This is a genomic window from Amycolatopsis sp. NPDC043889, assembly GCF_056435645.1.
The window spans coordinates 57,672-115,342 of the sequence record NZ_JBWKEC010000010.1 but is presented as its reverse complement, the minus strand read 5'-3'; the positions used below and the strand labels follow the sequence as shown (position 1 = coordinate 115,342).

The following is a 57,671-nucleotide window of genomic DNA, read 5'->3' as shown; positions in this document are numbered from 1 at the left end:
GGGCGGCGCCGTGCTCATGGCCGTCGAACACGCGCCACCGGACAAGAAGACGTTCTACGGCGCCTTCGCGCAGGCGGGCAACCCCGCGGGCGCGTTGCTGGCAACCGGCCTGTTCAGCCTGCTGAGCACCGGCGGCACGGAATGGCTCGCCACCTGGGGCTGGCGGATCCCCTTCTTCGCGTCCGTCCTGCTCATCGGCGTCGGCCTCATCGTGCGGCTGAAAGTCGAGGAATCACCGGTCTTCGAGGAAACCGTCGAAGAAACCGGCGTGCCCATCCTGTACGCGGTGCGGACGAACTGGAAGCCGATCCTGCTGGGCATCTGCGTGCTGCCCGTCGCGGTCGGCGGCTACTACCTCGTCACCACCTTCGCGACGGCGTACGCGACCGATCCGGCCGTCGGCGTCTCCGAATCGCTGGTGCTCAACGCGCTCACCATCGCGGCCTTCGTGGAACTGGCCGTGAGCTTCGGCGCGGCCTGGCTCGGCGATCGCTTCGGCCGGGTGCGGGTGGTCGTCATCGGCCTCGTCGGGGTCGCCGTGCTCGCGGCGCCGCAGTTCCTGGTGCTCTCGACCAAGAACGCGGTGCTGATCATCGCGGCGTTCGTGGCGATGCGCCTGGCGATGACGGCGACCTACAGCCCGATCGCCGCCATCCTGTCGCAGATGTTCCGCCCGCGGGCGCGCTACACCAGCATCTCGCTGTCCTATCAGCTCGCGGGCGCCCTGTTCGGCGGCCTCTCGCCGTTGGTGTCGACGCTGCTGTTCCAGGCGACCGGCAGTGTCTGGCCGGCGATCGGCCTGCTGATCGGGATGTGCGTGCTGAGCATCGCCTGTGTGCTGGCCGCGCCGCAGCACACCGACGAGGTTTAGCGGATGCGCAGACGCCGCATGAGTTTCAGCCCGGAGAGCATCCCTTCGACGTACTTCTCGTAGGTCTGGCCACCGCGGGGACCCATGACCTGCTTCTTGAGCACCGCGACGTTCTTCACGTCGGTGTACTTGAGCAGACCCTGGTCCCCGTGGCGGGCGCCGACGCCGGAGTTCTTGACTCCGCCGGACGGCGTCCCCTTCGAGGCGTACGCGGTGGCCAGGATGTCGTTGATGTTGACATTGCCGGACTCGATCCGCGCGGCCACGGCACGCGCGGCACCGAGGTCACCGCCCCAGACGGAGGCGTTGAGGCCGTACTCGGTGTCGTTGGCGAGCGCGACGGCTTCGTCGACCGTGCGGTACTTGTGCAGTGCGACAACGGGTCCGAAGGTTTCGGTGACGCCGCAGAGCATGTCCTTCGTGACGCCTTCGAGGATCGTCGGCTCGAAGAACGCCGGGCCGAGATCGGGCCGCGGCTTTCCTCCACAAAGGACGGTCGCCCCCTTGGCGACGGCGTCGTCGACGTGGGACTTGACCCGGGTCATGTGGTCGACGGACACGAGCGAGCCCATGTCCGGCCCGAAGTCGTACGCGGCGCGGACGTCGAGAGCCTTGGTCTTGGCCACGTACGCGCTCTTGAACTCCTCGTAGCGGGACTCCGGCAGGTAGATCCGCTCGATGTGCATGCAGATCTGCCCGGTGTTGCCGAAAGCGCCGAAGATCGCGCCCTGCACGGTCTCGTCCAGATCGGCGTCTTCGAGCACGATCATCGGGTTCTTGCCGCCGAGTTCGAGGCAGCAGCCGATGAGGTTGCGGCCGGCCTGTTCGCCGATCACCCGGCCGGTGGCGGTGGAACCGGTGAACATCACGTAGTTCGCCTCGCCGATGAGCGTGGGGCCGACGTCCGGGCCCTCGCCGCACACCACCTGGAACAGCCCCTTCGGCAGCCCGGCCTGCTCCAGCAGCTCGACGCCGTAGAGCGGGGAGAGCGCGGTCTTGTTGTCGGGCTTCAGCACCACCGCGTTCCCGGCCATCAGCGCCGGGACGGCGTCGGAAATGCCGGTGGCGAACGGGAAGTTCCACGGCGCGATGATCCCGACCACGCCCTTGGGCTGCCTGATCTCGGTCGACGTCGTCAGGAACGGGACCGGTCCCCCGCGTTTCGCCGGCGCCAGCAGTCTGGCGGCCCGCGTGAGGTAATGGCTCATCACCATCGCCGGATCGCAGGTCTCCTCGATCGCCATCCGGCGGTTCTTGCCGCTCTCGACCTGGATGAGGTCGGTGACGGCCGGCGCGTTGTCGACGAAGAGCGTGTGCGCCCGTTTGAACACCTCCAGCCGCTGCTTGAGCGGGGTGGCGGCCCACTTCTCCTGCGCGGCGCGTGCCGTGGTGAACGCCTGCTCGATGTCGGCGGGGGTCGACTGGGGCAGCTCGACGAGCACGTCGCCGGTGTAGACCTCGGTGAGTTTCCAGGTGGCGCCGGACGAGCCCGGCACGCGGGCGACGAGCCGTTGGAGGAACGCGTCGGTCACCGACGCCGGACGGGTGAGCGCGAGCGGTGTGACGGTCATGGCCCTCTTTCCGTCAGTTGTCGGAATATCTGGTGGTGAACCCGGCGTCCGCGATCGACGTCGGCAGTGCGCTCGTCGGCGAAGCACGTACCGGTGCGCGTACAAGGCGCCCTGCCACCGCGATAGCGGGGCCTTCGGCCGGGCGGGTTCACGCGTCTGGTCCCTTCTCGGTCATCCCTCAGCTCCGCCACCCGTCCCCGACAAGACAAGCTTCGCGCCCATCTCGCCGATCATGATGGCGGGCGCGTTGGTGTTGCCACCGGTGATCGACGGCATGATCGAGGCGTCGCAGACCCGCAGGCCCTCGACACCGCGAACCTTGAGGTCGGGACTCACGACCGCGAGTTCGTCCACGCCCATCCGGCAGGTGCCGACGCCGTGGTAGACCGAGGTCGCGCGGTTCAGGATCGCGTCGCGCAGTTCCTGTCCCCGCAGTGCTTTGCCCGGGTGCAGCTCCTCCTTGATCGAGCCGTTGAACGCCTTCGACGCGAAGATCTCGCGGACCATCTCCGAGCCTTCGCCGAGCACCTCGAGATCGGCCGGGTCGGACAGGTACTGCGGGTCGATGAGCGGCGCCGCCGTGGGATCGGCCGAAGCGAGGCGCAGCGTGCCGCGGCTCCTCGGGTAGATCAGCGTCGTGAGCACGGTGAGCGCGGGTCGTTTGTCGACGTCGTGCCGGATCGGCGCGTCCTGATTCGGCGTCACGTACGCCCACGGCAGGAGATGCAGCTGGAGGTCCGGGACCTCGGCGGCCTGGGAGGTCTTGAGGAAGGCGACCGCCTCGAAGACCGAGTTCGCCAGGAACGTCGTGCCGGGCCGCATCAGTTCACTGACGAGACCGCGCGCGAAGTACGGCGGCGTGCCCCTGTTCTTGCTCGACGACGCGCGGAAGGTCAGCGCGTGGAACATGTGGTCGTGCAGGTTGTCGCCGACCGGCAGGTCCGCGACGACGTCGATGCCGTGTTCCTTCAGGTGTTCGGCGTGGCCGATCCCGGACAGCATCAGCAACTGCGCGGATCCGACGAAGCCGGCCGAGAGGATGACCTCCTTGCCCGCGCGCAGGATGCGCTGTCCCCCGTTCGCGTCGACGACCTCGACGCCGACGGCACGGCCGTTCTCGATGACCACCTTCTTCGCCAGCACCCCGGACTGGACCTGCAGCGTGGCGGGCGCGAGATGGTGGATGTAGCCGCGCGAGGCGCTGTAGCGCAGGCCGTCGGCGGCGTTCTGCTGCATCCGGCTGACGCCCTCTTGGGACTTCGCGTTGTAGTCGTCGAGGATGTCGCAGCCGATCGCGTCGGCGGTCGCCTGGAGGAACTGGAGCGTGCCCTCCTGCGGGGTCTTGTTGCGGGTGACCCGGATCGGCCCGCCCGCACCGCGGAACTCGCTCTCTCCGTCCTCGAAGTCCTCCATCCGCCTGTACGCGGCGTTGACGCTGTCGGCGTCCCAGCCCTTGTTGCCTTCGGCGGCCCAGGAGTCGAAGTTGGCGCGGTTGCCGCGCACGTAGACCATCCCGTTGATGGAGCTGGAGCCGCCGACCACCTTGCCGCGCGGCACCGGCATCCGGCGATCGAGAACGTGTTTCTGCGGCACCGAGTAGTAGCCCCAGTCGAAGGGCTTCTTGAGCTGGGGCACCGCGTGCATCGGGCCGACCAGCCCCGGCTTCTTGACGAGCATCTTCTCGTCGGTTTTGCCCGCCTCGAGCACGATCACGCTGGCCCCGGCCTCCGCCAGCCTACCCGCGATCGCGGCGCCCGAGCTGCCCGATCCGACGACCACGTAGTCGGCCTCGTCGCCGCGCGCAGCCCTGTTCGCCATGTCCGCTCCTCGGTCAGCCCACCGTGCAGAACTGTAACCTGTTCTAGTTCTGTCACCGTATAGCGAGACCGGCCGGTTCCGCAACGGGCCGTCGCTCCCCAGCCGGCCTTCGAGACCTCAGCGCAGCGGCTCGAGCACCTTCGCGAGCGGCTCCAGCACGGCGGGCGTGTGCGGCGGCGGCAGGTAGATGATCGCCAGGTCGAGCCCCACCTCACCGAGGGCTTCGGCTTCCGCGGCCACCTTCGCGTAGTCACCGTCCGTGCCAAGGCGCACGTGCGAGGACAAGGTGATCTCCTTCGGATCCCGGCCGATGTCCGCGCAGTGCCGGTGCAGCACCTCGCGCTTGTGCGCGAACTCCTCCGGCGTGCCACCGACGAAGTTCCAGTGCTGGGCGTACTTCGCGGCCGTGCGCAGGGTGCGCTTCTCGCCGCTGCCACCGATGCAGATCGGCGGATGCGGTTTCTGCACGCCCTTCGGTTCACAGCGGGCGTCGGTCAGCTGGTAGTGCTCACCCTGGAAGGTGGTGGTCTCCTGGGTCAGCAGGCCGACGAGGACCTCGCAGGCCTCCTCGAACCGGTCACTGCGCTCCTTGATGGTGCCCAGTTCCATGCCGTACGCGCCGGATTCCTCTTCGTTCCAGCCCGCGCCGACGCCGATCTCCAGCCGTCCACCGGAAACGATGTCCAGTGTCGCGGCCATGTTCGCGAGGAGCGCCGGGTGGCGGTAGTGGATCCCGCTGACCAGCGTGCCCAGACGGAGCCGTTTCGTGGCCTGCGCGAGCGCGGTGAGCGTCACCCACCCTTCCAGGCACGGACCGGTCGAATCCGAGAAAATGGGATAGAAGTGATCGAAGGTCCAGCCGGATTCGAAAAGTTCGATCTCGTCGGCGGCCTGCCAGACGGCGAGCATGTCGGACCAAACGGTGTCCTGCGGCGAAGTTTTGATGGCGAATCGCATGATCTTGATCGTAAACCTGGAGTTCCTCCAGTCGCTTCCGAAAATCAGCGGGCGATGCCGCGGCGAAGGTAGTCTTCGGCGTCCACTCCGGACTCGACGAGCAACGCGTGAGTGTGCTCTCCCAAGGCCGGGACGTCGCCCATGCACGCCTCGAAATCGTCGAACGTCACCGGCGGCAGCAACGCGTCGACCCTGGCGAATTCAGTGCCGACCTCGCGCCAGCGATCGCGCGCCCGCAGCTGGGGATGGTCGGCGACCTGGCCGACGTCCTTGAGCTGCGCGGCGGGAACCCCGGCAGCGGCGAGCCGTTCGTCGAGTTCGTTGTTGGTCCACAGCGATGTCCTTGCAGCGACAGCGGCGTCGCACTCCTCGCGGTGAGCCACCCGCCGCACGTTCGTGGTGAAGCGCGGGTCGTCGGCGAGTTCGGGCGCGTCGAGGACATCGGTGACGAGCGTTCGCCAGCCGGTGTCGTTCTGGACGCCGATGAGCATCTGGCCGTCGCGCGTGGGAAAGGCGTCGTACGGCGCGATCGAGCTGTGGCTCAGGCCCATCCGCTCGGGCTCGGTTCCGGCGTACATCCGGGTGTTGAGCGCGTATCCCATCCATTCGACGGTGGCTTCCAGCATCGAGACCTCGATCGTCGCGCCCTCGCCGGTCCGCCAGCGGCGCAGCAACGCCGCCAGCACCGCCTGCGCGCAGTACATGCCCGAGGCGATGTCGGCGGTCGGGATCCCGGTCTTCGCCGGCGCGTCCGGGGTGCCGGTGATCGCGATGAGCCCGGCCTCGGCCTGGATCAGCATGTCGTAGGCCTTGCGCCGCTCCATCGGCCCGCCCGCGCCGAACCCGGACAGGTTCACCACGACCAACTCGGGGTGATCCGCCCGCAGATCGCCGAAACCGAGCCGCTCCGCCGCGCCGGGCGCGAGGTTCTGGACGAACACGTCGGCCTTCGCGACCAGCCGCCGGACGACGTCACGGCCCTCGTCGGTCTTGAGGTCGACGGCGAGCGATTCCTTGCCTCGGTTGAGCCAGACGAAATGCGCGCCGCTGCCGTGCACGGCGTGGTCGTAGGCGCGGGCGAAATCCCCGCCGTCGACGCGTTCGACCTTGATCACCCGCGCGCCGAGGTCGGCGAGGTTGCGGGTGGCCAGCGGAGCGGCGACCGCCTGCTCGATGGCGACGACGGTGACCCCGTCGAGTGGCCGGGTCATGCTTTCTTCTTCTCGGCGCGGACCAGGCCACCGCCGATGATCAGCCGCTGGATCTCGCTCGTGCCCTCGTACAGCCGCATCAGCCGGACGTCTCGGTAGATCCGTTCGACCGCGACCTCACGCATGTAGCCGCTTCCGCCGTGCACTTGCACCGCGAGATCCGCGGCCTTGCCCGCCATCTCGGTGCAGAACAGCTTCGCCGCCGACGGCGCGATCCGCCGGTCCTCACCCGTCACATAGGCCCGCGCCGCCTCGCGGGCGAGCGCGCGACCGGCGAGCACACCGGTCTGCTGATCGGCCAGCATCGCCTGCACCAGCTGGAAATCCCCGATCTGCGTGCCGCCCTGGGTCGCCGTCGCGGCGTACGCGACCGACTCGTCCAACGCCCGCTGCGCCGTTCCGACGGCGAGGCCCGCCATGTGGATCCGGCCGCGCGCCAACGACGTCATCGCCGCCTTGTAGCCGACATCGCCGTCGCCGCCGACCAACGCGTCGGGTCCGACACGGACCTGCGAGAACGTCACGTCCGCGGTACGGGAACCCTCCTGCCCCATCTTCGCGTCTTTCGCGCCGACCGTGATGCCTGGCGCGTCCGCCGGCACGAGGAACACCGCGATGCCGGTGCCCGTACGCGCGAAAACCACGAACAGGCCCGCCTCGGTGGCGTTGGTGATGAACTGCTTGCCGCCGTCGATCACCCAGCCGTCACCGTCCGGCTTCGCGCTGGTCCGCAACCCGGCCGGATTCGACCCCGCGCCGGGCTCGGTGAGCGCGAACGACGCGACGACCTCACCTGACGCGATCCCCGGCAACCACTGGGCCTGTTGTTCCCGGGTGCCGAACCCGACCAGCACCTGCCCGGCGATCCCGTTGTTCGTCCCGAACATCGACCGCAACGCCAATGACGTGTACCCCAGCGCCATCGCGACCTCGACATCCTGGACCAGGTCGAGACCGAGCCCGCCCCACTCCTGGGGGATCGCATACCCGAACAACCCCATCTCCGCGGCCTGCGCCCGCAGATCGGCCGGGATGGCGTCCGTGTTCATGATCTCCAGCTCGCGGGGCATCACCCGAGTGCGCACGAAATCCTTGATCTGGCCGAGAACGTCCGCGAACACGTCGTCGGGGACGTCGGGGTTGCCGGTGTACATGCCCCTCACTATCGATCACCGTTCGAGTTCGGTCCACACCCTCGGGTGGACCTCACCGCGAGGCCTACCGGAGATGTTGATCACCGTCCTAACGTCGAACCATGCGTACACGTAACGCCTTCCTCGCCATGACCAGTGCCGTCGCCTTGTGCTTCACGATCCCCGCCGTGGCCTCCGCGGCCGAAGGCGAATTCACCTACCGCTACTACGACGAGAACGAAGAGCTCCAGATCGGCACCCTGGTGGACCCGCCGAGCGGCGAATGTATAGAGATTCCCGAAATAGCCGACTGGGACGTCGACGCGTTCCGTCCGCGCAACGACACCGACTCGACAGCGGTGGTGTTTTTGGACGACGACTGCAAGAGCGATTCCTACTTCTCGCTTCGCCCCAACGGCGGTCGAGGCTCGGACAGACTTCTCCTGCGCTCGGTCCTCTTCAGTTAGGCCGAGCGGACCTCGACACCACACTCCGCGCGGCGAAAGATGAGGCGCGGGGGTGATCGTCGTGGCACGACGTGGACTGGTTTTCCTGGCCCTGCTCACGATCTTTCTGGGGCTGGTGGTGCCCAGCGCCTCGGCCGGCGGCCCGGTCACCAGGTACGAGGGCGAACTCGAAGGCGCACGCTATCTGGTGCTGGTGCCGGAAAACTGGAACGGCACGCTCATGCTGTGGAGTCACGGGATGTACTCCCTGGCATATCCGGAACCCGATCGGATCGCGCTGACGTCACAGCCCGCGACCGAGTCTTTCCTGCTGGCGCGGGGATACGCGCTGGCCGCGTCCCAGTACCGGTCCGTGCGCGGCTGGTCGATCGAGGAGGCGCTGACCGACCAGACCCGGTTGCACGACTGGTTCACCCGCACGATCGGCCCGCCGCGACGAACCATCGCGGCGGGCGAATCGGTGGGCGCGATCACCGCGACCCTGCTCGCCGAGCGGAACCCGCGCCGGTTCGACGGCCTGATGACCTTCTGCGGCAACCTCGCCGGCGGGGCCGCGCACTGGAATTCGTCGCTCGATCTCGGGTACGCCCTGAACACCCTGCTCGACGCACGGCTGCAACTGGTGCGGATCACCGATCCCGCGGCCAACGTGGGCAGATTCGTCGACGTGGTGCAGGCCGCCACCGCGAACCCGGGAGGCAGGGCGCGGCTCGCGCTGGCGAACGCGCTGGCCGAGATCCCAGGCTGGCTGGACGCCACGCAACCCCGCCCGCCGGACGTCGCGGGTCAGGTTTTCTGGCAGGGGGTATGGGATCGCTACTACCGCGCCGGCGCGTTCGGCGTCGACAGGGTCGCGCTGGAACAGCGGGCGAGCGGCAACCCGAGCTGGAACGTGGGCATCGACTACCGGCGGATCCTGGCGAAGTCAGGCGAGCGGACGCTGGTGGAACGAGCCTATACGGAGGCGGGGCTCGACCTCGGCGCCGACCTCGACCGGTTGGCGAAGGCGTCCCGAGTCACTCCTGATCCGGCCGCGGTCACCCATCTGGCCCGATTCGGGCTGCCGCTGGGTCGCACGCCGGTCCCGGTGCTGACCATGCACACCGTCGCGGACGGCACCGCACCCGCGGCGCACGAACGCGCCTACGCCGAACGAGTCTCACTGCTAGGTGACCAGGACGAGCTCCGGCAGCTGTTCGTGAACCGGGCCGGTCACTGTGTGTTCACCGCATCCGAGGAAATCACCGCTCTGCGCACCCTGGAGCGGAGGCTGGACCGCGGACACTGGCCGTCGACCGCCCCTGCCACGCTGAACTACGAGGCAGGCACGCTCGCGCCGGAACACCAGACGATCTTCGACATCGTCCGTGAAACCCGGGTGACGACCACGCCGGCGTTCGCGCGGCATTCTCCTCCCCCGTATCCGAGGGCGCTGCCGTTCTATTGAGGGAGTAAGGCAAACGTGTCGGGTGCGGTGGGCGGTCCGCTCATGGCCGCCTTCGATCGTGTCGCGAAAGCCACGTCGATGGCGTAGCGAAGGGCCCCTTCCCTACCTTCAGGGTAGGCAAGGAGGCCTTCACCGCCACCTGGGTCGATCACTCCAGCTGACGTCGCGAAAGCGGCTTTCGCAACACGCCACATTTGCCTTACCCCTCAATAGGGCCCTGCGAGGATCGTCAGCCCGTAGGCCGACAGGACCCGGTTGACCGGGAAGAAGTAGCTGGAGCCGCCGCTCGAGCAGTTGCCGCTGCCACCGATCAGCACGCCCTGCGCCTGCGTCCCGCTGACGAACGGCCCGCCGTTGTCCCCCGGCTCCGCGCAGACGGAAGTGCGGGTCAAACCGGTCAGCGTTCCCTCCGGGAAGGTGATCGACACGTTCTTCGCCTGGATGATGCCGCACCGCCAGCCGGTGGTCGCGCCGTACTTGCACACCGACGCGCCGACCGGGGCCTCGACCGACCCGGTGATCGTGACCCGGCCGTCGGTGGGCGGGATCGAGCCCACCAGCCGCCAGTCGGTCGTGTTGGTCACCCGGATGACGATCGCGCCGGTCGGCGGTACCTGGGCCGCCGCGACCACCCCGACCACGCGGCCGGCGCTGCGGATGGTGTCGCCGGGCTTGCCGCATGCCGAACTCGCGATCAGGTAACCGACCTTGCCCGCGACGGCGGCGAACCCGGCCGTACAGCGCGTCACGGCGCTGCTCTGCAACACGCTCCCGCCGCCGAGCGGGGCGGGAGCGCTCGCTTGCGCGGTCGACGGCAGTGCCAGGCCGAAGGCCAGGACCAGGAAGGACAGGGATCGGGGCAGTCTCACGGGACCCTCCGATGGCCGGGGATGTCTCGATCGTAACGAGCGGGACGCCCCGTCCCATCCGCCGAATCGCGCATTCTCAGCGCCAGCCGAGCTCCGGTGCCACGTGGTTGAGGATGCTCTCCAGCACGTGCGCGTTGTACTCGACCCCGAGCTGGTTCGGGATGGTCAGCAGCAGGGTGTCCGCGGCCTCGATCGCCTCGTCCTCCTTGAGCGCCCGCACCAGTTCGTCCGGCTCGGCGGCGTACGACCGCCCGAAGATCGCCCTGGTCGTCTCGTCGATCATGCCGACCTGATCCCGCGAGTTCCGGTCGCGGCCGAAGTACGCCCGGTCCAGGTCGTTGGTCAACGCGAAGATGCTGCGGCTGACCGACACCCGCGGCTCACGCGAGTGACCGGCCTCCCTCCAGGCTTTGCGGTAGGCCTCGATCTGCTTGCGCTGCTGGACGTGCAGCGGCTCCCCCGTCTCGTCGTCCTTGAGCGTGGAACTCTGCAGGTTCATGCCCTGCTCCGCCGCCCACACCGCGGTCGCGTTCGAGCTGGAACCCCACCAGATCCGCTCGCGCAACCCCTCCGAGTACGGCTCGAGCCGGAGCAACCCCGGCGGATTGGCGAACATGGGGCGCGGGTTCGGCTGCGCGAACCCCTCGCCGTCGAGCAGCTTGAGGAAGACCTCGGTGCGCTGCCGGGCCATGTCCGCGGCGGTCTGCCCCTCCGCGGGGCCGTACCCGAAGTACCGCCAGCCGTCGATGACCTGCTCCGGGGATCCCCGGCTGACCCCGAGCTGGAGCCTGCCGCGGGAGATGAGGTCGGCGGCGCCGGCTTCCTCGGCCATGTACATCGGGTTCTCGTAGCGCATGTCGATCACGCCGGTACCGATCTCGATCTTCGACGTCCGGGCGCCGATCGCCGACAGCAACGGGAACGGACTGCCCGCCTGCCGCGCGAAGTGGTGCACCCGGAAGTACGCGCCGTCCACGCCGAGCTCCTCGGCCGCGACCGCCAGGTCGATCGACTGATGCAGGAAGTCGGCGGCGGACCGCGTCTCGGAGTGCGCGCTCGGCGACCAGTGACCGAAGGACAGGAAACCAATCTTCTTCACAGCACGTGTAACCGCCCGATGACCAGGTTTGATTCCCCGCCGGGGGTGCGCGCACCGTCCGGGTCAGGAGCGTTCGGCACACCTGCCGAAGTGACTCGCCGCGAACCGACGGGGTGAGGCAGAGGTGTCGTGACCGCCACCACCGCGGTGATGTTCCGGTCCGTTGGTTTCGCGCGGCGTCCAGCATTTCCCTTGAGCCGCGCAAAAGCGATATTCGACAGCGCCGGCTACGCCGGACAAAAGAGACCACGCCCGAGTCGATTCCACCGAACAGAAGTGTCCACGACAATTCCCACCACCGGACACAACTGGGTCGCAGCCATCCACCGCGATGGGAAGAACCGGGTTTCCCCAGGTCCAGCGCGACAAACAACGCTGTCTCGACGCCTTTGACCACCCCCGGGCACAGCGGACATAATTGGGCCACCCCCGGCACGACTCAGTCAATGACGTCGAATTCGGTCACCCGGATTCGACCAAGGCGGCCGAACGGGTGAAATCGATTCCAATGTAATATTCGATTACTTCTACCTGGGTAGTCTCCGTTCGTCCCCGAAAGGCCGACCGAGGACGACACCAATGCGATCAACGTTCGAAAGCCACCTCATGCCCACTCGCTCGTACGCCCACCGTCCCGGGCAGGCCGCGGGGTGGGCCGACCAGCCACGAAAGGGGGCCCCGATGAAGACACCTTTTCGGCACCAGGGCTGCATTTACGGCAGCGATGCGGAGTTCCTCACCATGGCCATGCCTTTCGCCGAGGACGGGCTACGCCGGGGACAGCCGGTGCTGGCCGTCACGACCGCGGGCAACCTTGGCCTGCTGCGGGCCGCGCTCGGCGTCGACGCCGACCGGATCGAGTGCGCCGAGACGTCGGCCTTCGGCCGCCGGCCGTCGCACTGGGCCGAGGCACTCCGCGATCACTGGACACACCATCGGTCCGACACGCCTCCAGGCCCGGTACGCATCATCGCCGAGCCGGCGTGGGCAGGCCGGTCCCGACGAGAAGTAGCCGCATGGTTACGGATGGAGGCAAAACTCACCATGTCACTGGCCGACACCGAGAGCTGGATGATCTGCCCCTACGACACCAGGGGTGTCGAAGCGGGCATAGTCGAGGAAGCCCACCGGATCCATCCGGAATGCGTGGTGGGGCGCAGAGCGAAGCCGTCCGCGCAGTTCATGGTGCCGGAGGAGTTCACCCAGGCCGAGACGTCACCGGGCCGCACCGCCGACATGTTCAGGTTCGCCGGGGATCTGGTGTCCGTGCGGCGGTACGTACTGGAAAAGGCCACCCCGATACTGAGCACGGAGAGCACTTCGGCGATGTTCGACGTCGCCGTCGGCGCGGTGCTCGCCAGCCTGCTCAACCACGGCATCGACCGGGCGACCGTGTGGGTGCGTCCCGTCGCGGGCCGCGTGGTGTGCACGATGCGCTGTGACCGGCCGCTCCACCTCCAGCGATTTCCTGGCTCAGGGCACCTGGACACGAATCGGCTGGACAACAACCTGCGGATGGCCGAACAGGTGTGCGAGTGGCTCGACGTCAGCTCTGACCCCGGCGGCTGCACCATCGAACTGGCCATGCCGGGACAGGTACGGAGAAGCCAGGCCGGGGCCGGGAGCGAAGGCTGGGGCGTCCAAGGCTGACCATTCGTGTCCCGTTCGACGGACAGTTCTGTCCGGTGCCGCCCGGACCAGAGAGGACACCGTCTTCGCGACGGCGGTGAGGCACCCGGGTGAAGACGGCTGCGCCTTGACCGATCGGGGTGAACACTGATCCGCGTGGAAACGCGAACACGGCGTGCCGTGCGGATCGAAGGGATCGTGCAAGGGGTCGGTTTCCGGCCCTTCGTCCACGGTCTCGCCACCCGGCTCGGCCTGGCCGGCCACGTCGGCAACGACGTCGAAGGAGTGTTCGTCGAGGTGGAGGGGCCGGTCGCGGACATCGAGGCGTTCCTGCTCGCCCTGCGCCGTGACGCTCCCCCGCTCGCCGCGGTCGAACGGGTGACCTCGGTGGAGACGACGTCGAAAGACGGCCGTGGATTCAGCATCGTGCCCAGTGACCCCGGTGGAGGCAAGCGAGCACTCGTCGCCGCGGACAGCGCCGTCTGCGACGACTGCCTCCGCGAACTGCGCGACGCCGGCGACCGCCGCTTCGGCTATCCCTTCATCAACTGCACCAACTGCGGCCCGCGCTTCACCATTGTGCGCGACGTGCCCTACGACCGGCCCCTGACCACGATGGCGGCTTTCGGGCTGTGCACCGTTTGCGCCGCGGAGTATCACGACCCGGCGGATCGCCGCTTCCACGCGCAGCCGACGTGCTGCGCGGACTGCGGCCCGCGGTTGCGGCTGCGGGACACGACCGGGCGCGAGGGCGCCGGCGACCCGATCGCGGAGGCGGCCGCGCTCCTTCGGGAAGGCCGAGTGCTGGCGATCAAAGGGATCGGCGGCCATCACCTGGCCGTCCTCGCGGCGGACGAGCAGGCCACCGCCCTTCTGCGGAAGCGCAAACACCGTGAGGACAAGCCTTTCGCCGTGATGGTGGCCGATGTGGACACCGCGAGGATCTTGTGCGAGGTGGACTCCGCCGGGTGCGAGTCGCTCACGAGCAGGCGGCGCCCGATCGTGCTCCTTCCCCGGCTCGCGGACGCGCCGGTCGCGGCCGCGGTCGCGCCGGGGACCCGGCAACTCGGTCTCCTTCTCCCCTATTCCCCGCCGCACCATCTCCTGCTCGCGGCGGTCGCCGCTCCGATCGTGCTCACCAGCGGCAACGTCTCCGACGAGCCGATCGCCTACACCGACGCCGACGCCTTCGACCGGCTCGGCGGGATCGCCGACGCGTTCCTGACCCACGACCGGCCGATCCATATCCGCACCGACGACTCCGTGGTGCGGCCATGGCGCGGCCGGGAATCGGTGCTGCGGCGCTCTCGTGGATTCGTGCCGGAACCCGTGACGTTGCCGTCGGCCGCGCCACGGCCCCTGCTCGCCTGCGGGGCGGAATTGAAGAACACCTTCTGCCTGGTCAAAGATCGGTACGCGGTCATCTCCCAGCACATCGGTGATCTGGAGAACTTCGAGACGCTACGGTCGTTCACGGAAGGAATAGTCCACTTAAGACGGTTGTTCGACATCGATCCCGCACTGGTCGCGCACGACCTGCACCCGGAATACCTCTCCACCAAACACGCTTCGGAGCTGGCCGAGCGCTCCGGCGTCGAACTCGTCGGGGTGCAGCATCACCACGCGCACATCGCGTCGTGCCTCACCGACAACGGCGAAGAGGGGCCGGTTCTCGGCGTCGCCTTCGACGGCACCGGTTTCGGGGACGACGGCACGATCTGGGGCGGGGAATTCCTGCTCGCCGATCTGACGACCTACACCAGGGTCGGCCACCTGGCGCCGGTGCCCATGCCCGGGGGTACGACGGCGATCAGGCAGCCGTGGCGGATGGCCGCGGCATACCTCGATCGGGCCTTCGACGGCTGCCCGCCGACGGACTTGGCCGTTTCGGTCCGCAACGCCACCACGTGGGCCACCGTGACCGAACTCGCCAGACGCCGGGTGGCGTCGCCACTGACCTCCAGCGCGGGGAGGCTGTTCGACGCGGTATCGGCCGTGCTCGGTATCCGCGACACCGTCCACTATGAGGGGCAGGCCGCGATCGAACTGGAACAACTGGCGGACGCGGGCGAACGCGATGCCTACCCGGTGACCGTGTCCGGGGCGGGTCCGCTGGTGGTCGCGGGAGCGGACCTGGTCCGGGCGGTCGCCGAGGACGTGCTTCGGGGTGTTCCCCCGGCGGTGGTCGCCGCGCGGTTCCACAACGGGATGGCCGAGGTTGTCGCACGCTGCTGCGTGTCGCTGCGCGACGGGACAGGAGTGGGCACGGTGGCCATCTCGGGCGGCGTCTTCCAGAACCTGCTTCTGCTCGACCGGACGGTGGACCTGTTGCACGAAAACGGTTTCCGGGTCCTCACCCACAGCCGCGTGCCGGCGAACGACGGCGGTATCAGCCTCGGTCAGGCCGCCGTCGCCGCCGCGAGGGATCGCGCGGGGATCACATCTTCCTGATGGCCAGGTACCGCCGGATGTCCGGGAGGAAGAGCGCCAAGACGACGAGCGCCGCGACGGCCGTCATCGCCAGTATCGCCAGGAAGATGTAGCCGAACACAGTCAGGTCCGGCGCCTTCTTCTCGCCTTCCGGAAGCCCAGTGAGCGTTCTCATGTCCCCTCCCGTGGTTCCTCGCGCCTGAACGCGGCATCATCCAGCAACGCGGCCACCGTGTCGTTCCAGGTGGGCAGCGCGTGCCGCGATTTGTAGCGCTGCAACGCCGCGAGTGTCTCCCTGTCGATACGCAGCCAAGCGCTGCCGGGAAAATGCAGGTCGACGGTCTCCCGCCAGACCTTCACCGGCAGTTCGTAGGACGCCTCCTTGCTCCACGGCACCTGCCGCACCGACAACCGGCCGTCACTGATACCGAAGATGGTGCCGCTGAACAGCAACAGCAGCGGGATCACGCCGTCGGAGACCGAGTTGAAGTACTTGGTCGACGCGATCTCCAGGTCGTAAGTGACCGGCACCGGCAGGTCGACCGTCGTGTTCCCGGTGAATCGCGGAACCATGGCGGACACCGTGATGAACTGCATCGGCTTCACCGTCTCCGCCCACCGGGCGGTGTCCCCGAACAGGTCGCGCAACTGCTCGGCCTCCTCCGCCGAGTAGCGCCGCCGGTGCGGTTCGATCCGGATCTGGCAGCGCAGCGCGATCGCTTCCACCCGCTCGCCGCTGGTCTCGGTGATCCGCAGCCGCAGGGTCAGGCTCGGTACGACACCGTAGCGCTCGGGCTCGGCACCGATACAGTCGAAGACCAGCTCAGCCACGGCTCATCCCTCCCCGCCGAACCGCCGGGCGGCGGAGTGGACTCCCGCGAAGAATCCGTCGATGTGCTCGTGCGCCTCCTGGCCGCCGTCGAAGCCCTTCCAGTACATCCGCACCGTGCCGACCAGGCGGTAGCAGACGTCCACCGGAACGAGGTAGGTCTCGACCTGATCCTCGGCGGCGCGGATCAGGATCGCCTCGACCTCGGGTTCGGCCGCGGCCAGCAAGGGATGTGCCGCCGCCAGCTCGGCCAGTGCCTCCAGGTTCAGCAGGCATTCGGTCGCGCCCGCCGGGCTGGGGTAGAACGCCGTCGTCCCACTGTCGCCGCGTAGCAGGAACGCCGCTCCCACCGGGATCCCGAGGCCTTCCCATTCGGCTTTGGTCAACGGGCGTTCGTCGTCGCGCAGATAGCGGTCCGGCACCGCCCGATATCTGCCGCCACCTGCTTCCGGACTGGTGAAGAGGAGGAAACAGGCACGGCAGGTGCACAGGATCGAGCGATGCTCAGTGTCCACGACATGACCGTGCCACTCCCCGGCAGGCCGTGCGCACAACTCGCAACCGTCCTGGGCCGGATGCGACGGACGCGGCGAGGCCGGTGGTGCGACCTCGGCGGGACCGACGAAGCGCCTCAGGCCGGCTCGCCGGGTCACGACGGCACCGCCTTCGGCACCGCGACCCGTACTCCTTCGCTGTCCGAGAGCAGCGGCAATGGATCGAGACGCAACCCTCCGTCGTCGACTCCCTTGCCGGCGAGCCGCACGTCGAACCGCGCACCACAGCCCGCACAGCTGAGCACCTCTCCATCTATTGTGGACTCGCCGAGGGAAGATCCACAGGCGGCGCAAGCATCTCGGTAGGCGTAGAGGGTTCCACGCACCGAGCAGACCAGCACGGTGAGCCCCTCGACCGGCACGCTCACCGGACGGCCGGCCGGCGGCCCGAGGTCGGGCAGGGCGCTCCAGCCCGGGCTCACGGTGCCACCGGACGGTTCGGGCGCGTGCCACCCATCGGGCGGTCCCATGCCGACCTGGAACACCGGGACAGGGTCCGGATCCGGTGTGGGGACGCCGTCGACCTCCACTCCGGTGACCTCGGGCGCGGCCTGCTCGATCGCCCCTTCGATCGCCATCTTGACCGTCAGTGACGAGGATGGGCAGCCCTGACAGTTGCCTTCCAGCCGGAGCCGGGCGACCCCGTCGCCGTCGACTCCGAGGTACTCGACCCCGCCCGCATGCGAGCCGAGATAAGGCCTGACCCGGTCCAGTGCCCGCTGGATCCTGGTGTCGACGTCGACCGGATGCAGGTCGTGCAGAAGCAGCAGGCTGCCGACCAGATCGTCGTCGGCCAACCGGAGGAGGGTGTCGCGGTCGTGCTCGGCCAGCAGCCCGGCGACCCGCTCGAGCCCTTCGCCGTACATGCCGACCACCAGCCGGATCAGCTCTTCCGTGATCTGTTTGCCACGACCTTCCGGCAGCTCGCGAAGCAGGCTTTCCATCCGCTCACCGACGATGTCGGCCGTTTTCGACATCCGGTCTCACTCCTGGTATTCGGCGTTGAAGGCGTGGGGCGTGTGGTACTTCGTGATCTCCTTGCCGGTCCCGACCGACATGTGCACGCCACACGGCAGACACGGATCGAAGCTCCGCACTGCTCGCATGATGTCGATGCCCTTGAAATTCTCCGGCAGGTTCTCCTCGAAGATCGGGGTGTTCTGCACGGCGTCCTCGTACGGGCCCGGGGTGCCGTAGGTGTCCCGCACACTGCCGTTCCACGGTGTCGGCGGATACGGGTGGTAGTTGGCGATCTTGCCGCCCTTGATCACCATGTGGTGCGAGAGCGCGCCACGCACGGCTTCGGTGAACCCGCAGCTCGCCGCCTCGTCGGGAACGGTGAACTTCTCCCAGGTGCTGGTGTTCCCGCCACGGATCTCCGCCAGTGCCTTCTCCGCGAAATGCAGGGCGAGGCCCGCCGCGTAGGCTTGGAAGTAGCTCCGCGCGCGGTTGCGCTCCAGCGCGTTGCTCCACTGTGGAATCTTCCACTCGAAGCTCACCGCGGGTTTGAGCGACGTTCGCGGCAGATTGATCAGCACGCTGTGTCCGGTCGATTTGACATAGTCGGTGTCGACCAGTCCGGCGAGGGCGGTCACCCATAACCTCGCGAGCGGTCCGCCGCCGGTGTCCAGTGCCAGGTGATCGGTGCCGTCGAACCAGCGCGGCGACATGGTCCACGAATACTTGTCGTCGAAGTCGCGCTTGGCGGGCCGCGGGATGGTGTGCTGGTTCCACGGATGGCGCCGGTCGACCGGATTGCCGAGCGGGTCGCGCCGGACGAACATCTCCTGGTCCTCCCAGTCCTCGTAGAACGAGTGACCGAGCAGGATGCGGATGCCGAGGTTGATGTCGACCAGGCTGGTGGTGACGAGCTTGCCGTCCACCACGACGCCCGGGGTGACGAACATCTTCCGGCCCCAGCTCTCCATGTTCTCGTAGGTGAAGTCGCAATGGGCGGGATCGTTGAGGCTGCCCCAGCAGCCGAGAAGGATGCGGCGCCTGCCGACCTCCTCGTAGCCGGGCAATGCCTCGTAGAAGAAGTCGAACAGGTCGTCGTGCATCGGCACGACCTTCTTCATGAACTCGACATAGCGCATCAGCCGGGTCAGGTAGTCGGTGAACAACTGCACCGTCGCCACCGTGCCGACCCCGCCGGGATACAGCGTGGACGGATGCACGTGCCGCCCCTCCATCAGGCAGAACATCTCCCTGGTGTACCGCGAGACATGCAGCGCTTCCCGGTAGAAATCGCCCTGGAGCGGGTTCAACGATCGCATGATGTCGCCGATGGTGCGCATCCCGTGTTCCGAGGCATGCGGCGCTTCGGTGCGGTTGGCCAGCTCCAGCACGCCGGGGTTGGTCTCGGCGACCATCCGCTCGCAGTAGTCCACCCCGACCAGGTTCTCCTGGAAGATGTTGTGGTCGAACATGTACTCGGCGGCCTCGCCGAGGTTGATGATCCATTCACCGAGATGCGGCGGGCGCACGCCGTAGGCCATGTTCTGGGTGTAGACCGAGCAGGTGGCGTGGTTGTCGCCGCAGATCCCGCAGATCCGGCTGGTGATGAAATGTGCGTCGCGAGGATCCTTGCCCTTCATGAAGATGCTGTAGCCCCGGAAGATCGACGAGGTGCTGTGACACTCGACGACCTTCTTCTCCGCGAAGTCGATCTTCGTGTAGATGCCGAGGCTGCCGACGATCCGGGTGATCGGATCCCACGCCATCTCCACCAAGCCGGGGTTCCGCGTGTCTGCCATAGATGGGTCCTCGCTCCGTTCACCAGTTGGATTTGTAGCCGCTCGTCAGTGAATCGCCCTTGTGCCGCCATTTCGGTTCCTCGTCGGCCGTCCTCTTCGTGAAGCCGCGCAGGGCACGGATCACCGTCCCGTAGGCGGTGGTCGCCGCGGCGGACACCTTCGCCCCGGGCGGTTCGTCCATGAACGGCATGAACTTGTCCGGGAAACCGGGCATGGTGCAGGCGATGCAGATGCCGCCGACGTTCGGGCAGCCGCCGACGCCGTTGATCCAGCCGCGTTTGGGCACGTTGCACTTGACCACCGGACCCCAGCAGCCGAGTTTCACGAGGCACTTCGACGAGCCGTAATCGGTGGCGAATTCGCCCTGCTCGTAGTAACCCGCCCTGTCGCAGCCCTCATGGACAGTGGCGCCGAATAGCCACTTCGGGCGCAAGGCCTCGTCGAGTGGGATCATCGGCGCCTGCCCGGCGGCCTGGAACAGCAGGTAGAGAATGGTCTCCGAGAGGTTGTCCGGATGAGTCGGGCAACCAGGAACGCAGACGATCGGGATCCCCGCCTTGGACCGCCACTCCCATCCGAGGTAGTCCGGCACCCCCATCGCGCCGGTCGGGTTGCCCGCCATCGCATGGATGCCGCCATAGGTCGCGCAGGTGCCCGCCGCGAGAACCACCAAAGCCTTGGGGGCCAGCCGATCCAGCCATTCGCTCGTGGTCATCGGTTGGCCGGTCGCCGGGTTGTTGCCGAACCCGCACCAGTAGCCCTCGGTCTTGATCGCCTCGTTCGGGATCGATCCCTCGACGACCAGCACGAAGGGGTCGAGTTCGCCACGGTCGGCCTTGTGCCACCATTCGATGAACGTGTCGGCGCCCGTTTCCGGACCGGATTCGAAATCGAGCAGCGGCCAGTGCACCTCGACCCTGGGGAGACCGGGCAACGCGCCGAGCATGATGTCCTCGATGCTCGGCTGGGTCGCGGCGGTCAGCGCGACGGAGTCGCCGTCACAACCGAGACCGCCGTTCATCCAGAGGATGTGCACGACCGGCTCGCCGGCCGACTCCGGATCCGGGATTCCCACTGCCGTGTCGGCCGTGGTCATGGATGATTACCTCCTTGCGAACGGTTCGACCACATTCGAATGGACGAACAACCGGCGGACACGGTGAAAGACGGACATGCCGACCCGAGAAGCGGCAGGTAATAACGACCTTGAAAAGATCGACTTCCGGTTTCCGGCCGGTATCACCGTAGCCCCGTCTTTATGCGGCAGCAAGGACACCCCCGGTACCCCGCCGGACATAACTGTCCGACCCGGCTGCCCCGTCCACCTTTTGACGGGTACCCGTGCCCCTGTAGGCTGTCCGAACTCGGCAGACGGGCGGGGTACACGTGGAAGTTTCGGATTTCGCAGACCTGAGGACACCCATTGAGCTGCTTCCGGTCGTGGTGCTCTCCAAGGTCTTCCCTGCCCGTCCGTCGTCGATTCCCGACATCCGTGAATTCGTCCGTCATTCACTCGCGGAGTCGCCGCTCACCGACGAAGACAACCGCGAAGTGGGCCAGACGGTCTTCCGCGCACTGCTCGACGCCGCGGGCCCGACCGGCACGATCCAGATCTCGTTCCGGATCTTCCCGGAGCACGTCGAGGTCGACGTCCTGCATTCGCAATCCGGGCAGCCGGGCGAGCCCACTCTCGCCGAGGTGGCCGAACTGGAGGGCACAATACCGCCGCCACAGGCGAAAGCGGCATCTTTCGGACAGCCGGCGACCTTCTCCGAGTGGATGGCCGATGTGCTGCGCAGGGAAGGGCTCACGCAGGAGGCCGCGGCCCGGCAACTCGGCGTCTCGGTGAAGACCGTCGGACGATGGGTGGGCGGCGAGACCGAGCCGCGGATGCGTGACCTGCGCCGTCTGCGAGAACGTTTCGGCCAGCCACCGCTGAGCTGATCCGGCGACCGCGGCCGTTACAAGATCGACCGGCCAAGGAAGTGCCCGATCCGGTGAATCGTGTCACCGAGATGCACCATTGACGTATCACCGCGGGCAGCGAACACTAGTGCCTCGTTCCCGCTGGACAAAGGTGTCCGAGCGAATTGGCCGACGCCGGGATTGCGCGTATTTCCGGGGGCGTGGATCATCGCGCGTCCGTATCGGCACCGCGACCGCGCGTTCAGCAGCGTGGCGGACGGCGAAGGCGTATATCTGTCTCGAAAGAATGGATCTTCGGCGCGAAGTAAATCTACCTCACCGGTGAGTTCGTCACCACATATACCGACTGCCTGTCCTGAAACCACATAAGGAATTCGATCGTGACAGAATTGTCGCGTCCCGGCGGTGCCGATGTCCTCGACGCATTGGCCGATCGCCGAATCCGGCCCTTGAACGATCTCGCCGAACATGCCGAGGACATCGCGCGCACCTGCCGCGGCATGGCGACCCGCTTCCAGCGAGGCGGGAAGCTCCTGGTCTTCGGCAACGGTGGCCCGAGCACCGACGCGCAGCATGTCGCGGTCGAGTTCGTGCACCCCGTCATAGTCGGCAAACGGGCCCTGCCCGCCCTCTCCCTGACGTCGGATGTCGCCACGCTCACCGGGATCGCCAACCGGGAAGGGCTGGCCGAAGTCTTCGCGCATCAGATCCGGTTCCTGGCGGAACCTCTGGACATCGCGCTCGGTCTGTCCACCGACGGCGACTGCGTCAACGTGGTGCGCGGGCTCGAACAGGCCCGCGACCTGGGCCTGTTGACCGTGGCGCTGACCGGTGACCGCGGTGGTGCCATCGCGGCCCGCCGAGCCGCCGACCACGTGCTGATCGCCGCGTCAGCGGACCCCAGGGTGGTCAAGGAAGTACACGTGACGATGTACCACATTCTGTGGGAGTTGGTTCACGTCTTCTTCGAACATCCTGGCGTACTCGAGAAGGAGACGACGGCGTGAACGTCCCCGAATGCCGTGACGACGTCTGCTTGACCTGTTCCGACTCCGCGGTCTCCGTCACCGTTCTCGGTCTGCTGGACGATCGTTACGCCATCGTCCGCACAGCCGCGGGCCGCGAAGAACAAGTGAGCGTCGCGCTGGTCACCGCCGAGGTCGGTGACACCATCCTGGTGCATGCCGGCGAAGCGATCGCGGTCGTGGCGACGGGCACCCGGTGAAGCGGACCGACGATACGGCCTCCCCGCCACCCACCGAGGACATGCGGTCGCTCTACCCTTTCCTGTACTCGGATTCCTCCGATGCCGACTCCGTGCTCGACCAGATCCGCCGGTCCACTGTGGACAAAGCGCGCGAGATCATCGCGCTACGGGAGTCGATGTTCGCTCGCGACGGGAGCCGTCTGCTGGAGTGCGCCGGCGCGATGGCACGCCGATTCGCCGATGGCGGGCGCCTGCTGGCGTTCGGCAACGGCGGCAGTTCGACCGACGCACAGGACTTGGCCAGCCTCTTCCTCAGTCCGGCGAGCGGGCCGGCCGGTGCCCCTCCCCCGCTGCCCGCCTTCGGCCTCACCAACGACATCGCGGTCATCACCGCGCTGAGCAACGACATCGGCTTCGACGTGGTGTTCGCCCGGCAGATCGCCGCGTTCGCGAAGCCGTTCGACATCGCGGTCGGCCTGTCCACCAGCGGTAACTCCGCCAACCTGCTGCGTGGCTTGGAGGAGGCGAACGGGCGAGGTCTGCTCACGATCGGGATCACCGGCTACGACGGTGGCAAGATGGCCGAACTGGACGGCATCGACTACCTGTTCGTGGTCCCGTCTCCGTCGGTGCACCGCGTCCAAGAGGCACAGACCACGCTTTATCACGCGTTGTGGGAACTGGTCGTCGAACACCTCGCGGAGCGGGTGAGACCGTGACGGACGCCCTGACCCGGGCCAAGGCCGTAGCCGACGCCGTGCTCTACGAGGGCTACCTGTTGTACCCGTATCGCGCGTCGGCGGCGAAGAACAAGGTGCGCTGGCAATGGGGCGTGCTCACTCCCGCCGCCCACGCGGCGGCGGGGACCGGCGAACATCACTGGTCGCAGGCGGAACTGATCGCGGAGCCACCGGACGACGGGGTTCTCCAGGTCCGGCTCCGCTTCCTCCAAGTGCAGAAACGTGTGGTCGAGGCGGCCGGCAGGGCGGTGCCGTCGCTGACCGTCGACGGAACCGAGTACACCACGTGGGAGGAGGCCGTCGAACGTGAGATCGCGGCCGCGATCCCCTTCTCGGCCCTGAGCAGGGGAACCTGTGTCCCGTTCCACGTGGAAGGCGGTGAGGACGTCGAGCCGGTCCTCGGTGGCGACGACGTGCGGCTGGTGCGCAGACGTGCCGGCCTGCGCGGCGAACTGCGGCTCCGCGGTGAGGCTTTGCCAGGGCCGTTCGGCGGCGTGAAACTGCGGGTGCGGGTGTACAACAAATCCGTCTGGGACGAGCCGGGAGCGACCAGGGACGAAGCACTGGCTCACTCGATGGTCGCCACGCACACGCTGCTCTCCATCCCGGGTGGCGCTTTCCTCTCGCTGATCGACCCGCCCGAATGGGCGTCGGTGGCCACCGACGAATGCGTCAACGAACGCACCTGGCCGGTCCTGCTCGGAGAGCCCGGCCGGTGCGACACCGTCCTGTGCTCGCCGATCATCCTCTACGACCACCCGGAGATCGCCGAGGAGAGCCAAGGTCCCCTGTACGACGGCCTGGAGATCGACGAGATCCTGACCCTGCGCACGCTGACACTCACCGACGAGGAGAAACGGCAGGCACGCGCCACCGACACGCGGGCGGCCGAACTGATCGACCGGGTCGAGAGCATGCCACCGGAATTGCTTGACCGGCTCCACGGCACGATCCGCTATCTGCGCTCCGTCACCGGTGACGCGGAGGAACCGCCCGACGTGCCGTGGTGGGATCCCGAGGCTGACGCGTCGCTGTCGCCGGAATCCGACACCGTGAACGTCGCCGGGGTCGCGATCGGCAAGGGCAGCCGCGTACGGCTGCGGCCCGCCAAGCGGGCCGACGCGCACGACATGTTCCTGAGCGGCCGGGTCGCGGTCGTGCAGGCGGTGCTGCTCGACGTCGACGGCGTCTGGCATGTCGCGGTCACCCTCGAAGACGATCTCGGCTCGGAGCTCTATGCCCAGCACGGCCGGTATCGCTACTTCGGCGTCGACGAGATCGAGCCGATCGCCACGGAGGCGCCATGACTCCACGGATACTGGTGGCCGGCATCGGCAACGTCTTCCTCGGCGACGACGGTTTCGGGGTCGAAGTCGTCCGCCGGATGTCCACGAAGGTCTTGCCGGATCGGGTGCGGGTGGCGGACTACGGCGTTCGGGGTATGCACCTGGCCTACGACCTGGTCGCCGGGCAGTACGACCTGACGGTGATGGTGGACGCCACCACCCGGGGTGATGCCCCGGGCACGGTGTACGTCGTCGAACTGGATCTCCCCGACGGGCCGCCCCTGCCGACGGCGGAGGCACTCGACGCGCACGGGATGCAGCCCGATGTCGTGCTGAACCTGGTCGCCCTCCTCGGCGGGGATCCCGGCCGGGTGCTGCTGGTCGGTTGCGAACCGGCGGTGCTCGACCATCGCATGGAGCTCAGCCCCGCGGTGGCGGCCGCGGTGGACACGGCCGCGGGCGCCGTCGCCGACCTCATCGGCGAGTGCCGGTCAGCTGACCGGACCGCCGCGATCGGAAGGAATCGGGTGCCGTCATGTGCCTTGGAATCCCCGGAGAAGTGATCGAAATCCTCGCGGACCGCCCTGATCTGGCGAAGGTCGACGTGGGCGGCGTCAAACGGGCCATCAACATCGCGCTGGTCTCCGAAGAGGGCATCGAGCCAGGCGACTGGGTTCTGATCCATGTCGGCTTCGCCCTGTCCAAGATCGACGAGGCCGAGGCGAAAGCGGCGATGGACTTCCTCGAGAGCATCGGCAAGGCCTATGACGACGAGATCGCGGCTCTGCGCGATTCGCAGATCATTTAGGAGCTGAGAAGCATGCGTTTCGTCGACGAGTTCCGCGACGCCGAGAAGGCCAAGGTGCTCTCCGCGAAGATCGCCGGCCTGTGCGAACCCGGTCGCGAGTACAAGTTCATGGAGGTGTGCGGCGGCCATACGCACACGATCTACAAGCACGGACTTGAGGATTACCTTCCCGAGTCCATCACCCTGGTACACGGTCCCGGCTGCCCGGTCTGTGTCATCCCGATGGGCCGCATCGACGACGCGATCCACATCGCCCGCCGTCCCGAGGTGCTCATGACCTCGTTCGGCGACATGATGCGAGTGCCCGGCGGCGACGGGAACTTCTTCGACTCCAACGCCGAGGACACCGACATCCGGATGGTCTACTCGCCACTCGACTCGCTGAAGATCGCCAGGCAGAACCCGGACCGGCAGGTCGTGTTCATGGCGATCGGCTTCGAGACCACCACACCGTCGACCGCGATGACGATCCTGCGAGCGGCCGAAGAAGGCATCGAGAACTTCTCGGTCTTCTGCAACCACATCACCATCATCCCCGCCATCAAGGCCATCCTCGACTCTCCGGACCTGCGTCTCGACGGCTTCATCGGACCAGGGCACGTTTCGACGGTGATCGGTTGCCGCCCGTACGAATTCATCGCGAGGAGTTACGGAAAGCCCCTCGTGGTGGCCGGATTCGAGCCGCTCGACATCCTGCGGTCGATCCACATGCTGATGGTGCAGCTCAAGGAAGGCCGCTCGGAAGTGGAGAACCAGTACTCGCGGGTCGTGCCGTGGGAGGGCAACCTCAAGGCGTTGCGGGTGATCAACGAGACCATGGAGCTGCGCCCGTACTTCGAATGGCGCGGACTCGGTTTCATCTCCCATTCGGCACTGCGGTTACGCGAGAAATACGCGCCGTTCGACGCCGAGGTGAAGTACGACGTGCCGGGGGTGCGGGTCGCGGACCCGAAGGCGTGCCAATGCGGCGAGGTACTGAAAGGGGTGCTGAAACCCTGGGAATGCAAGGTCTTCGGCACCGCGTGCACCCCCGAGACCCCGATCGGAACCTGCATGGTGTCACCCGAGGGAGCCTGCGCGGCGTACTACAACTTCGGGCGGTTCACCCGGACCAGGGTGCTGGAGGCGAGCATCGCCACGGCCGACGGCGCCATCCGATGAGCGCCGGTACCGGCACGCCGTCCGGCCGGGAACAGGCGGTGCTCGATCGGATCGACAAGGCCCGCAGGCGCCGGGCCAAGGTACGCGAGGACCGGATCACGCTGGCCCACGGATCCGGCGGCAAGGCCACCCAAACCCTGATCGAAGGCGTCTTTCTCGAGGCGTTTCGCAATCCTCTGCTGGAGCCGCTCGAAGACGCGGCCGCGCTGACGATCAACGGCTCCCGGCTGGCGCTGACCACCGACTCGTTCGTGGTGTCACCGCTGTTCTTCCCCGGTGGCGACATCGGAGACCTCGCCGTCAACGGAACGGTCAACGATCTCGCCGTGTCCGGCGCCGAACCGCTGTACCTGACGGCGGGTTTCATCCTGGAGGAGGGATTCCCGGTCGCCGATCTGACGAAGATCGTGGAGTCGATGAGGTCCGCCGCCGACGCCGCCGGGGTGGCCATCGTGACCGGCGATACCAAGGTGGTGCAGCGCGGAAAGGTCGACGGCTGCTACGTCAACACGGCAGGTGTCGGCGTGATCGACCATCCGCACAGGCTCGGGGTCGCGACGGTCAGGCCCGGAGACGCCGTCATCGTGTCCGGCCCGATCGGCGACCACGGCATCACCGTGATGCTCGCCCGTGGCGAACTCGGCATCGAGGCGGACCTTCGATCGGACACCGCGCCGGTGCACGGGCTCGTCGCCGCGCTGTTGGCGGAAACCCCTGGTGTGCGGGCAATGCGCGACGCGACGCGAGGTGGCGTCGCGACCGTGCTCAACGAAATGGCCAGGGCGGCGGATGTGGCCGTGGTGATCGACGAACAGCGGATCCCCGTCCGCGCTCAGGTACGCGGGGCGTCGGAACTGCTCGGCATCGATCCGCTCTACGTGGCCTGCGAGGGCCGGATCGTGGTGGTCGTCGACGGCGCGCAGGCCGAGACCGCGCTGGCCGCGATGCGCGCGCACCCGCTCGGCTCGCAGGCCGCGATCATCGGCCGGATCGAGGCCGATCCGCCGGGCATGGTGCTGCTGAACACCGCCTTCGGCGGGACCCGGATCTGCGATCTCCTGGTCGGGGATCCACTGCCGCGAATCTGCTGAAGACCGGCGAAGGGAGCGGGCGTGCACGAACTGTCCATCACCCAGGCGGCGGTCGAGACGATCATCGAACGGATGGGCGCCACCCCGATCCGCCGCGTCACGCTGGAGATCGGGGTCCTGTCCGGGGTGGTGGTGGACTCGGTGCGGTTCTGCTTCGAGGTGATCGTGGCCGGCACTCCCCTGCGGGACGCGGTCCTGGATGTGGTCGAACCACCGGGGCGCGCCGTCTGCCGCGACTGCACTCTGGAGTTCGTCGTCGAGGACCCGCGGATACTGCTCTGCCCCGGCTGCGGCGACGCCGACGTGCGGGTACTCGCCGGGCGGGAACTGAGGATCAAATCTGTGGAGGTGGAGAACGTATGTGCGCGACCTGCGGTTGCTCGGACGAGGCCGGAACCCGGGTGATCGACCCGGAGGCCGGCGGGCACGGTCATGGACACGATCACGTGCATCCGGAAACGACGCGGACCGTGCTGCTGGAGCAGGACATCCTCGCCGCGAATGACCTGCTGGCCGAGAACAACCGCGGCTGGCTGGCCGAACGGGCGATCCATGCCGTGAACCTGATGAGCTCACCCGGATCCGGCAAGACCACGCTGCTCGAACGCACCATCCGCGAGCTGGGCCGCGAGTTCCCGATGACCGTGATCGAAGGCGATCAGGAAACCGTGTTCGACGCCGACCGGATCAGGGCGACCGGATGCCGGGTGATCCAGGTCAACACCGGCGCGGGCTGTCATCTGGACGCGGACATGCTGGCCAAGGCACTGCGCACGCTCGATCCACCGAACCGGTCCACGGTATTCATCGAGAACGTCGGCAACCTGGTCTGCCCAGCGCTCTTCGACCTCGGCGAAGGCACCCGCACGGTGATCATGTCGGTAACCGAGGGCGCGGACAAACCGGGGAAATACCCGCATATGTTCCGCACGGCGGACGTGGTCCTGCTCAACAAAATCGACCTACTGCCCTACGTGGACTTCGACGTCGACATGTTTCTCACCGCGCTGACGCAGGTGAACCCGAGGTCTCGCGTACTCCAGATGTCGGCGACCGGCGGCGAGGGCATGGACGACTGGTACGGCTGGCTCCGTGAGCGGGTCGGTCTCGGGCCGACGGTCTGAGAAACACCGGCCGAGCGCCGCGACGGCCCTGATCGGAGACTTCTTTCCGCGGCGGGTCGCCCGACCTCTTCGACAAGGCCGGATACCGCTTGGCTGCGACGCGCGAGTCCGCTGAGGGGTGAGTGAACCGGGGCCTTTTGTGCGACCGCCCAGCGGCCAGGCCGGTCACCTCGTACAGCCGCAGATCGGCGTGTCGAGTGCGGGACCGTCGCGGCGGCGGCCACGACATCGTTGAGCTCGGCCAGCTGAGCTCACGTGTGCCGGGATCGGGGCCGCCCCCAGGCCGTCGTGCCTGAACGGCTGGCGAGCAGCTTCAGCTTGCGCAGGCCGTTCGCCTGCCCGGAGTGAAGGCATCCATCGGCGGGCTGGTCGATGTTGCCGCAGTCAGCTCGGGACAACGCCGTCCGCCGGCGGTGGGGAGCGGGACCGCAGGGCATACCGGAGACATCACTGCTCTGCGCGAGCTCGCGCAGAGCACGCCCGAGAATCCGGATACGGAGCGTCGCTGACTCGCCACAGGACGCGGCTGAGCGACCCCGCGCAGTACCGGGTCAGGTGCCGTAACCATGCGTCACTCAGCGTCACTCTTCGACTTTAGCGATCTGGCCTGCGGTTTTGCGCGGCAGGAACACTCGATCGCAGACTTGAACACCATCAGACGGTAACCGGACATCATCTCAATGTGAGTCTTCGTGACGATACGTACCCCCCTGATTAAGGCCTCCCGGGCGACGTATACTCTTCTCACATCAGCAAGTCCGAGTGGCGGAATGGCAGACGCGCTAGCTTGAGGTGCTAGTGTCCTTAACGGACGTGGGGGTTCAAGTCCCCCCTCGGACACGTTCACTGCGCACACGGGTGGTTTCGGCTGAGTTTCAGCCGTAACCACCCGTTTTTCATGATCATAGGTCAACTTGACTCCCAGTTGTCGATAGACCTCGAGCTTGTCCGCTGGGTCTGCTTCTCGCAGGGCGGCCAGCAGGCCACCGAGCGCCTCGACCAGTACCTGGATCTCCTCGCGGCTCATCCGACGGCTCCGGACGGATCCACCGTCAGCCGCGAGCCGCGCTTTCAACGCCGCCTGCTCACGTTGAACCTCGCCGCTCCACGCGGCCACCAGTGCTGGATCGGCTCCCGCCTCCAACGCCGCTCGGTGACGCGCCAACTTCCGGTCACACTCGAGAAGCGCGCGACGGACCTCCGCGTGCGCGGGTTCGATATCAGGCTGGGCAGCCTCCAACATGGTCAGTGACTGTTCCACTCGCTCGGGGCCGAACACCTCAGCCAGCCAACTGTCCAACTGGTCGAGAATGGCGTTCTCCCGCACGTACACCGTCAGCGGGTGATCGATCTTGTTCGCGATGGCGTACTCGTTCGGGAACCGGCACCGGTAGTGGGCCATGTTGTGGTTCCAGTTGCCTTGCATGCGCCGCCCACACGCTTCATGAAACAACAATCCCTTCAAGGCGTACCCGTGCTGGCGACGCGCCGTCACTCGTCCAGTCGAGCGCGGCCCGCGCGCGGCCAGGCGCAACTGCACCTGCTCGAACACTTCACCGCTCACCAGCGAGTCGTGGACCGGCTGGTCGGACAAGATCCACTGGTCTTTGGGGTTCCACGCCATCTTGGTCTCGTGCCCCAGAGCGACGTCCTCGACATCGATCAATGACTCCTGCTTGCGTTGCTTGTTCCACACTTCGTGCCCGGTGTATCGCGGATTTCCCAGGATCCCTCGCACCGCACTCTTCGACCACGCCACACCCGAGCGGTGCGGATTACGCACACGGTCGTACAACGACGGACAGGCGATACCGTCATCAGTCAGTCGTTGAGCGATCGCGAACACTCCGATCCCCGACAGGTACTCCTGGAAAATCCGCTGCACTGTCGGTCCGGTCGTTGGGTCCGCCTCCAGTCGCCGCAGTCGTTTTCCGTCCGCGGCTTTGGCCGGGTTGGGGTGCGGACCGACATCGACAAGTTGGTACCCATAGGGAGGCCTCCCGCCCAGATAGCGTCCCTCGACCTGAGCTTGCGCGGCCATCGCGGTCCGTACCCGGACCTTGATCCTCGTCCGCTCCCCCTTGCTCATTCCACCGAAGACCGACATCACCAGATCGTGTGCCTCGGACTCGGGATCGATCGGACCGCCGACTTCCGGCACCCATAACTGCACGCCGTAGTGCATGAACACCGGGAAAGTCAGCCCGTACTGATTGCCATAGAACGCCCGCTGCGGCTCTCCGATCACGACCCCGTCAAATCCCCGTCCCCTGTCCTTCAGAGCATCAAGCAGAAGGGACGCCTGCGGGCGACGTTTCCACGGGATCGACCGCGACTGGCCGATATCGAAGAACGCGGTCACAACGTCGCCATGCCGCTCGATCAACGCGCGAGCACGAGCAAGCTGCCAGTTCCGCGACGCCTCGGGATCCTGCTGATCCTCGGTTGACACCCGCCCGTAGAACGCGAAACGACCAGTCATGCAGCTTCCCTCCTGGACTCACAGACGTCAGTCCGGGTATCGCGGGCGGTAAGATCGAACTCCGCTGTCCGCTGCTCATTCCGTCGTAAGAGCTGCAGCAACGCCGATGCCGCGGCAGGAGTGAGCACCGGCGGTTCGACAGGCACCAGAACCTTCAGCTCCGGTGGCTCGCTGGGAGTCAGGCATCCAGTGGCGTCATCACGCCGCTCGGCTTCGCCTGCCATACCTGGTGTCCTTTCAAGCACGGTAGCGTCGATTCACGAATATGGGAGCTCCCATGCCGGGACTGCAGGATCGACCCAACCTCAGACAGTCGCCTTGAAGGCCTGCGTGGCAAGCATTCGTGTCCTCACGCTGCACGACTGGGAGCTTCTTGGAAGGCGTCCGCCGCGTGAATGGCAACCAGATCCGCCAGGATCAGGCTTAGTGCGTAGGCAGCTTGTTGAGGAACGACTCCGTTGCCCAGTGCCCGTAGTTGCGCGGTGCGCGGTAGGTCGAGGTCGGTGACCCAACCGGCATCGAGGCCCATCATCCATTCGACGAACGCCGGGGACAGCCGGGCGCGGCCGTTCTTGTTGGGCTCGGTGGGATGTGGGGCGGCTAGTCCGCGGATGGCTTCCCAACGTCGGATGGCCGGCCCGTAGATTCCCCAGTCGACCTGTGGCGCCACGCTGACGGCGCTTCGCTCCAGGTCTCGAGTTCGGTCGGCAGGATCCCCAGAGCGATCTCGACAGCCTGTTCCAGCCCGGGGCCCGATCTGTACACCGCCACCGCGGTCCGGCTGTTGCGGTTGCCGCCCGCACGTGGTGTCGGCAAGAGGTGTACGACCGCCGACGACAAGGTCAAATCGTCTTTCGACCCGCGCTGGCTGGGGCTTCCCTCCGTTCCATCCGGCGTGCGTGGAGTCGGGAACAGCGGCACCACTTCCTGATCGCGACCGGTATGGCCGGCTCGCGTGGTCGGCAGCAGCCTCACCGCGATTGACAGCGGCATGCCCATGCCGTTGCCGTTGATCTTCCTGTTCCGGTGTCGCGCCTGCCGACGCAACCAGCCGACAGGGTCCTCTCCGTCGTTGGGATTGCTGTTCGTCGGAGTCGGCAGGAACGTCGTCACCGCATCGGGCAAGGTCACCTGATGCCCGCCCGCCCTGCGGGATTCCGGTGAGCAACCGGCCCGGCTGTCGTCGCTCGCTTGTGGAGTCGGTAGCAGCCGGACGGCATCGGTCAGCGTCGTGTTGGCCTGCTGCGCCGGCTTCATCGTCCGCATGACCGTCTTGCTCGCTGATGAACGGGCGTCCCCGACGGTCGGGGTCGGCAACCCCCGTGGTGAAGGTGCTTCCGGCAGGGTAAGCGACGAGAAAGACCCTGTCGCGTCGATGCGGTGCTCCGATGTCGGACGCACGAACGCTCGTCCAACACGCGTCATACCCGATTTCGGCCAGGTCGCCGAGTACGACGTCGAGGCCGCCCTTGCGCCAGCGGAGCGCGGCCACATTTTCCACGACGAGGAGCGCCGGTCGTAGATGGCGAACGGCTGCGACGACCTGGTGCCAGAGTCCACTGCGTGTCCCCTTCCTGATGCCGGCACCACGGCCGGCTGAACTGATGTCCTGGCAGGGAAAGCCGACGACGATGACGTCGACCGGCTCGACCTCTGTCCAGTCGGTGGTGGTGATGTCGCCGAGGTTGCGCACGCCCGGCATCCGGGCAGCGAGAATCGCGCTGACGTGCCGGTCCGGATCGGCCACCCACGCGGTGCGGGCTCGCCCGAACGCGGCGATGACACCGAGGTCGAGACCACCGTAGCCAGTACACAACGAGCCGATCACCAGTTCACGGTCAAGGATCCGATACTCCCTGCGATCGCTGGGGCGTGTCGTGCTCGTACCGGCCCGGCGCCCGGCCGGTTGCCGGCTCATGCGGCCTCCCTGCCGTCGTCGGTTTCCGGTTGCACTGGCCCCCACCGGAACCGGCTGTTGTAGACCGCCCAGTACACGGCCGGCTCGACCAGGACCTGGTGCCGTCGCTGTTGCGACCAGGTCCAGCGTTCCGGCGGCTGATCCACTCCACGCAGCGTGCGGCCCCGCACGACGTACCCGAGGTAGACGGGGTTGTTCAGGATGGTGCGCACAGCCCCAGGACTCCATGGCCGCGGCCGGCCAGAGACCGGATCGGCTGGCCGGGGATGCTCCTGGTCGGTCAGAAGCCGGCTCATGTCGCTTTCGCTGAGTTTGTCGTGCAGGTACCAGGCGAAGATGAGCGCCACGACCGGGGCGCGCAGCTCATCGACGATCAGCCGGTGCCGCCAGCCGCCGCGGCCGGTTTCGGCTTCGACCCAGTGGTGTTCCAGGGTGTAGCCGTACGGCGCGGGTCCCAGCCACCAGCCGCCGCGGGTGCGCTGCCGAAGCGCGGAACGCGACCGTCGAGCCAGCTCACGCTGGTACCCGCGGACGGCCAGATAGCCGTTCATGTGCCAGTCGTCGTCTTCATACGGGGCCGTCAGGAAATCGGCCAGGCCTTCACGCATCCGCCGCCACAGGCCCGGCGCTTCCGGTTCCCTCGCACGGTTCTTCAGGAAGGGGTACAGCGCGGGATCGTCTCGGCGTGAGGTCCGGCGCGGGCGGTCGCTCCGCTCAGGGGTGGTGGTCATGACGGTCCTCTCCTTGCAGCGAGTGGGTGGAGGTCGACACGCAGCGGACGCTGGCTGGCGGGCTTGTGCATCGCGGCTCGCGTCGCCGCAATCGCGGGCGGTGCGTCTGACGAGTGAGTGAATGTGTGCTCAGGCGGCGGCCGATGCCAGCCGTGTTTCGCGAGCGCTCCAATGCGGTCGCGGATGCACAGGCAGCGCCGGGATGAGCTGGGTCAAAGCCGGATCACTGGCCTCGGGGTCGGCCCGGAACACCAGCACGGTGTGGTGCGCAGGCAGCGCGACCGGATGTCCGAGAGCCCTTTCCGCTCGACCGGCAGCACGCCGCTGAGCGAGGGTCGCGTCGGTGTACGCACGCCGTCGCCGCACGGCGGCGGTGAGAGCGAGACAGCGCGCGATCGGTGCCAGCCCGGCGGCGCTGCCGATCTCGGCGATCCGGCTGGGAACGTCGAGCAGGTCATGCCGGAGGGGATGGCGCTGCGGGGCACAGGTGATGACCACGTGCCCGCCGGGACGCACCAGCGGCCGGTACTGCGACAGCAGGCTGCGCAGCCGATCCAGCGCACCATCGACATCGCCGTTCGAGCCGACAGGGCGCAACGTGGTCAGCAAGAGATCAACGCGCCCGGCCAGCCCCGCTGTCGCCGCGGCCACGGCTGTGCCGGGGCGCCGGTCGAGCACGAGGACCATGCCGTCGACGAACACGCCGCGCGCCTTCGTGGCAGTCACGTTCGCCCGCGCCAGCCGCCACCATCGGCGCTGCCCGGTCAACCCGATCGCGTGCCGCCCGGAGCGCAGCGCTTCGACGATGGCCGTCCCCGCACCGCAGTCCGAATCGAGCACCACACCACCGGGCCGAGTGAAGGCCGCGATGGCGTGACAGGCGATCGCCGGAGCCATCAGTGCCGGGTCCGTGCCGGTCGCGTCGTGGTAGCCGCCCTCGTCCAGCTGGGCCGCCACGCTGGTCGTCCCGGTCGGCCACACCGAGCCCAGAACCGGCCCCTCCGGCCGCTGCCCCACCGGCCGCGGAAACCGGTTGTCAGTGCGCTCAGACATCCGAGGTCTCCGTCCTGTCGGCGACGTCGCCCTCCGGGGCGGCGAGAGGCGGCCGCCGGAACAGAACGAGGTCGTGGTGCACCCGGCGCAGCGGCAGCACCCCGGAGCCGTCTGCCTGCGGCGACCGACTACGCGAGGCCGTCGGGATTGCGGTCCGCTCGGCAGCAGCGGGGCTGGCTGTCGGGTCCGGTGTCGGCGCGGTGAGCACGGCGATGTGGTCGAGACACCGCAAACCATGCTGACCCAATGTGTTCACCAAGACGGGGTACGGGTCAAGCAGCCGCCCGCTGACCAAGTCACTGTGCGTGACTACTGCTGTGAGACCGCGTGGGGTGAGCAGGGTGTTCCAGTCGGTGTGACCGAGCCAGTCGGTGGCGTGCGGGTCAAGCGCGGTGATGATCAGATCGAACTCGCCACGGGGTCCGTCTCCGGTGCGGTGACGAACGGGTGCGGAGTCGGTGTTCGGGTCCGCCATCGGACGCGGGCCGAGCCGACTGGGTCGGGGTCGCGACCCCGACCCAGCGTCGGTGTGCCGGAACGGGTCGGTGTGGTCACTCGGGTAGTCCGGCGCGGGTGCCGCGGTCGCGGTATCGGCGCCGCGGCCGAGGCGGGCGACGGTCCAGACCGCTTCGGCGAGTCCGGCGTACAGGTCGCCGTCGCCGGTTCGGCCGGGCGTGCGCGGCGACGGGTGCGGGGACGCCGGTGGGGTGAGGAGAAGGACACGGTCGCCGGGACGGGTGTAGGTCCTGACGAGGGTGACGATTGCGCGGCCGAGCCAGCCGGCGAGCAGCGCGGTACCGGGCAGCGCCTCGGCATCGGCGAAAGGCCACAGAGTGCTCGGGCGCGCCGAGCGGATCCGTCCGGCGATGGTTGTCCGGGAGGGCGCGCGGCACCGGCCCTGACCGATGCGCGCCAGGGCAGGCATCCGGTGATGCGGCCTCTGGTGGGGACGGCGGCCGGGCTCGTGGTGAGGCGTTGACGTCATCGGTGGCCTTCCTCGCGGTGTGGTGGCGTGGTCTGCCAAGTCACCCCAAGAGGCCGGTTTCGGGGCCGATTTTGGACACCCAAGAATCCAAATTCTTCGACAAATTCTCAGCACGCCCCAAAACTCACCAAATTGAGCCACGCCTTCCACGCGAAAGGTCGCCTGCTCCTGCGAGGCAACGAGACAAGAAAGGCGCGAGTTTCCACTCGAAACTCCGTCACAGGCGACGGACTCGACAGAATTTTTGGATGCCGTGACCCCGGGCCGCCGCCGCGACTAGATCGCGCCGCGATCGTCGAGCTTGGCGCTACTATGAAGCACTTAAAAGCACAGTTCAACGGCCACTAAGGCCGATCTCGAGCGACCAGTGGAGCCCAGCTCGCACCACCTGCTCTGAATCCTTCCAGGAGCCTGTTTTAGTAGCGAACCTCAGCTACTAAGAAGATCATCCTTGTTCTTTTCTTGTCCTTTTCTTGTTGCCGTTCTGGCGTCCTGACGTGGTCGATGCAAGCGACTCGAACAGGAGCAAGGAAATGGCTGACGATGAGAGCGTGTCCGGCGCGATTCGCCACGATCACGAAGGGCACGACTGGCTGCCTTTGGACACTGCGCGCGATGCCTTCGGCTGGCTGGTGACCGGGCCGAAACCGTTGGCCGTGCACGGCTCCAAGTTCGCGGGGTTGCCGCGGCGGCCGGTGCCGCTGGACGAGTTGCGGGACCGGGTGATGAGCAAGCAGTGCCCGCCGCGCACCCGGGACGATGTGTGGGCGCATCTGGTGTTGCGCTCGCGTGCTCATGGAGGCGCCTGGACGGTCGCGTGCGTGGGCATGGCACTGCCCTCGCTGGCCGCCAGCGCACGGTGGCTGGGCGCGCGGTACCGGGGCGATCGGGCCGATGCTCACGCGGCCGTACTTACCGGGTTCGTTCATGCGCTGGCCACCGTGGACCTGACCGATCCCGGCATCGTCGTCCGGCTGCACTTCGCCGCGCGCCGCGCCGGGCAGGCGGCACTGGAGGAGTCCCTCGACGCGCCACCGCCCGTGGACACGGACTATCACTCCACTGCTCCCCGGCCGCCGTACGGGCACCCCGACCTGGTGCTCGCCCGCGCGGTCAGCGAGGGAGTCCTGACCCCGACCGAGGCGGATCTGATCTCGGCGACCCGGCTGGGCGAGGTGTCCCTGACCGCCTGGGGAGCGGAGCACCAGAGCGAGTTCTGGGCGACCTACAAAGTCCGTCAGCGAGCCGAACACCGACTCGTGTCGTGGCTGGCCGACCGCACCGAGAACCCAGACTCCGAGGACCCCGTCGCCGAGGCCGCACTGTCCTCACTCGCCCTCGGCGAGAACAACCCGCACACCGACGCCGAGGGCGCCGTGTCACGGGCGGTAAGCGGCCGTCATCGCAACGGGCGACCGGCCGGTTCGAAGAAATCCTCACGCTTGGTGTCCAAAAACGACCCGAAATCCGGCCTCTTGGGACGCGGGGAGACCCCACCCAACTCTCCGCGGACCGCCGAGCACGAGCCGACTTCGGAGGTGCGCCGATGCGCCTGACACTCCATCCCCAGACCCAGCAGACCACCGTGCCGTCGCGCCCACGCGCGGCGAACGCACCCGATCAGACACAGCCCCGCGCGGGGGTCGCCAACTGCTCGCAGCCGGTGGCACGCACGGGTGGCGCAGGGCCAGGTCATTGGACCTCTCAACCGCCGTCCGCGCGCCGCATGATGTCCCGGTCTGTCGCCGTGGTGGTCCTCGGCGCGGTCGTACTCAGTGCGCTCACCGCGGATGCGGCGCAGTCATCAACGCAGGTTCTCGCGCTCGCGGCCAGTGTCGATCAGGTCTTCACCAACATCCGCGACTGGCTGGTCGGGATCCTGGCCGGCCTGGCGACGGTGTTCCTGACCGTCGGCGGGGTCCGGTACCTCCTGGCCGGAGGCAACCCCGGCGAAACGGAGAAGGCGAAGGGGTGCTTCAGGAACGCAGCATGGGGCTACGGATTGGCGGCACTGGCGCCGCTCGCCGTGGAGATCCTGCGCGGGATTGTCGGGGCCTGAGGTCATGGCCACGACCCGACGTCCCCGCGATCGCGACGAGCCTGGCGTGCGCTCAGCGACCCGGGAGCGGGTCCTGCTCACCCCACCCATCCCGGAAGGTCACGCGCGCAGTCGCCGGCGTCGGTTGGTGCAGCTGCTGCCTCTCGGTGTGGCCGTGGTGCTCGGCTGTCTGCTGACGGTCGGTGCGTGGGCTTCGCCCGAGAGGCTCGCGCCACGCGACGCGCAGCAAGCCGCGGTCGCCGTCGGGCAGCAACCACCGCCCTTGCCCCTGCCGACCAACCCGCCGGGAAACACGTGCGCACCGGATTCACCGGACCCGACGTGTCACTTCCCGACCGGGTCGCCGCGTCCGCCGTCGCCGACGACCCCATTGCCGCCAATCACTGAACTACCGCCACCGGCCAGTTGTTTCCCCGGCCAGATCGGGTGCGCACCCAGCGGCCCAAGCACTGCACCGCAGACGAACACCAGCACGCCGTGCACCGGCGAAGGCTGCATCCCGCAACCCGATACTCCCCCGCCCGCCACAGCTCCGGAACAGCCCGGTCCGGGAGTGGACGGTGACGACCCGGACTGCGGGATCACCAGCATCGAAGGCTGCATCAACAAAGCCATCAACGCGGTGTTCCGCGAGCTGGTCAAGTCCGCCCTCGACCCGCTTCTGAACCTGCTGGGCGACACCGCGTTCACGACGCCGACACTGGACTCGCTGCCCGGAGTGACGAACCTGTGGAACAACTCCTGGCTGATCGTGCTGGCCTGCTACAGCGGGCTGATCATGATCGGCGGGATCATCGTGATGTCGCACGAGTCGGTCCAGAACCGCTACTCGATCAAGGAGATCGCGCCCCGGCTCATCGTCTCCTTCTTCGCCTCGATGCTGTCGCTGTTCCTCATCGACAAGGCAATCCGGCTCGCCAACGCACTGTCCACCGCGGTCCTCACCGACGGAGCCGATCCGCCACAACTCGGCGACAACTTGACCAAGTCGATCGGCGGCGCCTACTCGGCGATGGCATCCGGCGGGTTGTTTGTGATCCTGCTGCAGGTCGTCCTGGTCATCGCGGTGATCGCGCTCCTGCTGGTCTACGTGGTGCGGGTGATCCTCACGCTGCTCCTGACCGTCTCCGCCCCAATGTGGGTCGCCTGCCACGCCCTTCCCCACACCGACGGCATCGCCCGCTGGGGCTGGCGCGCGCTCGCCGCCACGCTCGGCACTGAGGTCGCGCAATCGCTCACACTGCTCGTCGCGATCAACACCTTCCTCAACGGCAGCACGAAGCTGTTCAGCTCGATCGGTGGCGGGCTGATGATGCTCTTCGCCGTCCTCGGGCTCCTCTACATCCTGTTCAAGATCCCGTTCTGGTTCCTCTCCGCCACCAAACTCGGCACCGGCCGCTCCTTCCTCGGCGGGCTGGCGAAGGCATACATCGCGGCGAAAACGTTCGGGATGGTCGCCGGCAAGTCCGGTGGGTTCGGCAAGGTCGGAGCGGTCGCCGGTGGCGGAAGAGGCAGTAAGGGCCGCGGCGGTGCTGCTGCCGATCCACCGTGGCCCGCTCAGCCGCGGATCGCGCCGACGACGGAGGCGGTCAACAAGCGGTTGCAGGCGGCCTACGACGCCGACCGCGCCCGCGCTGCCCAGCAGCCGCGCTCGCCCTCGCAGCGACCGGAGTTTCTGCAGCCCGGTCCGCAGGAGACCACCCACGACCCGGCCGTCACCCCGGCCACCCAAGGACCCGTCATGCCCGAATTCAGTTCCGCATCCAAGCCCGCTACTCCGGTCCCGCCGGCCGGGCCCCGCCGCAGGCAGGCCGCGACGGCGCCCCGGTTCCAAGCTCCCGATGAGCCACGCCGCGCCGGTGATACCGCGTCCCCGGCTCGACCGGTCGCGGTGGCCGCGGTTCCGCCGCACTTGCGGTTCCAGCCGCCGACTCCGGAACCCAGGCACGTGTCCCGACCGGTCACGCCAGCGCCCGCGCCACCCGCAGCACCGGTGTTCCGGGCCGCGCGCCCGGAACCGCGCATCGGGGACGCCCGCCCGCGCACCCCGTCCGTACCGCCGCTCGCGTTCCGGGCGCCGACCCCGCCACCGGCGCCACCGAACTCCCCGCCCCGTCGAGGTGAAAAGTCATGACCCAGCCCGTGCGCATACCGTCTGATGTCGATCGCGAAGATCGCGTTCTGGCCAATCTCACCGCCCGGCAGCTGGCGATCCTCGCGGTGACCGGGATCGTGCTCTACGGCGCCTGGACCCTAGCCCGCAATGCAGTACCGCTACCGATCTTCCTGATCGTCGCGATCCCGATCGGGGTCACTGCGGCGGTGCTGGCGTTGGGCCAGCGCGACGGCATGAGCCTGGACCGGCTCCTGCTCGCAGCCATCCGGCAGCGGCTGCAACCCCGCCACCGGGTCGCCGCGCCCGAAGGCGTGCAGGCCGCGCCGGAGTGGCTGACCAGCCGCATCACCGCGACCGATGCCGGCGGTGCGGCGGGCGAGTCGGAGATATCTCCGGCGGCGCTGAGGCTGCCCGCGGAAGGAGTCACCGAGGCCGGAGTCGTCGACCTCGGCACAGACGGGGTCGCCATGGCCGCGGTGGCCAGCACGGTGAATTTCGCGCTCCGCACCCCGGGCGAGCAGGAAGCGCTGGTCGCGTCCTTCGGCCGATATCTGCACTCGATCTCCGCGCCGGTGCAAGTGCTCATCCGAGCCGAACGGCTGGACCTGAGCAGGCAGATCAACGACCTGCGAGAAGCCGCGCCCGGTCTGCCGCATCCGATGCTCGAAACGGCAGCGCGGGAGCACGCGACCTATCTCGACCAGTTGCGCCGCTCCACGGATTTGTTGCGCCGCCAGGTTCTGCTGGTGCTCCGCGAGCCGGTCCGCGCCATCGGGCCGACCGACGGACTCGGCGGCGCGTCACCGTTTGCCGCGCTGCGGGCTCGGCGCGCCCGCAGCCGGGACGACGAGGTCACCGACACCGCGCGGCGCTCGGCGGAAACCCGGCTCGTGCGGCGGCTGGGCGAAGCGACCGAACTGCTCGCCCCCGCGGGGATCACGGTTACGCCGCTGGACGCAGGCCAGGCCACCGCCGTACTCGCCACAGCGTGCAACCCCGACAGCCTGATCCCGCCCTCGACGGGGCTGGCCGGCGCGGACGACGTGATCACCACCGCTGCCACCGCCCCCTACGACGAGCCGCCAGTCCATCACCGAAGCACGGCCAGCCGGGGCGAGCGCGACAGCGTGTCGCCGGAGTCAACAGCCCTGGATGAATGGGAGGGCGGCGACCTATGAGCAGGAAACTCGGCCGTACTCGAGGCCGCCAGACGCAGCACGCGAAAACACCAGCGGGCAGGGCCAGTGCGTTCACCCCGGACTCGCTGTCGGTCGCGCCCCGGCACCTGGAGATCGGTGGCGAATGGGTCTCGTCCTTCGCGATCACCGGCTATCCCCGCGAAGTCCACGCAGGATGGCTACAGCCGCTGCTGTCCTATCCCGGCCGTGTCGATGTGTCGCTGCACATCGAACCGATCGATCCCGTCACCGCCGCCAACCGGCTCAAGCGCCAGCTGTCCAAATTGGAGTCAGGGCGGCGCCACACCTCGGACAAGGGACGGTTGCTTGACCCGATGGTCGAGGCCGCCACCGAGGACGCCTACGACCTCTCGGCCCGCGTCGCCCGCGGCGAAGGCAAGCTCTACCGGCTCGGCCTGTATCTGACCGTGCACGCCACCAGCGAAGCGGATCTCACCGAACAGGTGGCCGCGGTGCGGGCGCTCGCGGCGTCGTTGCTGATGAACGCCCAGCCGACCACCTACCGGTCGTTGCAGGGCTGGGTGTCCACCTTGCCGCTGGCGCTGGATCTCATCGGCATGCGCCGCACCTTCGACACCAGCGCTCTGGCCGCCGCGTTCCCCTTCACCTCACCAGACCTTCCGCCCGCCGACCCGACCAGTGTCGCCGCACCGGCCGGTGTGCTGTACGGGTTCAATGTCGGTAGCCAGGGTTTGGTGCACTGGGACCGCTTTTCCGCCGACAACTACAACGCGGTGGCCCTCGGGCGCTCCGGCGCGGGCAAGTCCTACCTGGTAAAGCTGGAAACCCTGCGCAGCCTCTATCGCGGGGTCGAGGTGTCCATCATCGACCCCGAGGACGAGTACCGGCGGCTCTGCGAGGCCATCGGCGGCACCTACATCCACCTCGGCGACCCGGGTGTCCGCATCAACCCGTTCGACCTACCGATCGCCATCAGGCCGGACGGGCGTCGCACCGCACCCAAGGACGCCCTGACGCGCCGGGCGCTGTTCCTGCACACCGTCATCGGAGTGCTGCTCGGCACCGAGCTGTCCGCACAGCAACGCGCCGTGCTCGACCGGGCGATCATGGCCACCTACCAGCAGGCCGGGATCACCAGCGACCCGCGGACCTGGGGCCGGCAGGCGCCACTGCTCGCTGATCTCGCCGCAATCCTCGCCGGCACCGCGGACCCGGTCGCGGCGGACCTGGGCGCCCGGCTGCACCCATTCGTCGAGGGCGCGTTCTCCGCCTTGTTCTCCGGACCGACCACGACTAGGGCCGAGGGCCACCTGACCGTGTTCAGCCTGCGTGACCTGCCCGACGAACTCCGGCCGATCGGCACGCTGCTCACGCTGGACACGGTGTGGCGGCGAGTGTCCAACCCGGCCATCCGGCGCCCGAGGCTGATCACGGTCGACGAGGCATGGCTGCTCATGCAGGACCCTGCCGGGGCGCGTTTTCTGCACCGCATGGCCAAAGCAGCCCGGAAACACTGGGCGGGCTTGACGATCGCGACCCAAGATGTCGGCGACGTCCTCGGCACCGAGCTGGGTAAGGCGATCATCGCGAACGCGGCTACGCAGATCCTCCTACGCCAAGCGCCGCAAGCGATCGACGAGATCGTGGCAACCTTCAACCTGTCCGAAGGCGAGAAGCAGTTCCTGATTTCCGCGGACAAGGGACAAGGTCTGCTCTCGACCGGGACACAGAGAGTCGCGTTCCAGTCGCTGGCGTCTCCGCAGGAAAACGCTCTCATCACAACTGATCCGGCCGAGTTGGCGCAGTACGCGGAACACGAATCTGGTACGGACGACGGTTCGTTTGTGGACCTCGGTGTTTACGACACTGAGCTGGCTCTCGACGCGGACGCTGACGGCCACGTCGACCTCGGCAGCGCCGCATAGCCCACCCCGCGGCTGCGGATCTATTCAACCGCAACCGTTTCTGCTCGTTTCTTGTACTCGCCTGACTTTCCTTTGCGAGGTGTCGTATGTCTTCTTCCGCCAGCATGACCACGGTTCCGGTGCGGCCGGCCCGGTTGCTGACGCAGAACCGGGAGATGCGCGCAATCGGTGTCTGGAACTGGACTCTGCCCGCGCTGGCCGCCCGGCTGCCTGATGGGCGAACGCAGGTGACCTGCCCGGCGGCGAGCGCGTGCACTCGGATCTGTTACGCGCGCAACGGAACTTATCTCTTCCCTGCGGTCAAAGCCAAGCATACCGCCAATCTCGCCTACGTCCTGGACGACTTGCCTGGCTGGGAAGCCGCCATGATCCGTGAACTGTCGGCGCCGCGCCTGGTCGGGAAATTTGTCAGGGTGCATGACGCAGGGGATTTTTTCAGCGATGCCTACACTTTGGCGTGGTGTCGCGTGATGCGCGCCTGCCCGCAGGTGACGTTTTATGCCTATACCAAGGAAGTTCGGCGGTTAAAGCGGCTGATCGAACCGGACCCGCCCGGGAACTTCCTGTGGGTCTACAGCTACGGCGGTCGCGAGGATTCGTTGATCGACCCCGACCGTGATCGGGTCGCCGATGTGTTTCCCGATGAGGACGCCATCACCGAGGCCGGGTGGTCGTCGCAGGAAGCGTCGGATCTGCTCGCCGTGCTCGGCCCGCGATTGGTCGGGGTGCCCGCGAACCGCATCCCGCAGTTCCTCAAGCGCATGGGCGGGCGGCGGCTGTCGCAGTGGCAGGCCGAGATCGACGCCGAACGGGCACACAAGCGGCGCCGTCATCTGCGACTGGTGCCCAACGACCCGTCGGCTCCTGTCCCGGTGCCAGACGGCCAACCGAGCGCAGACGCCGCCGAGCGATACGCGGCCTGACTCCGCGGCCTTTCGACTTTTCCTTGCGAGAGGGGTTTTCTGATGTCATCCACTCAGTCTGTTGTCGCTTCGACGAGGACGCTTGCGTCACCATTGCAGGACTACCTCCGCGATCCCGGTGCCGCAGTGCGTGCTGCCGTTGCGGCACTGCGGGACTTCGCACTGCCCTGGGGGCCACTCGTCGGGCCGGCCGTTGCGCTCGCGGTGGCTGGCGTCGTGATCGGGCGACGGTGGTGGGCGCGCCGGTGCCATGACCGGATGGCCGCCGACGCCCGGGTGGTCACGGTGCTGGCTCCGCCCGCCGTCGATCCGGACGGCGCGGCGGCCTTGTACTCCAATCTGGTCGGGTTGTTGCGGTCCGGCTGGAAACGGCGGATGCACGGCCAGCCGCACATTGTGTGGGAGTACGTGTTTTCCCATGCCGGGGTCGCTCTGCGGCTGTGGCTGCCGGGCGTCGTGCCGCCCGGGATGGCCGAGCGCGCCATCGAGGCCGCCTGGCCCGGCGCGCACACCCGGACCACCCCGGCCAAGCCGCCGATTCCCTTGTTTAATCCGCCGGGCAAAGCGGTCGAGGCCGTGGGCGGCGAACTGCGCCTGGCCCGCAGCGAGGCACTGCCCATCCGGTCGGACTTCCCCGCTGATCCCGTCCGCGCTTTGCTGGGCGCACCGGTTGGCATGGCCATCCACGAACGGGCCGTGGTGCAGATCCTCGCGCGCCCGGTCACCGGCGCTCGTGTCCGCAAAGCCCGCCGAGCCGCCCGCCGGGTCCGCACAGGCAGCTCGGTCCGGCTGGCCGGACGCCTCCTGGACCTGATCACCCCGCACACCGGATCGCTCAAGCCCAGCACGACCGCGAAACAGCCGGTCGTCGATCACCAGACGTCGCTGGAGAACTCCGCACAGGACCGGGTCATCGTGGCCAAGCAGCGCAGCTCCCAGTACGAGACCCGGATCCGGTATGCCGTGGCCACTCTGGTCGACGAGCACGCGACCAGTGCGCAGCGGGTTCCGGTGCGTGAACACTTGCGCGGACGCGGGCATGCCATCGCCAGCGCGTTCGCGTCCTACAGCGAACACAACTACTACCGTCGCGTCCGGCTCACCAACTCCATCCGGGCCGTGGCTGAACGACGCCTCACCTCCGGTGATCTGCTCTCGATCGCCGAGCTGGCCGCGCTCGCGCACGTCCCGACCGACGAGGCCGTGCCCGGTCTGCAGCGTGCCGGAGCCAAAGCGGTGCCGCCGCCACCGGGGATCGCCACCGAGGGCGCCGGAGTGAAACCGATCGGGATCACCGACTCCGGCCACTCCCGGCCGGTGGGGCTGCGCGTCGCCGACGCTCGCCATCATCTGCACATCCTGGGTGCGACCGGTTCGGGCAAGTCCGAGCTGATGGCGCGGATGATCCTCGACGACGCCGACGCCGGCCGCGGGCTGGTCGTCATCGATCCCAAGGGCGATCTGGTGGCCGACACCCTGATGCGGCTGCCCTCGCGGCTCGGGGGGAAGGTCGTGCTCTTCGATGCCGACAGCCGATCCCGCCCGCCGGTGCTCAACCCGCTCGAAGGCGACGACACCGCCCGCACGGTGGACAACCTGGTCTCGATCTTCTCCCACGTCTACGCCTCCAGCTGGGGGCCGCGCACCGAGGACATCCTGCGCTCGGGGCTGCTGACCCTGCGCGAGCTGCCCGGCACGCCCACGCTGACGGACCTGCCGAAACTGTTGACGGTGCCCGCCTTCCGACAGCGTGCGCTCGAACAGATCTCCGACGATGTCCTGACCGGCTTCTGGCACTGGTACGACGATCTGTCCGACGCCAGCCGGGCACAGGTCGTCGCACCACTGATGAACAAACTCCGCGGCCTGCTGCTGCGCCCGTTCGTGCGGGCATCCCTCGCAGGGGGTGAGTCCACCGTGGACATGGACGCAGTGCTCGACGGCGGAATCTGCCTGGTGCGCCTGGGCAAGGACGCGCTCGGGATGGACACCGCACGGCTGATCGGCTCGATCGTCGTGGCCCGTACATGGCAGGCAGCCGCCCGCCGCGCCCGGATACCGCAGCGCGACCGCCACGATGCCTCGCTCTACATCGACGAGTGCCACAACTTCCTGAATCTGGCGTACCCGATGGAGGACATGCTCGCCGAAGCTCGGGGTTACCGGATGTCGATGACGCTCGCGCATCAGTATCTGCGGCAGCTGCCGCGCGAGCTGGAGGAAGGCATCAGCACCAACGCCCGCTCGAAGATCATTTTCTCGGCGTCGCCCGAAGACGCTCGCCACTTGGCCCGACACACCGCGCCCAGGCTCTCCGAACACGATCTCGCCAATCTCGGCCGGTTCCACATCGCCGCGCGGCTGGTGCTCGACAGTGAGGAAGCTCCCCCGTTCACCGCGGTCACCAAGAAGCTTCCGCCCGCGATTCCCGGACGCGCCAAGGAGATCCGTCGGCTCGCGCTCGTGAACACCGAGCCTCGAAACACATTCGAGCCAGCCGAGAACGTCCAGCCGGTGGCGTTCGATCCGCGCCGCGCGGCCTGACCCCGCTCAGCTTTCCGTTTTCCCGCAGGGCGTTCTCGCGGCCTGCGGGCTTTGGAGGTGCTCGTCACGATGGTTAGCAATCCCACTCCGCAGCGACAATTGCGTTCGCACCGACCGGAACGTCCCGCGGCGCGGGTACTCAACTCCGCCGAGCATCACGCGTGGCTGGCCCGGCATCTCACCGACCGCGACCGGTGGCTGTGCCGGATGCTGTTCGAGCACCACGTGCTCACCAGCACCCAGATCATCGACATCGCCTTCACCGGGCGCCGTGGGGCGAACCTGCGCCTGCGCAACCTCTACCAATGGGGCGTGGTGCACCGGTTCCAGCCGCACCGCGACCGCGGCTCGCACCCGATGTACTACGTCCTCGACACCGCCGGGGCAGTCGCCCTCGCCCGCGAGGACGGCATCGATCCCAAGGAACTGGGCTACAGCCGTGAGCGCGAGATCGGACGCGCATTCTCGCTGCAGCTGGCGCACACCGTCGGCTGCAACGGACTGTTCACCGCCCTGATCCGCCGAGCACGTCACCCCGGTGCCGCTGGTGTGCTCGCCGCGTGGTGGTCGGCCGCCCGGTGCGGGCGGCACTGGGGCGACATCGTCACCCCGGACGGCTACGGCCGCTGGCGCGAGGCCGGCCGGGAGGTCGAGTGGTTCATCGAGTTCGACTTCGGGACCGAGCAACTGTCCCGCCTGGCAGGCAAGCTCGCCCGCTACGAGCGGCTGGCCGAGGTCACGGGCATCACCACACCCGTGCTGGTGTGGGTGCCCAGCGCCAGGCGCGAGGTCAACGCACGCAGGGCGATGGCCGAGGCGCTGCGCGGTCTCGACCGGCCCGCACGCGTCCCCGTGGCGACTAGCAGCGGCGAAGCCGCCGCGGACCCGCTCGATATGGCCGCGCCGCGCTGGCGACGGCTCGACGAGTCCGGCACCGCCGGTCGCGTGGAGCTGGCCGACCTGCCCACCCTCTGGCCGGACCTGCGCGCCTCGGCACCCGGCGGTGGACAGCGCCCGACAGCCGCCACGCCTGCCACCGCACGTCCGAAGGTGGCCCCGCCCTCCCCGATGCCCCCGCCCAACCCCGCGCATCCGTGGAAGTGATGCGTCATGGGCAAGGTGGCCGCCGCAGGTGCTGGGTTCGTCGTCGTGATCATTCTCTTCATTGGCGGCGGCGCCATCGCTGTGGTTCAAGCCGTGTTCGGCAGTTCCAGCAGTTCCGCCGAGGGCGTGAACTGTGCACCCGCCGGGGCGAGCGCGACCTCCGCAGCGGGATACGGACCGCAGGAGATGGGCAACGCGGCGACGATCGTCGCTGTCGGCAAACGGATGAACGTGCCCGAGCAGGGCTGGGTCATCGCGGTCGCCACGGCGCTCACCGAGTCGCGGCTGAAGAACCTGAACTACGGCGATCGCGACAGTGTCGGCCTGTTCCAGCAGCGACCCTCGCAAGGCTGGGGAACGGTCGCGCAGATCATGGACCCCACCTACAGCAGCGAGCAGTTCTACCGGCATCTACTGGCGCTGCCGAACTGGCAGAACATGCCGGTCACCGTCGCCGCCCAGACCGTGCAGCGATCGGGCTTTCCCGACCGCTACGCGAAATTCGAGCCAGCAGCACGCCAGATCGTCGGGGCCGTCCAAGGTGCCACCTGCACGACCAGTGCGACGACCGGCGGCTGGACGACCCCCACGAGCGGCACCTGCACCTCCAAATTCGGGTACCGCGGCAGCGAATTCCACAAAGGACTCGACATCGGCGCACCCATCGGTACGCCGATCCTGGCAGCTAACTCGGGCACGGTAATCAGCTCAGGCCCGGCGTCCGGCTACGGGCTGTGGGTACGCATCCAGCACAGGGACGGGATCGTGACGATCTACGGTCATAACGACCACAATCTGGTCCGCGAAGGGCAATCCGTTCAGGCCGGCCAGCCAATCGCTGCGGTCGGACACCGGGGAGCTTCCACCGGAGCGCACTTGCACCTTCAGATCGAGGCCAACGGGCAGGCCGTCGATCCTGTGGAGTTCTACCGGCAGCGAGGAGGCCAGCTCTGCAGATAGGTGCGCACAGCCCCGTCACCTGGGAGGAGCCTTCGTCGCGTTCTCGACGCATGACCCTGGTCTTAGACAATCGTCCAGACGGGTGAGTCCGGCTACTCGTCAGCCTGGGTGCTTTTGAGATGGTTGTAGAGGTTCGCGCGGCTAAGGCCGACCTCCTTGGAGATTCTGGTCTTCGGCACACCGGCCTTGTCTGCTTCCCGAATGTCGGCGAGCCGTTCGGTGCGTTCGACTTTCAGCTGCTTAGTCAGGATCTCTTTCATTTCCTGCAGAGAGCTTTCCACGTCCCGGATGTTCTCCAGCGTGGTCTCGATCGCTTCCACGCGGTGTCGGCGGGCGCGCAGCTGCGCGATGTGCTCGTCCTTGTCCATCTGCGGCCCTTTCTCATGTGGCCATGGTTGGCCGGACTCTGAAGCTTGACTGATAGTCGCTGGATGCCCGCCGTGTCGCCCTAGACACCCTACCGAGACAGCCCGCGATCAGCAGGGGTATGTCGTAACCAGCGTTTCCTGGTCACGACACACCCCTGCTGACCTGGTCAAAGGGTTTTCGGCGAGCCATCGGAGTCCGTGAGTGACGGTGACCTCGTCTGCGCGGGTGCTAGTGGGGCCCATCCCGATGCGGCAGCAGCTCGTTGGCCCCCAGCGGACTTCGCCGAGGTGATCGGGCCTGAGCCCGCATAGGCACGGCAGCCCAGACTCGAAGCCGTACGCACTACAGCCAGGGAGGGGCTACGTTCGGCATGCCGAGCGGCGATGACATCCACATGGAGCGCTTGGGCGACCATCTCAGGCGGTTGCCGGTCGCGTTAGCCACAGACAGCGAAGCCGACCATTCCTGCCGACTGCGGCCAACTCGGCGGCCTTCGCTTTCGCACACTCAGTCAACGCTGCTGCGGGATCAGGCCGGGGCGAACCGGATCTGCGTTGCAGTCCGATAACACCGTGTAACAGGACCGCTGCGGCTAGCGACTCGGTGATCACCTGCTGGATGTCTAGCGCGGTGTGCAATGGAAGGCCGGTGACGATGAACGCCAAGCGGTCCAATAACGCCATATGGAAGCTCACGATTCCGGAAAACGAAGCCCCGAAGGACCGTATTAATGAGGTGCTCGAATCGTACGCTGAACAAGCGCTCACCGAGGGAGCAGATAGGCGTCCACTGACGCCTATTCCGCTCAGACAACGGATCACTGGTCTAACCCTAGAACTCTATGTGCGAAGGAGCTTCAGCACGGGGCTGCTCTCATTTGTAGAGGGCTACCTGCTGGAGGCTGACGACGCAAAGAAGTTTCATATCCGCGGAGTGGATGCGTGTCTTTTTCTCTACAATAAGACGTCGTTGTTCGCGATAACATCTGGCGGCGGATACCATGTCATCACAGATTTCGTCGATTACACTTTCCCTTTCGACACAGCCAAGAAGTTGATATCCAACAACTTCCGCGCAGCGGAAGTGCGTGACATGATCGGCTCACGAACGAGTCGCGCCGAAACGTATCGCCGCACATACTCAATTTCTCGAAGCGAAGCCGTTGACACCGTCTGGAAAAAGTTGGTAGGCCGCCTCGACGCCGAGCGCCTTCCAGAAGATAGTCCATTGCGCGGACTAATAGACCCAGACAAGCCGCCTGCTGTCGAAATCAAATCTTCATTCGTGCTGCGACAGAAGCTAGACCTCGACCAAGTCGGAAAATTGATAGCCGCGGTAGAAAACCTCGACGAGCCAAGCCCGGAAGATTTGCAAGAATTGTCATTTCTGGACAACCTGTATCCAGTGAGAAACAATCCTGAATTGGCTGACGCACTTGCGCGAACCTTTGTGGAGAATATTCGCCAAAGGATCCTGTCCGACTCTCTGCCAGATATTGATCTACTCGACCCGGGCGATATCATCTCATTTAATGCCGGGTCAAACTTCAAGCTAAGCTACAGAAGAGTGAGTGACAGTGTTCCCGACCTCGACGACATCATTCCGGCCATCCGCACCACGTTGGATTCCTCACTAGGAAGTGAAGCAGACTTTTTCGCCGGCTTCATGAAGCTGAGGTTGATATACCAAATCAGCCCCGATGATACGTCAAGAAAGATTCGCCGCCATCTGATTGACTTCCTGCACGGCCAGGTTGAATATGACAAGAAGGTCTACTTCCGAATTTCGAAGGTGTGGTATTACGGTCTCGGTGACTTCCTGGAGAATTTGAAGCGCGACTTCATCAATGAAGTATTCGAAGTCAAGGAGCCAGTTATCCTACGAGGTGTCATACCCTTTCTACCATGGAAAGGCGGCAGCGAGGGCGCTTACAATGAAGCGCAAGCCAGGCAACCTAACTTCTACTTTGGCGACGAGATATTCGCATGGACGGATCGAGGAAAGGTGGAGCTCTTCGACCTATTGTATATCGACGAGGCGAATAAGAAGTTGTATGTAATCCATGCAAAGAAGGATTTTGCAGCTAAGATGCGTGACGCATGTTCACAAATTCTCGTTGCTGCCGACATCTTGTCGCGGGACATCGACAACCAGAAGAAGGTCCTCAGCAAGTATTACCGAGAGCAGTGGAGCAAGCATGAAATGAACGCCGGCATTCAGAAGAAAAAATTTCTATCTTGGTTCAGCTATAAAGTCACCTACGTGGTATTATGCTCCACTCCGAATGACTTCATTCCAGGAGACTTCACGGAAGGACGCTTGAACTCTCATATCGCTCGGCGCGAGATCATGTCAGCAAAAAACGAGATGAAATACAATTCACATAGTTTCCATCTGGCCCATACGAAGTTTGGTACATAGCGCCTGCGATCTGGACTGCGCGTGAGCGCTGCGCCTATTTCTAGCGTGAAGACAGCACCGGCTTCTGAAATGATTGATGCGCACCTGTCGTGCGCGGTGGCCCAACTTTCCTCGATGGGTCGGCTTCCGAAGTACGTGCATCAGCTGATCCGGTTGATGCCAGGTGCCTCGTACGCCTCGACGATCTCCGGCGGCATCTGCTCAGTGGTGCGGTGGCCGCGCAGCTTGTGCCAGGCGACGGTCCAGGTGGCCTCTTTCTCTCCCGGCCGTGGCGGTGAAAAGAGCGGGTTCGGCACGGTGACCGACTTCTTGTTGACCCGCCGTACCCGCATCCACATGCTGTTGTAGAGCAGCCAATCGCCCTTGCTCACGGTTTCCGGGCCCAGCGTGGACGCCTCGCCCTCAACCTGGAGCTGGGTGTAGACGCCCTTCCAGTAGTCGATTTGCTCGGTGAGGGTGGTGATTTCGCGCCGCAGATAGACCGCGCGCTCCTCGCCGGGGTGCTGGATTCCCCAGCGGTGCCGCCGTTGGCCGTGCTCGTCGGTCTCGGTCACCCAGGCCGGTTCGCCGTCGAGTTCGCGCTGAAGACGCCGACGGTCGGCTTCGTGCTTCTCGATCCGGTTGGCCACGGTAACCGGGTTGTGGCGGGCACCCATGTGGTGCGACGCGGTGTCGGCGCGGCGCGCCAGCTCGTCGGCGTACTCACCCTGTTTGATGGATTTGCCGAGGTTGTTCCACGCGCGCTCGCGACGGTTGCGGTCGGCCTTGTAGCTGTAGTGGTCGACCAGCAGGGGCTGGCCCATCGGGATGTTGTGGAAAACGTGGTCGGCTTTCGCCCGCGTGGCGTCGGCCTTGGCCTGATGCTTCCCCGAGCGTTCGGTGAGCCGGTCGGCCCGGTCGTCCATCCGGTCGGCGAGATCGGTTTCCTGTTGCTCGACGCTGGGCGTCGTGTCGTCGATGGCGCGCTCGATGGTGTAGCCCGCCTCAGCGAGTACGCGCTCGATCTCGGCGAGGGCGTACGGCTTGGACTGTCGGTGCCGCGAGGACCGAAGCAGCCACGCTCCGGCGTAGCGCGACCAGGTCCAGGACGGATGCGCCTTCAGCGCTAAGTGCGCAGGACTGTTACGAGTGGTGCCTTCGACGGTGGTGCCGGATTCGTAGTCGTGGTGGATTGTCAGAGTGCCCAAGGACATGGCGATGCGCCTCCTTCGCTTCATTTCGCACGTGGTGTGAGCCGTCTTGTTCGGTCCGCCTAGATCCGGGCGGGTCGGTGGTCCTGGTCTCAACCCGCCGTTCGCGGGAATGTCGCCAGGAACGCAGCGACACGGGCGGCCTCGCCTGGAGCGACGGAGAAGGCGAAGGCCACGTGTCCGCCGTTGCGGGGCACCGTGGCGGTGCCGGCCAGCGGACCCTGGTAGCGCACGATGGCTTCCTGCGGGTCGTGGCCGAGCGGGCTGGGGCCGGGCGTGTGGACGGTCGCGCCGAGCGGGTCGGCGATGGCGTGCGCGAGCTGGTCGCGTGCGGCGGCCTGGTCATCGAGTCGTTGTTTCAGCTCGCGGGTTTCCGCGAGGGTGGCCCGGTAGCCGGGCAGCAGCCGCCGGGCAGTTTCGGCGGCGACGGTTTCTGGTGTCTTGGCCGGGGACACCGTGATTTCGTGTGATGGCACCGGGTTTCCGTGGCGGTGCCGGATAGTCGCTAGTTTGGCCGGGAGGCTGGCGGACAGCCTGAGCCGTGGTGTCTTCTCCGAGTCGGAGTAGCTCACGTGAACTTGTTCGCCGTCTGGGCCGATGAGGTAGCGGTCTCGCTGGCCGTGGTAGCCCGATTCGATTGTCCACGTTCCGTCGAGCGCTTCTGCCATCGCTGCCGCGAATGCCTGCATGTCCATGGGGTGTTTTCCTTCCTGTGTCGGGGTTTTGTGTGCGCTGGTTTTGGTTCGGGCGCCGGTAGCGGCCATCTCGCGGCCACGGCACACGCGCGGCGCATGGCCGCGCGGGCACCGAAGCGGCGACGGTCCTTTTCAGACCGAAGCCAGCACCTTGCCGAGCGTCGTCACGGTTTCCTGGTCGAGCGCGTCGGCTTTTCCGTCCACTGCGCGGGACATGTTGCGTTCGGCGCGTGAGGCGTTGCGCACGATCGCTTCGTGGTGGGTGTAGGTGTTGATGGCCTGTACCACTCCCCACGCGGTACCGCGCCACGGGCTGACCCGGTTGTCGCTGTTCCACAACCGGTTGAGCGCGGCCCGTTCGTTAGTCGCGGTGGTGCGGGCGCGGCCCTTCTCCTCGGGCATCGGGGTGTGTGCGTCCAGGAAGGCGCGCCATGCCTGATCGGTCACGGTCGTTTCGCACAGGGCCTTGACCTCGGCGGCGAATTCCTCGGCCACGGTGTGGACCATCGCGAGCGCGTCGCGGGCCTCCACGATGCGGAACTTGCCGTTCTTGGAGTGCTTGACCTTGAACTGTTGGCCGTACTCGCGCAGACCGGCCGACATCGTGTTGTCGCACACCACGTTGGTCACGGTGCGCTTGTAGGTGGTGGCAAGGCTGCCGTCGTGGCTGGTGCAGGCGACCAGGTTCGGCCGGAACTCCACGCCTTCCGGGGTGGTGATGTTCTCGGGCACTTCCACGCTCACCCATGCCTGTCGGCGGTCACGCAGCAGGCCGGCGGAACCGATTGACAGACCGTCATCCAGGATCGTGCCGACCTTGTCGAGTAGCCATTCCTGGTACTGGTGCACGGTGTACCCGTCGGCGAAGATCCCGAGGACATCACCGGTATCCGATGCGGTAATGGCCTGTTTGTTGGGCACGCGGCGAAGGCCGAACTTGCCCGCGACGAGCACCGGTTCCGGTTCGGCGGTCCAGTGGAACAGGCGGCGCTGAACGTCGGCTACCGGGATGGCGCCGGTGTAGTGGTTCGGCTCTCGGCCCTGTGCCGAGGCCCGGTAGTGCCAGGCGTGCCCGCGCTTGTCGGTGAACCCGATCAGCACGTTGTTGTTGAGCCATTCGCTGGTTTCTTTGGACATGACGGGACTCACTTTCGTTATCGGAGGTGATACGGGAACCGTTGTGCGGTCACGGCGACCGCGCGCCAACGCGCGCGGCACCGAAAAGACACAAGGGCTATTTGCCAATCGCCGCAGCGATCGCCAGACGGCCGCTTGATATCCACGGGGCGAAATTCGGTCGAATGACCCTCAGACAGCGATAGGAAGCACAGTTTGAGCGGGGTCTACGTACGGCTTGCGCCAGGCGACAAGGATCGTTTCCGCTATGTGCTCTATGGCGTTCTCGTGCGCGTCGTTCGTCGCGGACGTTGCTGAATCGCACGTCCACTCGCTTCCCTCGAACGAGTAGTAGAGGTTGCGGATTTCTTCGTGGGTGTAACCGAAGTCGTCAAGATCATCGCACCCAAACCAGTCCGCCAGCTCCGATCGAGTATCCGACTCAAGCCACGCGTCCCATGCTTCCTCTTGTAACTCTTGTTCGTATTCTTCCAGTGTGCTTTCGTCGACTTCACCTGCGTCGATTGCCTGGGCACTTTGGACGAGGCTGGTCAGCCATTCAATCCCCGTGTCGACGTCGTCTCCGTCAGTGGGGAGTTCCCCGAGTTGCACCCACGCGGAGCCGTAGCCGTGTTGACCGTTTGTGGACGTCTGAACACCTGGGGCGCCTGCCAAGTAGCGGACGTTAGCCGCGTCACGTTCGGTACCGCCATAGTCTGAGTAGTCAACTAGGGTCACGGTGATTGCATAGTCATCATCGGTTTCGACCCCGTCCGACAACACCAACGCATGGATGACGTCGGCCTTCAGGTCTCGCACCTGAATCGGATACGCGTATCCACTCCGATCCTCGGAGAGACCGACCCGGTCGCATTCCAACAGTTCGAGCCACAGTTCTACAGTTTTGGCGTATTGTTCCGGCGAGTATACGTGTTCACCCTTGTATGACATGAGAATTTCCTTTCATGGTTCTCGTCGAAGTGGCTAACGTCTGCACGGCGGTTCAGGCCAGGTGTGAGCTGATACCGACCAATGGCGATATTCTCAGTCGACAGCACATTCCCCTGAACCTCTCCCAGAGGGGATCGTTGAGCACCATGTAGTTATCTTGGGGACACACCTCTGGCAGGCATGCCTTTTATGCGCACTACTCCGCCCTATAGCAAGGGATTCACATAACGGGGCTGCAAGCGCAGTTACTACGCATCTCAGACTAGAAATGCGCGTTTGGCTACGCGTCGTTCCCCGCTACCGCCCTGCACGGTTTCGCTGCTGTCCGCGCGACCCAAGCCGCTGCCCGCGCTGTGCGGGTCTTATGGTTCGTAACGACCAAACCCTTAAGGAAAAGAAAGGAAAGAGATCGCTCGCGGGACGCCGTGTCCCGGTCCTCACGCCCCTTCTCTGTCTAATCCGCTCCGGTCTGTCTTGGTTACATGTCTAGGTTGACATAGTACCTAGACACTTTCAACCTTCAGTCGGGTTCCGTTATCTCGCCGTTACCTTCGGCATCGACCTCGCTGCACAGGGCCGGTCGGGCCCTTGAGCTGGGAAGACGCAGAGGAAGAGAAGACCCGCACAGCGGCAGCCACCGCCCGCGACCCGCACAGCGGCACAGCTTGGAATCTGTACGAATTTCCCTTTGGATATCTCGCGGTTCTCGAATCGCACCACTTGCGGCCACGTCGTTTATATGGTTGTCAACATTTATGAGCCGTGTTTCTGTATCGTTAGATTTTATCTTGCGTGCAAGAAAAGACAGAGAGCGATATGTGACCACTTGAGATCAAAAAGAAGAATGAAAGGAAAGCCGCGGGAAAGGAAGATGATGAAGAAGCTGACTACCACAGAACGGGGACTTGCGAACGGAACGCAGTGCGAGCATCAGATAGCCAACACACCACCCAAGCCGACTGTTCACGTGCCTGCCGGCACCGAAGTTGGGGGACACGGAGGAGGGGGTTGCCCAGCGTTGGCCTGCAACAAGGCTTTGGCGCGCCCCTTCCTCTCTAGCGGGAGTCCGGAAAGGAAGGCTGAGGGGAAGGTGGAGAGGAAGGTGGAGAGGAAGGTGGAGAGGAAGGTGGACGGGCGAGAGGTCTACGGGCTCGTCTCCGGCTCTGTGCCGGTTGTACATCCGGCAGAGTACTGGCCTCGGGCCGTGCTTCGGATCGCCTCCGCGGCTGCCACCGCCGCTTCCCGGAATCATATTAACAAGTTCATGTCACGGCGTTCGAAGTATCCGCGAGGAATCAGCTCAGTATAACGAGGCTGGCTCGTGTTGGACAGCCTCCGGCAACTGGTGGCTCGCAATGAAAATCGCGGCGATTTCCTGCGTGAGGCGCTGGGTTCGTTTAGCTGGCTTGCCGGTTGGATATGTGATTTCTCGGCTGTTGTAGGGCGTCCGCGAGGCTGAGAGTGCTGTGGGCGGGGCCTTGGTCGAGGTCGGCCAGCGATGTGGTGAGCAGGTGCAGGGTGCGCGGGATGCTGTCGTGCTGGCCGAGTCGCGCTTGGTGGCGCATGAGGTCGCGGTAGATCGCCTCGTTGTAGGGGTCAAGGTGGCGGGCTTGTTCCAGCAGGGCGAGTGCCTGTTCGGGGTTGTCGGTTCTGATCTTGCGGATCAGGGTGCTGAGCGCGTCGAGGACGTCGCGCCGGAGTGCTTCGCGGAGTCCGTCGATCCAGTCCGCGGTGATGCCTTCGGCGAGGTCTCCGCGGTATAGCTCGGTGACGCGGTTCGCCGCCGCGACGGCCTCTGTTGCCGAGGCATGGCGGCTGGCGGTAATGGCGTCCTGGAGCGGCCAGAGGTCGGCGGTCAGGATCGTCTGATCGAGTCGGTAGTGGCTGTCCTGGTTGACGATGAGGTCGAGGGTGTCGTCGTTGTTTGCCCGGCGAAGGCTGCGGCGTAGCTGGGACAGGGTCGCGTGGAAGCTGTTGTAGGGACG

52 protein-coding genes, 1 tRNA gene and 1 pseudogene (2 of these 54 cut by a window edge) are annotated in these 57,671 nt (G+C 66.6%); 29 read left to right on the top strand and 25 right to left on the bottom strand.

What is annotated here, in order from left to right; genetic code table 11:
* Positions 1–871, top strand: the 3' portion of a protein-coding gene (locus AC0685_RS20620) for an MFS transporter (RefSeq protein WP_478227019.1). 410 nt of this gene lie to the left of the window's left edge; only the last 871 of its 1,281 coding nucleotides appear in the window; its start codon lies off the left edge, out of view; the stop codon is at positions 869–871.
* On the opposite strand, the gene AC0685_RS20615 is transcribed toward AC0685_RS20620, so the two are convergent.
* The 5 genes from AC0685_RS20615 to AC0685_RS20595 all read right to left on the bottom strand — a co-directional run bounded on the left by AC0685_RS20615 (position 868) and on the right by AC0685_RS20595 (position 7,582).
* Complete coding sequence (locus AC0685_RS20615) at positions 868–2,442, bottom strand: succinic semialdehyde dehydrogenase (protein WP_478227018.1); 1,575 nt, start codon at positions 2,440–2,442, stop codon at positions 868–870. The two genes, AC0685_RS20620 and AC0685_RS20615, sit on opposite strands and share 4 nt — an antisense overlap.
* A gap of 171 nt (positions 2,443–2,613) precedes the next feature.
* Positions 2,614–4,260, bottom strand: coding sequence for a GMC family oxidoreductase (locus AC0685_RS20610; protein WP_478227017.1), 1,647 nt, complete (start codon positions 4,258–4,260; stop codon positions 2,614–2,616).
* Positions 4,261–4,377: 117 nt separating this feature from the next.
* The gene (locus AC0685_RS20605; RefSeq protein ID WP_478227016.1) at positions 4,378–5,217 is read right to left on the bottom strand and encodes an LLM class F420-dependent oxidoreductase; all 840 of its coding nucleotides are present in this window, start codon (positions 5,215–5,217) and stop codon (positions 4,378–4,380) included.
* Between the two features lie 44 nt (positions 5,218–5,261).
* Positions 5,262–6,428: a CaiB/BaiF CoA transferase family protein gene (locus tag AC0685_RS20600; protein ID WP_478227015.1), complete on the bottom strand. Its 1,167-nt coding sequence runs from the start codon at positions 6,426–6,428 to the stop codon at positions 5,262–5,264.
* Positions 6,425–7,582 carry an acyl-CoA dehydrogenase family protein gene (locus AC0685_RS20595; protein ID WP_478227014.1) on the bottom strand — a complete coding sequence of 386 codons (1,158 nt, stop codon included), beginning with the start codon at positions 7,580–7,582 and terminating at the stop codon, positions 6,425–6,427. Before AC0685_RS20595 ends, AC0685_RS20600 begins: the two co-directional genes overlap by 4 nt.
* A gap of 101 nt (positions 7,583–7,683) precedes the next feature.
* Between AC0685_RS20595 and AC0685_RS20590 the strand changes: the two genes are divergently transcribed.
* Positions 7,684–8,028, top strand: coding sequence for a hypothetical protein (locus AC0685_RS20590; protein ID WP_478227013.1), 345 nt, complete (start codon positions 7,684–7,686; stop codon positions 8,026–8,028).
* 61 nt (positions 8,029–8,089) lie between these two features.
* Positions 8,090–9,475 carry a DUF6351 family protein gene (locus tag AC0685_RS20585; RefSeq protein ID WP_478227012.1) on the top strand — a complete coding sequence of 462 codons (1,386 nt, stop codon included), beginning with the start codon at positions 8,090–8,092 and terminating at the stop codon, positions 9,473–9,475.
* Between the two features lie 206 nt (positions 9,476–9,681).
* Here the strand turns inward: AC0685_RS20585 and AC0685_RS20580 are convergent, their stop codons facing one another.
* Together AC0685_RS20580 and AC0685_RS20575 are read right to left on the bottom strand one after the other, a co-directional pair.
* A complete protein-coding gene (locus tag AC0685_RS20580; protein WP_478227011.1) occupies positions 9,682–10,344 on the bottom strand; it encodes a S1 family peptidase in 663 nt (220 codons plus the stop codon).
* Positions 10,345–10,420: 76 nt separating this feature from the next.
* Positions 10,421–11,443 carry an LLM class flavin-dependent oxidoreductase gene (locus tag AC0685_RS20575; protein WP_478227010.1) on the bottom strand — a complete coding sequence of 341 codons (1,023 nt, stop codon included), beginning with the start codon at positions 11,441–11,443 and terminating at the stop codon, positions 10,421–10,423.
* A gap of 681 nt (positions 11,444–12,124) precedes the next feature.
* Here AC0685_RS20575 and AC0685_RS20570 point away from each other — a divergent pair.
* Both AC0685_RS20570 and hypF read left to right on the top strand, forming a co-directional pair.
* On the top strand, positions 12,125–13,093 hold the full coding sequence (locus AC0685_RS20570; RefSeq protein WP_478227009.1) for an anti-sigma factor RsbA family regulatory protein: 969 nt from the start codon (positions 12,125–12,127) through the stop codon (positions 13,091–13,093).
* Between the two features lie 135 nt (positions 13,094–13,228).
* Positions 13,229–15,523 carry a carbamoyltransferase HypF gene (gene hypF, locus AC0685_RS20565; protein WP_478227008.1) on the top strand — a complete coding sequence of 765 codons (2,295 nt, stop codon included), beginning with the start codon at positions 13,229–13,231 and terminating at the stop codon, positions 15,521–15,523.
* On the opposite strand, the gene AC0685_RS20560 is transcribed toward hypF, so the two are convergent.
* From AC0685_RS20560 to AC0685_RS20535, 6 genes are read right to left on the bottom strand one after another with little or no spacing between them, the layout of a single operon-like run.
* Positions 15,510–15,677, bottom strand: coding sequence for a DUF6893 family small protein (locus tag AC0685_RS20560; protein ID WP_478227007.1), 168 nt, complete (start codon positions 15,675–15,677; stop codon positions 15,510–15,512). The genes hypF and AC0685_RS20560 overlap by 14 nt on opposite strands.
* The gene (locus AC0685_RS20555; RefSeq protein ID WP_478227006.1) at positions 15,674–16,333 is read right to left on the bottom strand and encodes a DUF6084 family protein; all 660 of its coding nucleotides are present in this window, start codon (positions 16,331–16,333) and stop codon (positions 15,674–15,676) included. Before AC0685_RS20555 ends, AC0685_RS20560 begins: the two co-directional genes overlap by 4 nt.
* A 3-nt stretch (positions 16,334–16,336) precedes the next feature.
* Entirely contained in the window at positions 16,337–16,984 is a 648-nt protein-coding gene (locus AC0685_RS20550) for a DUF5947 family protein (RefSeq protein ID WP_478227005.1), read from the bottom strand.
* On the bottom strand, positions 16,981–17,862 hold the full coding sequence (locus tag AC0685_RS20545; RefSeq protein ID WP_478227004.1) for a NifU family protein: 882 nt from the start codon (positions 17,860–17,862) through the stop codon (positions 16,981–16,983). The genes AC0685_RS20550 and AC0685_RS20545 overlap by 4 nt, the downstream gene beginning before the upstream one ends.
* A 6-nt stretch (positions 17,863–17,868) precedes the next feature.
* Positions 17,869–19,641, bottom strand: a complete 1,773-nt coding sequence (locus AC0685_RS20540; protein WP_478227003.1) for a nickel-dependent hydrogenase large subunit — start codon at positions 19,639–19,641, stop codon at positions 17,869–17,871.
* Positions 19,642–19,660: 19 nt separating this feature from the next.
* The gene (locus tag AC0685_RS20535; RefSeq protein ID WP_478227002.1) at positions 19,661–20,737 is read right to left on the bottom strand and encodes an NADH-quinone oxidoreductase subunit B family protein; all 1,077 of its coding nucleotides are present in this window, start codon (positions 20,735–20,737) and stop codon (positions 19,661–19,663) included.
* A 290-nt stretch (positions 20,738–21,027) separates the two neighbouring features.
* On the opposite strand from AC0685_RS20535, the gene AC0685_RS20530 reads away from it, so the two are divergent.
* The 14 genes from AC0685_RS20530 (at position 21,028) to AC0685_RS20465 (ending at position 30,653) form a co-directional block, all read left to right on the top strand.
* Positions 21,028–21,585: a helix-turn-helix domain-containing protein gene (locus AC0685_RS20530; RefSeq protein ID WP_478227001.1), complete on the top strand. Its 558-nt coding sequence runs from the start codon at positions 21,028–21,030 to the stop codon at positions 21,583–21,585.
* 371 nt (positions 21,586–21,956) lie between these two features.
* Entirely contained in the window at positions 21,957–22,574 is a 618-nt protein-coding gene (locus AC0685_RS20525) for a D-sedoheptulose-7-phosphate isomerase (protein ID WP_478227118.1), read from the top strand.
* On the top strand, positions 22,571–22,792 hold the full coding sequence (locus AC0685_RS20520) for a HypC/HybG/HupF family hydrogenase formation chaperone (protein WP_478227000.1): 222 nt from the start codon (positions 22,571–22,573) through the stop codon (positions 22,790–22,792). The genes AC0685_RS20525 and AC0685_RS20520 overlap by 4 nt, the downstream gene beginning before the upstream one ends.
* 41 nt (positions 22,793–22,833) lie before the next feature.
* On the top strand, positions 22,834–23,493 hold the full coding sequence (locus AC0685_RS20515) for a D-sedoheptulose-7-phosphate isomerase (protein ID WP_478226999.1): 660 nt from the start codon (positions 22,834–22,836) through the stop codon (positions 23,491–23,493).
* Positions 23,490–24,821, top strand: coding sequence for a hypothetical protein (locus tag AC0685_RS20510; RefSeq protein ID WP_478226998.1), 1,332 nt, complete (start codon positions 23,490–23,492; stop codon positions 24,819–24,821). Before AC0685_RS20515 ends, AC0685_RS20510 begins: the two co-directional genes overlap by 4 nt.
* The gene (locus tag AC0685_RS20505; RefSeq protein ID WP_478226997.1) at positions 24,818–25,363 is read left to right on the top strand and encodes a hydrogenase maturation protease; all 546 of its coding nucleotides are present in this window, start codon (positions 24,818–24,820) and stop codon (positions 25,361–25,363) included. Before AC0685_RS20510 ends, AC0685_RS20505 begins: the two co-directional genes overlap by 4 nt.
* Positions 25,336–25,608, top strand: coding sequence for a HypC/HybG/HupF family hydrogenase formation chaperone (locus tag AC0685_RS20500; protein WP_478226996.1), 273 nt, complete (start codon positions 25,336–25,338; stop codon positions 25,606–25,608). Before AC0685_RS20505 ends, AC0685_RS20500 begins: the two co-directional genes overlap by 28 nt.
* A 12-nt stretch (positions 25,609–25,620) precedes the next feature.
* Entirely contained in the window at positions 25,621–26,769 is a 1,149-nt protein-coding gene (gene hypD, locus AC0685_RS20495; protein ID WP_478226995.1) for a hydrogenase formation protein HypD, read from the top strand.
* Positions 26,766–27,860, top strand: coding sequence for a hydrogenase expression/formation protein HypE (gene hypE / locus AC0685_RS20490; RefSeq protein WP_478226994.1), 1,095 nt, complete (start codon positions 26,766–26,768; stop codon positions 27,858–27,860). The genes hypD and hypE overlap by 4 nt, the downstream gene beginning before the upstream one ends.
* A gap of 21 nt (positions 27,861–27,881) precedes the next feature.
* Positions 27,882–28,265, top strand: a complete 384-nt coding sequence (locus AC0685_RS20485; RefSeq protein WP_478226993.1) for a hydrogenase maturation nickel metallochaperone HypA/HybF — start codon at positions 27,882–27,884, stop codon at positions 28,263–28,265.
* Positions 28,220–28,984 carry a hydrogenase nickel incorporation protein HypB gene (gene hypB / locus AC0685_RS20480; RefSeq protein ID WP_478226992.1) on the top strand — a complete coding sequence of 255 codons (765 nt, stop codon included), beginning with the start codon at positions 28,220–28,222 and terminating at the stop codon, positions 28,982–28,984. Before AC0685_RS20485 ends, hypB begins: the two co-directional genes overlap by 46 nt.
* Positions 28,985–29,740: 756 nt before the next feature.
* Positions 29,741–29,824, top strand: a tRNA-Leu gene (locus tag AC0685_RS20475).
* Positions 29,825–29,882: 58 nt separating this feature from the next.
* Positions 29,883–30,236, top strand: coding sequence for a hypothetical protein (locus tag AC0685_RS20470; protein WP_478226991.1), 354 nt, complete (start codon positions 29,883–29,885; stop codon positions 30,234–30,236).
* A 90-nt stretch (positions 30,237–30,326) separates the two neighbouring features.
* A complete protein-coding gene (locus tag AC0685_RS20465) occupies positions 30,327–30,653 on the top strand; it encodes a hypothetical protein (RefSeq protein WP_478226990.1) in 327 nt (108 codons plus the stop codon).
* Here the strand turns inward: AC0685_RS20465 and AC0685_RS20460 are convergent.
* The 5 genes and pseudogenes from AC0685_RS20460 to AC0685_RS20440 all read right to left on the bottom strand — a co-directional run.
* A pseudogene (locus AC0685_RS20460) lies at positions 30,564–31,466 on the bottom strand (recombinase family protein); the annotation flags it as partial. The gene AC0685_RS20465 and the pseudogene AC0685_RS20460 overlap by 90 nt on opposite strands.
* 349 nt (positions 31,467–31,815) lie before the next feature.
* A complete protein-coding gene (locus AC0685_RS20455) occupies positions 31,816–33,384 on the bottom strand; it encodes a DNA cytosine methyltransferase (protein ID WP_478226989.1) in 1,569 nt (522 codons plus the stop codon).
* Positions 33,381–34,115 carry a recombinase family protein gene (locus AC0685_RS20450; protein ID WP_478226988.1) on the bottom strand — a complete coding sequence of 245 codons (735 nt, stop codon included), beginning with the start codon at positions 34,113–34,115 and terminating at the stop codon, positions 33,381–33,383. The genes AC0685_RS20455 and AC0685_RS20450 overlap by 4 nt, the downstream gene beginning before the upstream one ends.
* A gap of 129 nt (positions 34,116–34,244) precedes the next feature.
* Positions 34,245–35,168: a DNA methyltransferase gene (locus AC0685_RS20445; RefSeq protein ID WP_478226987.1), complete on the bottom strand. Its 924-nt coding sequence runs from the start codon at positions 35,166–35,168 to the stop codon at positions 34,245–34,247.
* On the bottom strand, positions 35,161–36,093 hold the full coding sequence (locus AC0685_RS20440; protein WP_478226986.1) for a hypothetical protein: 933 nt from the start codon (positions 36,091–36,093) through the stop codon (positions 35,161–35,163). The genes AC0685_RS20445 and AC0685_RS20440 overlap by 8 nt, the downstream gene beginning before the upstream one ends.
* Positions 36,094–36,686: 593 nt before the next feature.
* Between AC0685_RS20440 and AC0685_RS20435 the strand changes: the two genes are divergently transcribed.
* On the top strand, positions 36,687–37,709 hold the full coding sequence (locus tag AC0685_RS20435; protein WP_478226985.1) for a hypothetical protein: 1,023 nt from the start codon (positions 36,687–36,689) through the stop codon (positions 37,707–37,709).
* 170 nt (positions 37,710–37,879) lie between these two features.
* Entirely contained in the window at positions 37,880–38,212 is a 333-nt protein-coding gene (locus AC0685_RS20430) for a pilin (RefSeq protein ID WP_478226984.1), read from the top strand.
* Positions 38,213–38,536: 324 nt separating this feature from the next.
* Here AC0685_RS20430 and AC0685_RS20425 read toward each other — a convergent pair whose 3' ends face one another.
* Complete coding sequence (locus AC0685_RS20425; protein WP_478226983.1) at positions 38,537–38,695, bottom strand: hypothetical protein; 159 nt, start codon at positions 38,693–38,695, stop codon at positions 38,537–38,539.
* 70 nt (positions 38,696–38,765) lie between these two features.
* Between AC0685_RS20425 and AC0685_RS20420 the strand changes: the two genes are divergently transcribed.
* The 7 genes from AC0685_RS20420 (at position 38,766) to AC0685_RS20390 (ending at position 48,944) form a co-directional block, all read left to right on the top strand.
* Positions 38,766–40,346 (top strand): TrbL/VirB6 family protein, encoded by a 1,581-nt coding sequence (locus tag AC0685_RS20420; protein WP_478226982.1) that lies wholly within the window; start codon positions 38,766–38,768, stop codon positions 40,344–40,346.
* The gene (locus AC0685_RS20415; RefSeq protein ID WP_478226981.1) at positions 40,343–41,506 is read left to right on the top strand and encodes a PrgI family protein; all 1,164 of its coding nucleotides are present in this window, start codon (positions 40,343–40,345) and stop codon (positions 41,504–41,506) included. Before AC0685_RS20420 ends, AC0685_RS20415 begins: the two co-directional genes overlap by 4 nt.
* The gene (locus AC0685_RS20410; RefSeq protein WP_478226980.1) at positions 41,503–43,413 is read left to right on the top strand and encodes a VirB4 family type IV secretion system protein; all 1,911 of its coding nucleotides are present in this window, start codon (positions 41,503–41,505) and stop codon (positions 43,411–43,413) included. The genes AC0685_RS20415 and AC0685_RS20410 overlap by 4 nt, the downstream gene beginning before the upstream one ends.
* A gap of 86 nt (positions 43,414–43,499) precedes the next feature.
* Positions 43,500–44,336: a GP88 family protein gene (locus AC0685_RS20405; RefSeq protein WP_478226979.1), complete on the top strand. Its 837-nt coding sequence runs from the start codon at positions 43,500–43,502 to the stop codon at positions 44,334–44,336.
* Positions 44,337–44,378: 42 nt separating this feature from the next.
* On the top strand, positions 44,379–46,880 hold the full coding sequence (locus AC0685_RS20400; protein ID WP_478226978.1) for a type IV secretory system conjugative DNA transfer family protein: 2,502 nt from the start codon (positions 44,379–44,381) through the stop codon (positions 46,878–46,880).
* Between the two features lie 99 nt (positions 46,881–46,979).
* Positions 46,980–47,984: a replication-relaxation family protein gene (locus tag AC0685_RS20395; protein ID WP_478226977.1), complete on the top strand. Its 1,005-nt coding sequence runs from the start codon at positions 46,980–46,982 to the stop codon at positions 47,982–47,984.
* A 6-nt stretch (positions 47,985–47,990) separates the two neighbouring features.
* The gene (locus AC0685_RS20390; protein WP_478226976.1) at positions 47,991–48,944 is read left to right on the top strand and encodes a M23 family metallopeptidase; all 954 of its coding nucleotides are present in this window, start codon (positions 47,991–47,993) and stop codon (positions 48,942–48,944) included.
* Positions 48,945–49,036: 92 nt separating this feature from the next.
* Here the strand turns inward: AC0685_RS20390 and AC0685_RS20385 are convergent, their stop codons facing one another.
* The gene (locus AC0685_RS20385) at positions 49,037–49,312 is read right to left on the bottom strand and encodes a hypothetical protein (RefSeq protein ID WP_478226975.1); all 276 of its coding nucleotides are present in this window, start codon (positions 49,310–49,312) and stop codon (positions 49,037–49,039) included.
* A 655-nt stretch (positions 49,313–49,967) separates the two neighbouring features.
* On the opposite strand from AC0685_RS20385, the gene AC0685_RS20380 reads away from it, so the two are divergent.
* Positions 49,968–51,734: a DUF6119 family protein gene (locus AC0685_RS20380; protein WP_478227117.1), complete on the top strand. Its 1,767-nt coding sequence runs from the start codon at positions 49,968–49,970 to the stop codon at positions 51,732–51,734.
* A 140-nt stretch (positions 51,735–51,874) separates the two neighbouring features.
* Here the strand turns inward: AC0685_RS20380 and AC0685_RS20375 are convergent, their stop codons facing one another.
* From AC0685_RS20375 to AC0685_RS20355, 5 genes are all read right to left on the bottom strand, one after another.
* Positions 51,875–52,927 (bottom strand): DUF3560 domain-containing protein, encoded by a 1,053-nt coding sequence (locus AC0685_RS20375; protein ID WP_478226974.1) that lies wholly within the window; start codon positions 52,925–52,927, stop codon positions 51,875–51,877.
* Between the two features lie 89 nt (positions 52,928–53,016).
* Positions 53,017–53,619 carry a hypothetical protein gene (locus AC0685_RS20370; protein ID WP_478226973.1) on the bottom strand — a complete coding sequence of 201 codons (603 nt, stop codon included), beginning with the start codon at positions 53,617–53,619 and terminating at the stop codon, positions 53,017–53,019.
* A gap of 132 nt (positions 53,620–53,751) precedes the next feature.
* The gene (locus AC0685_RS20365) at positions 53,752–54,756 is read right to left on the bottom strand and encodes a DUF932 domain-containing protein (protein WP_478226972.1); all 1,005 of its coding nucleotides are present in this window, start codon (positions 54,754–54,756) and stop codon (positions 53,752–53,754) included.
* Between the two features lie 171 nt (positions 54,757–54,927).
* Positions 54,928–55,686 (bottom strand): hypothetical protein, encoded by a 759-nt coding sequence (locus tag AC0685_RS20360; RefSeq protein ID WP_478226971.1) that lies wholly within the window; start codon positions 55,684–55,686, stop codon positions 54,928–54,930.
* Positions 55,687–57,083: 1,397 nt separating this feature from the next.
* Positions 57,084–57,671, bottom strand: partial view of a BTAD domain-containing putative transcriptional regulator gene (locus tag AC0685_RS20355; protein WP_478226970.1) — the end only. The gene runs 2,550 nt beyond the window's last position; 588 of the gene's 3,138 nt are visible here — the last part of the coding sequence; its start codon lies off the right edge, out of view — the gene reads right to left on this strand; the stop codon is at positions 57,084–57,086.

Bases quoted from the DNA above. Each gene is read 5' to 3' on its own strand.
- AC0685_RS20615 (WP_478227018.1), bottom strand. From the start codon at position 2,442: ATGACCGTCACACCGCTCGCGCTCACCCGTCCGGCGTCGGTGACCGAC.
- hypE (WP_478226994.1), top strand. From the start codon at position 26,766: ATGAGCGCCGGTACCGGCACGCCGTCCGGCCGGGAACAGGCGGTGCTC.
- AC0685_RS20540 (WP_478227003.1), bottom strand. From the start codon at position 19,641: ATGGCAGACACGCGGAACCCCGGCTTGGTGGAGATGGCGTGGGATCCG.
- AC0685_RS20455 (WP_478226989.1), bottom strand. From the start codon at position 33,384: ATGAGCCGGCAACCGGCCGGGCGCCGGGCCGGTACGAGCACGACACGC.
- AC0685_RS20590 (WP_478227013.1), top strand. From the start codon at position 7,684: ATGCGTACACGTAACGCCTTCCTCGCCATGACCAGTGCCGTCGCCTTG.
- AC0685_RS20605 (WP_478227016.1), bottom strand. From the start codon at position 5,217: ATGCGATTCGCCATCAAAACTTCGCCGCAGGACACCGTTTGGTCCGAC.
- hypB (WP_478226992.1), top strand. From the start codon at position 28,220: ATGTGCGCGACCTGCGGTTGCTCGGACGAGGCCGGAACCCGGGTGATC.
- AC0685_RS20505 (WP_478226997.1), top strand. From the start codon at position 24,818: ATGACTCCACGGATACTGGTGGCCGGCATCGGCAACGTCTTCCTCGGC.
- AC0685_RS20370 (WP_478226973.1), bottom strand. From the start codon at position 53,619: ATGGACATGCAGGCATTCGCGGCAGCGATGGCAGAAGCGCTCGACGGA.
- AC0685_RS20610 (WP_478227017.1), bottom strand. From the start codon at position 4,260: ATGGCGAACAGGGCTGCGCGCGGCGACGAGGCCGACTACGTGGTCGTC.
- AC0685_RS20570 (WP_478227009.1), top strand. From the start codon at position 12,125: ATGAAGACACCTTTTCGGCACCAGGGCTGCATTTACGGCAGCGATGCG.
- AC0685_RS20415 (WP_478226981.1), top strand. From the start codon at position 40,343: ATGACCCAGCCCGTGCGCATACCGTCTGATGTCGATCGCGAAGATCGC.
- AC0685_RS20390 (WP_478226976.1), top strand. From the start codon at position 47,991: ATGGGCAAGGTGGCCGCCGCAGGTGCTGGGTTCGTCGTCGTGATCATT.
- AC0685_RS20535 (WP_478227002.1), bottom strand. From the start codon at position 20,737: ATGACCACGGCCGACACGGCAGTGGGAATCCCGGATCCGGAGTCGGCC.
- AC0685_RS20430 (WP_478226984.1), top strand. From the start codon at position 37,880: ATGATGTCCCGGTCTGTCGCCGTGGTGGTCCTCGGCGCGGTCGTACTC.
- AC0685_RS20560 (WP_478227007.1), bottom strand. From the start codon at position 15,677: ATGAGAACGCTCACTGGGCTTCCGGAAGGCGAGAAGAAGGCGCCGGAC.
- AC0685_RS20405 (WP_478226979.1), top strand. From the start codon at position 43,500: ATGTCTTCTTCCGCCAGCATGACCACGGTTCCGGTGCGGCCGGCCCGG.
- AC0685_RS20365 (WP_478226972.1), bottom strand. From the start codon at position 54,756: ATGTCCAAAGAAACCAGCGAATGGCTCAACAACAACGTGCTGATCGGG.
- hypD (WP_478226995.1), top strand. From the start codon at position 25,621: ATGCGTTTCGTCGACGAGTTCCGCGACGCCGAGAAGGCCAAGGTGCTC.
- AC0685_RS20385 (WP_478226975.1), bottom strand. From the start codon at position 49,312: ATGGACAAGGACGAGCACATCGCGCAGCTGCGCGCCCGCCGACACCGC.
- AC0685_RS20410 (WP_478226980.1), top strand. From the start codon at position 41,503: ATGAGCAGGAAACTCGGCCGTACTCGAGGCCGCCAGACGCAGCACGCG.
- AC0685_RS20470 (WP_478226991.1), top strand. From the start codon at position 29,883: ATGATCATAGGTCAACTTGACTCCCAGTTGTCGATAGACCTCGAGCTT.
- AC0685_RS20515 (WP_478226999.1), top strand. From the start codon at position 22,834: ATGCGGTCGCTCTACCCTTTCCTGTACTCGGATTCCTCCGATGCCGAC.
- AC0685_RS20380 (WP_478227117.1), top strand. From the start codon at position 49,968: ATGAACGCCAAGCGGTCCAATAACGCCATATGGAAGCTCACGATTCCG.
- AC0685_RS20375 (WP_478226974.1), bottom strand. From the start codon at position 52,927: ATGTCCTTGGGCACTCTGACAATCCACCACGACTACGAATCCGGCACC.
- AC0685_RS20500 (WP_478226996.1), top strand. From the start codon at position 25,336: ATGTGCCTTGGAATCCCCGGAGAAGTGATCGAAATCCTCGCGGACCGC.
- AC0685_RS20600 (WP_478227015.1), bottom strand. From the start codon at position 6,428: ATGACCCGGCCACTCGACGGGGTCACCGTCGTCGCCATCGAGCAGGCG.
- AC0685_RS20400 (WP_478226978.1), top strand. From the start codon at position 44,379: ATGTCATCCACTCAGTCTGTTGTCGCTTCGACGAGGACGCTTGCGTCA.
- AC0685_RS20435 (WP_478226985.1), top strand. From the start codon at position 36,687: ATGGCTGACGATGAGAGCGTGTCCGGCGCGATTCGCCACGATCACGAA.
- AC0685_RS20445 (WP_478226987.1), bottom strand. From the start codon at position 35,168: ATGTCTGAGCGCACTGACAACCGGTTTCCGCGGCCGGTGGGGCAGCGG.
- AC0685_RS20450 (WP_478226988.1), bottom strand. From the start codon at position 34,115: ATGACCACCACCCCTGAGCGGAGCGACCGCCCGCGCCGGACCTCACGC.
- AC0685_RS20440 (WP_478226986.1), bottom strand. From the start codon at position 36,093: ATGCCTGCCCTGGCGCGCATCGGTCAGGGCCGGTGCCGCGCGCCCTCC.
- AC0685_RS20545 (WP_478227004.1), bottom strand. From the start codon at position 17,862: ATGTCGAAAACGGCCGACATCGTCGGTGAGCGGATGGAAAGCCTGCTT.
- AC0685_RS20595 (WP_478227014.1), bottom strand. From the start codon at position 7,582: ATGTACACCGGCAACCCCGACGTCCCCGACGACGTGTTCGCGGACGTT.
- AC0685_RS20360 (WP_478226971.1), bottom strand. From the start codon at position 55,686: ATGTCATACAAGGGTGAACACGTATACTCGCCGGAACAATACGCCAAA.